This is a genomic window from Paenibacillus sp. RUD330 (assembly GCF_002243345.2).
Classification (GTDB): domain Bacteria; phylum Bacillota; class Bacilli; order Paenibacillales; family Paenibacillaceae; genus Paenibacillus_O.
This window is the reverse complement of record NZ_CP022655.2, coordinates 5,039,045-5,096,715: the sequence shown is the minus strand read 5'-3', so window position 1 is coordinate 5,096,715 and position 57,671 is coordinate 5,039,045. Positions and strand designations below refer to the sequence as shown.

The following is a 57,671-nucleotide window of genomic DNA, read 5'->3' as shown; positions in this document are numbered from 1 at the left end:
ACGCACAAGACGCTGCGCGGACCGCGCGGCGGCCTGATCCTCACGACCAAAGCCTGGGCGGCCGCCATCGACAAGGCGGTCTTCCCGGGATCGCAGGGCGGCCCTCTGATGCACATCATCGCGGCCAAAGCCGTGGCTTTGGGCGAGGCTCTGCAGCCTGAATTCAAAACCTACGCCAAAAACGTCATCGACAATGCGAAGGTGCTGGCCGATTCCCTGTCGGGCAAAGGCCTGAACATCGTTTCCGGCGGCACGGACAACCATCTCATGCTGCTCGATACCCGCAACCTGAACATCACGGGCAAGGAAGCCGAGCATGTGCTCGATTCCGTCGGCATCACGGTGAACAAAAATGCGATCCCGTTCGATCCGACCAGCCCGTTCGTTACGAGCGGCATCCGGATCGGAACGCCGGCCGCGACTTCGCGCGGCATGGACGCGGACGCGATGCGCACGATCGCAGACGTCATCGACATGACCCTCCGCAGTCCGAAGGACGAGGCCGTCCTGGCCAAGGCCGGCGGCATCGTGCGCGAGCTCACGGGCCGCTTCCCGCTCTATACCGACATCAAGTATTAATAGGCAAGAAAACCCCGTCCGGCGGATTTTCCGCTGGACGGGGTTCTTTGCGTGGACAGCCGTTCAGCCGCCTTGCTCTGGGAAGCCGGACACAGCCTAATCATTCCGTATGCCTGCAGGGGAATAGGGGGCGGATCGAGCCGGCCAGCCTTGGAAAATGCGGAAGCGGGAGACAAGGACAGAGCCTGTCTGGAGCCGTCCGCTTCCGCAGCGATATTTTGCCTTCTACAATGCTTGATGCGCTCTCCCTTGGGGAATGCTATAATAGTTGGGATTATGCTCCGATGCTGTCGGAGAAAAGCAAATTTTAGCGAAATTCAGGAGGGCAACCCCCATGGGCAATCTGGTCATATGCGACCATCCGCTTATCCAGCACAAGCTGACGTATATTCGGGACAAAGACACCAAGACCAAAGACTTCCGCGAGCTTGTCGACGAAGTAGCCACGCTGATGGCCTATGAGATCACGAGGGAAATGCCCCTGGACACGATCCGGGTGGAGACTCCCGTCGCCGTGGCCGAATCCAAAGTACTGTCCGGCAGGATGCTCGGCATCGTGCCTATTCTGCGCGCCGGCCTGGGCATGGTCGACGGCATCCTCAAGCTGATTCCGGCCGCCAAGGTAGGGCATATCGGGCTCTCCCGCGACCATGACACGCTGCTGCCGACGGAATATTACATCAATCTTCCTACAGACGCGACGGAGCGGCTGCTCATCGTCGTCGATCCGATGCTGGCGACCGGAGGCTCGGCCAACGCCGCCATCGAGGCGCTCAAGAAGCGCGGCTGCACCCAGCTCAAGCTGATGGTGCTGATCGCATCTCCGGAAGGCATTCGCGCCGTTCAGGAAGCGCATCCCGAGATCGACATCTACGCCGCGGCCGTGGACGAGAAGCTCAACGAGAAGGGCTACATCATTCCGGGCCTTGGCGACGCCGGCGACCGGATGTTCGGAACGAAGTAAGGGGGAGAAGGAACCGCATGGAGAAGCTGAAAGTGATGACCGTCTTCGGCACGAGGCCGGAGGCGGTCAAGATGGCTCCGCTTGTGCTGGAGCTGCAGAAGCATTCGGAGCAGATCGAGCCGATCGTCTGCGTGACGGCCCAGCACCGCCAGATTCTGGACCAGGTGCTGGAGCTTTTCCGCATCAAGCCGGACTATGATCTCAACGTCATGAAGGACCGCCAGACGCTGACCGAGACGACCGTACGCGTGCTGGAGGGAATCGAGCCTGTGCTGAAGGAGGCCCGTCCGGATATCGTGCTCGTGCACGGGGACACCCAGACGACGTTCCTGGCCAGCTACGCTTCGTTCCTGCAGCAGATCCAGGTGGGCCATGTCGAAGCGGGCCTGCGCACCTGGAACAAGATGTCCCCGTATCCGGAGGAGATGAACCGCCAGCTGGCCGGCGTTCTGTCGGACGTGCACTTCGCGCCGACGGACTGGTCCGCAGGCAATCTGCGCCGGGAAAGCAAGCCGGAATCCGCGATCTATGTGACCGGCAATACGGCGACGGACGTCTTCCAGTATACGGTGGATCCGGAATTCACCCACCCGATGCTGGACTGGGCTGCCGGCAAGCGCCTCATCCTGATGACCGCCCACCGGCGCGAATCGCTCGGCGAGCCGCATCGCAACATCTTCCGCGCCGTCAAGCGCATCGCCGATGAATTCGACGACATCGCCATCGTGTACGCCGTGCACCCGAATCCCGCCGTACGCGAGCCGGCGCAGGAGCTTTTGGGCAACCATCCGCGGATCAAGCTGATCGAGCCGCTGGACGTGTTCGAGATTCACAACTTCTTCCCGCATACGTATCTGCTTCTCACCGACTCCGGCGGCATGCAGGAGGAAGCTCCTTCCTTCGGCATCCCGACGCTGGTGCTGCGGGATACGACCGAGCGCCCGGAGGGCATCGAGGCCGGAACGCTGGAGCTGGTCGGCACGGACGAGACCCGCGTCTACGAGCGGACCCGCGCGCTGCTTACCGACCAGGGAACGTATGAGCGCATGAGCCAGGCGGCCAATCCGTACGGAGACGGGGCTGCGTCGGAGAGAATCGTCGCCGCCATCCTGCATCATTTTGGCAGAGGCGAAAGACCCGAACCGTTCACACAACGTTCATAGTTTTCGGGGGAAGAGCGTCAACTCCAACAACGGCACAGCATACAGTTCAACTGTATGGTTTGCCAAAGCGAAAAATCCCGTCATTTCAAGGTTTTTTTGCCCAAGTTCACGGAAAGTTTGCTATTATCAAAATTGACAAACCTTCGATTGCTTGGATAAAATAATGAGGGTTGATTGGGGACAAACCATGGCCAGGAAGAGCAAGGGAGAAGACCCGCTGAAGGCGCTTGCGCTTGTAGGCGCGCTCGGCATCGATGTTGCCATATGCACATACATCGGTTATTGGCTCGCTGCCCGTTACGGGGGAACTCCAGGATGGATCATCGTCGGGGTGTTCGCCGGGCTGGCGGCAGGAATTGTTTCCGTCATCTTTATTGTCAGAAAGGTTCTGGAGGACAGCAATGAATGAAGTGCTCAAGATGACCAAGTCCGCGGTCATGCTGCTTGCAGCCGCGCTGCTGCTCGTCTGGGTTCTGCTTCCGGACTGGCGCACGGTTGCCGCAGGCTGCCTGCTTGGCATAGCGGCAGGATCGTTCAACGCCTTTCTTCTGCGCAGGCGGGTCCAGTGGATCGGGGTCATGGCTTCCGGGGAGGCTCCCAAAAGGGCAGGAACCGGAATGGCCGGCAGAATCGCGATGGTGCTGCTCGTCGTCATGATCGCATACCGCAAGCCGGACTATTTCAATCTTCCCTCCGCCTTGGCCTCATGTTTTGCGGTGCCTTTTGTTATACTGGTATGCGCTTTCTTTGTCAATCTCCGGCTACGCCGTGGAAAGGGGTGAAATTTAAGGTATGCATGAATTTCCGATTTACCATTGGAATGGACTGAACATCGACGTTTCAGCATTTATCGCGATTACCGTTTCGGTCATCGCGACGTTCCTCCTGGTCAAGCTGCTGACTCGAAAATTGTCGGTTGCGAATCCTTCCAAGGCGCAGAACTTCATGGAATGGGCGGTTGACTTCGTTCACTCGACCATTGCAAGCACGATGCCGCTGAACCGGGTTCGTCCGTTTCTTGGTCTTGGCTTGACGTTGATTCTTTTCATCTTCGTCTCCAACCTGCTCGGTCTTCCGTTCGGCATCGTGACCGAAATCCACCATCCGGGCTGGGGGGTTGCCGCCGAAACGCTCGCCAAGCATGACGGCCATGCGGAGCTGGCGTGGTGGAAATCACCGACAGCCGACCTATCCGTTACTTCCGGACTGGCGCTGATCGTTTTCCTGCTCGTCCATTTCCTCGGCATGAAGATGAACGCCAAGCATTATTTCCAGCATTACTTCAAGCCTTACCCGATTTTCTTCCCGCTGAACATCATCGAGACGATCGCGAAGCCGGTCACGCTGGCTCTCCGTTTGTTCGCGAACATCTTCGCGGGCGAGGTGCTGATCGCCACCATCCTCATGCTTGGCGTCATCGGTACGCCGTTCATGATCATCTGGCAGGGCTTCAGTATTTTCGTAGGCGCCATCCAGGCGTTCCTGTTCACGATCCTCACCATGGTGTACATCTCGCAAGCCGCCATTCACGACGAAGACGGCGCGCACTGATCCACAGCAGTTCGTACTGATTCCGAGGACGTCGCGTACGGCTTCGGTCGGTGTTGAAATAACCCACACTCACCCAATTTAGAGGAGGATTTTAAACAATGGAAGTATTGGCAGCAGCAATCGCAGTTGGTCTCGGCGCAGTAGGCGCGGGCGTAGGTAACGGTCTTATCGTCAGCAAAACAGTAGAAGGCATCTCCCGCCAGCCGGAAGCGGCAAGCAAGCTTCAAACGACGATGTTCATCGGCGTAGGTATCGTCGAAGTCGTGCCGATCATCGGCGTTGTCATCGGCTTCCTCGCTTTCTTCAAATAATAGCAGCAGATTCTGCTGAACTCGACATGGCGGGGAAGGCCATTGCCCTCCACGCCATCGTCATAAAAATCGGGGTTTGCCCTAAAGCTTGAAGCTTAGTCGGCATTCCGATTGTCCGTGCAGCTGCGCCGAGTCGCCTGACCGGCAGCGGGCTGCACGGCATGAATGTGAATGGCAAGTGAAAGGAGAGCGGTCATGTCCTGGCATTGGGAGTCTTTTGTGTACGCGATCGTCGCGTTCCTCATTCTGTACTGGCTGCTGAACAAGTATGCGTTCGGTCCCCTGTTCGGAATCATGGAACAGCGCCGCCAAATGGTACTTGAGCAGATGAATGCGGCCGAGAACAGCCGCAAGGAAGCTTCCGCCGAAATGGAAGCCCAGAAGCAAGCTCTGGCGCAAGCGCGCCAAGAAGCAAACGATATCATCGAAAAGGCTCGGATCACGAGCACAAAGCAGGCCGACAGCATCATCGATACGGCCCGTTCCGAAGCATCCCGCCTCAAAGACGATGCCGTCCGCGACATCGAGAGCGAGAAGAACAAAGCCATCGCTTCCCTGCGCAGCGAAGTCGGCAGCATGTCCGTCGCGATTGCTTCCAAGATCGTCGAGAAGCAAATCGACGAGAAATCGCAGGAGCAAATTGTTGACAACTACCTCAAAGAGGTTGGAAGCAAATGAGCCGCGACACGGTAATCGCAAAACGTTACGCGCAGGCGCTGTACGATGTTGCGAGCACGCAAAACCTGGTGGCGGAAGTGCGCCAGCAGCTTGAGCTGATTGCCGGAGCCTTGGCATCCGACGGAGACGTATCCCGTTTCCTGTCGACGCCAGGCATCGAGCCGTCGGTCAAGCTGGACATCATCAAAAAAGCAATCGGGGACCGCGTGTCCTCTATTGTTCTGAATACGGTCACGCTCCTGATCGAACGCGGCCGCCAGTCATCGGTCGGCAGCGTCAGCGAAGCCTACGGCCGAATCGCCGACGAGGCTTCCGGCGAATCGCGCGCGACCGTCTATACGGCGATCGCGCTCAGCGAAGCCGAGCTCGCGAAGGTGCTCCAGCAATTCGGAGTCATCGCAGGGCGGCGCATCATCGGCGAGCAGGTCGTCGAGCCTTCCCTTCTGGGCGGCATCAAGGTCCGCATCGGAGACAAGATCTATGACGGATCGCTCTCCACCAAGCTGGACCGCCTGAGCAAGCAAATCAATTCCCAAGCACTGTAGATAGGGGTGAAGAAATTGAGCATCAGACCTGATGAAATCAGCACGCTGATTAAGCAGCAGATTGAACAATATAAATCCGAGATCCAAGTCGACGAGGTCGGAACGGTTATCCAAGTCGGCGACGGCATCGCTCGCGTGCACGGCCTTGAGAACGCTATGGCCGGCGAGCTGCTCGAGTTCTCCAACGGCGTTGTAGGCATGGCGCTCAACCTTGAGGAGAGCAATGTCGGTGTCGTTATCCTTGGACCGTACACGGATATCCGTGAAGGCGACCAAGTGAAGCGCACGGGCCGCATCATGGAAGTACCTGTAGGCGACGCTCTTCTGGGCCGCGTTGTCAACGCTCTGGGCCAGCCGCTTGACGGCAACGGTCCGATCGCGACGACGGCCAGCCGTCCGATCGAATCGCCGGCACCGGGCGTCATGGCCCGTAAATCCGTATTCGAGCCGATGCAGACGGGCATCAAGGCGATCGACGCCATGATTCCGATCGGCCGCGGCCAGCGCGAGCTCATCATCGGCGACCGCCAAACGGGCAAAACGCAAATCGCGATCGACACGATCGTCAACCAAAAGGGCAACGGCGTCGTCTGCATCTACGTCGCTATCGGCCAAAAGCAATCGACGGTCCGTACGGTTGTCGAATCCCTCCGCCGCCAAGGCGCGTTGGATTACACCATCGTTGTAACGGCGAGCGCTTCCGAGCCGTCCCCGCTGCTTTACATCGCTCCTTACACGGGCTGCTCCATGGGCGAGTACTTCATGTACAACGGCAAGCATGTTCTCGTCATCTACGATGACCTGTCCAAGCAAGCCGCCGCTTACCGCGAGCTGTCCCTGCTGCTTCGCCGCCCACCGGGCCGGGAAGCCTATCCGGGCGACGTCTTCTACCTGCACTCCCGCCTGCTGGAGCGCGCGGCCAAGCTGAACGACGAGCTCGGCGGCGGATCCCTTACGGCGCTTCCGTTCATCGAGACGCAAGCCGGAGACATCTCCGCCTACATCCCGACGAACGTCATCTCCATCACGGACGGACAGATCTTCCTGGAGTCCGACCTGTTCTACTCCGGCCAGCGTCCGGCTGTCAACGTCGGCAACTCCGTATCCCGCGTAGGCTCCTCCGCTCAAACGAAGGCGATGAAAAAGGTAGCCGGCACGCTGAAGCTCGACCTTGCCCAGTACCGCGAGCTGGCGGCATTCGCCCAATTCGGCTCCGACCTGGACAAAGTGACCAAGTCCCGCCTCGACCGCGGCGAGCGCACGCTGGAAATCCTGAAGCAAGGCATCAACCAGCCTATGCCTCTGGAGCGCCAGGTTGTCTCCCTGTTCGCGGTAACGCGCGGCCATGTGGATGATATCCCGGTCCAGGACGTCCGCCGCTTCGAGGGCGAGCTGCTGAGCTTCGTGGATGCCAACAAGCCGGAGATTCTGACTTCCATCCGCGATACCAAAGACCTCTCCTCCGACAACGAGAAAGCACTTGTAGCCGCCATCCAGGACTTCAAGAAAGGCTTCTCCCGTTCGGTTTAATAGCAAGGAACGATGATGCCGGTCCCCGTGCCTGACTATAGGCATGGGGCCGATAAGTAAGGTGGTGAGTACTAATGGCAAAAGGCATGCGGGAGATCAAGCGCTCGCTCAAGAGCAAGCAGAATATGAAGCAGATCACCAAAGCGATGGAAATGGTCGCTGCGGCGAAGCTTCGCCGCGCGCAGGAGGCGGCATTGTCGGCCCGTCCTTACACGGACAAGATCCGCGAAGTCGTCTCCAGCATCGCCGCCGGCGCAGGCAGCATTCGTCATCCTATGCTGCAGTCGCGCGAGGTGAAGCGCACAGCTTACCTGATCGTGACGTCGGACCGCGGACTCGCTGGCGGTTACAACATCAACGTACTGCGCAAGCTGTCCAATACGATCGCCGAGAAGCACCGGTCCAAGGACGAGTACGAAATCCTCGTTGTCGGCCGTAAAGGCAGCGCCTACTTGACGCGCCGCAGCATGAACATCGCCGAGGAAGTGACGGGAATCTCCGATTCCCCGAAATACGGCGATATCAAGCCGGTCGCCTACAAAGCCGTTCAAGGCTTTGAAGAAGGCCGTTACGATGAGGTCTATATCGTCTACAACCGCTTCATCAATGCCATTTCCCAGATTCCGACGATGAAGAAGCTGCTGCCGCTGAGCTCCGATGAGTTCACCGGTGCTGCGGCGCAGTACGAGTACGAGCCGGATGCGGAATCCGTGCTCAGCGTCCTGCTGCCCAAGTATGCCGAGACGGTCGTGTACAGCGCGATTCTCGAAGGCAAGGCGAGCGAGTTCGGCGCCAGGATGACGGCAATGGGCAATGCGACGAAGAATGCGACGAAGCTCATCGGCGAGCTTACGCTCTCTTACAACCGCGCGCGTCAGGCCGCGATCACCCAAGAAATTGCGGAGATCGTCGGCGGAGCAAGCGCCCAGCAATAATCACACGCAGATGAGCAGGCTGCGGCCTGCTTCATAGATGCACGTGCAACTATCTTTACTACAGGAGGGACCCCCATGAGCAACGGTCGCGTTGTCCAGGTACTGGGACCGGTTGTCGACGTTGAATTCGACAACGGCCATCTGCCAGAAATCCTGAACGCAATTAAGATTGAACAAAAGGCCCAGAACTCTTCCGAAAAAGACGTGAAGCTGACTCTCGAAGTGGCCACCCACCTCGGAAACAACACAGTTCGCTGCGTCGCGATGTCCTCCACGGACGGCCTCGTGCGCGGAACGGCTGCTGTTGATACCGGCGCAGCCATCACCGTACCGGTCGGACCGGCTACGCTCGGCCGCGTATTCAGCGTTGTCGGCGATCCGATCGACAACAACGGTGACGTAGACCGCAGCATCACGCTGCCGATCCACCGTCAAGCTCCGGTATTCGAGGATCTGTCCACGCAGCAGGAAGTTCTGGAAACCGGCATCAAGGTCATCGACCTGATGGCTCCGTACGCCAAGGGCGGCAAGGTCGGCCTGTTCGGCGGCGCCGGCGTAGGCAAAACGGTCACGATGCAGGAGCTTATCCACAACATCGCTTCCGAACACGGCGGTATTTCCGTATTTGCCGGCGTAGGCGAGCGTACTCGTGAGGGCAACGACCTTTACCACGAGATGAGCGAATCCGGCGTTATCGAGAAAACGGCCATGGTATTCGGCCAGATGAACGAGCCTCCAGGCGCGCGTCTTCGCGTAGCCCTGACCGGTCTGACGATGGCGGAATACTTCCGCGATCAAGAAAACCGCGACGTGCTCCTGTTTGTCGACAACATCTTCCGCTTCACTCAAGCGGGCTCCGAAGTATCCGCGCTGCTCGGCCGCATGCCGTCCGCGGTAGGTTACCAGCCGACGCTGGCAACCGAGATGGGCCAGCTGCAAGAGCGCATCACTTCCACGAAGAACGGCTCGGTTACGTCGATCCAGGCGATCTACGTTCCTGCCGATGACTACACCGACCCGGCTCCTGCCACGGCGTTCGCCCACTTGGACTCCACGACCAACCTGGAGCGTAACATCGCCGCTATGGGTATCTTCCCGGCAGTCGACCCGCTGGCTTCGTCCTCGCGCGTCCTGACTCCGGAAATCGTCGGCGAAGAGCACTATCAAGTGGCTCAAAGCGTGAAGAAGCTTCTTCAGCGCTACAAAGAGCTGCTCGATATCATCGCCATCCTCGGCATGGACGAACTGTCCGAGGAAGACAAGCTCGTCGTGCTTCGCGCACGCCGCGTCCAGCTGTTCCTGTCGCAGCCGCTTCACGTTGCAGCAGCATTCAACGGCATGCCTGGCCTGTCCGTACGGATCAAGGATACGGTACGGGGCTTCAAGGAAATTCTTGAAGGCAAGCATGATGATCTTCCGGAACCAGCGTTCCATAACGTCGGAACGATTGAAGACGCCGTTGCCAAAGCGAAGAAGCTCGCTCAAGAGGTTTAATCCTCGGCGGATGGAGGTTATCGTATGAGCACCTTACTGCTTGAAATCGTTACGCCGGAGCGTACCGTTTATTCCAAGGATGTGAACATGGTCATCATCCGCGGAGTAGAGGGCGAGATGGGCATCCTGCCTAATCACGTTCCTACGGTCACGCCTCTGAAGATATCCGCCGTTACGGCGAAGATCGGCAGCAATTATGAAAACATCGCGGTGAGTGGAGGCTTTGCCGAAGTTCGCCACGAGAAAGTCGTCATTCTGGCCGAAAGCGCCGAGCTTCCGGGCGAGATCGATGTGGACCGTGCCGAGCTGGCCAAGAAGCGCGCTGAAGAGCGCATTCGCAACCGCAACAAGGAAACCGTCGATCATCATCGTGCGGAGCTTGCGCTTCAACGTGCGCTCAACCGTCTGAACACCAGAGGTTGATCCCGTCCTCAAAAGCCCCTCTCCCGTTAGGTACCGATAACGGAGGAGGGGCTTTTTTGTTTTATTGTTATGGAATATACTGGAATGCAAATGAAATCCAGCCATTTCGACGAAAAAAATTACAGGGGAGGACGGGATATATGGCAGGGGCGCTTTTTTTATTGAGCATGCTGGCAGCGGCTTTATTGACGGATTCGCCGCCTCGATTCAAAGAGATTATAAAATGATGCCGCGAATTGAGATGGCAGGATGAATTGAGATTGCAGGATGAATTGAGGTTTGCGGCAGGGGAGTTTCGACCGAAAGTCCGATGACAATGAAGCCAACGGCGGATGCCGATCGTCTCTCCAATCAAGTATGATAAGGACAGGAGCAGCCACTTCGTTGCACGCAACGACGAATGCAACCTGAGCGCAATATCAGCAAGCCTCGATAAGCAGGCATATAGATGCGGTACCAGCAATCCCTCGATCGGCAGGCTTATAGATGCGGTTACAGCAGTTCTAAGTTCGCACATCCTTTACATCCATGACAGCGGGGAGAGTGCTCCAGCAATGATCGATATCCATACCCACATCCTTCCCGGCATCGACGACGGAGCCCGGAACGTGGAGCAAACGCTCGCTTTGGCGAGAGCGGCGCAGCTTGAAGGCATCACCGATATCATCGCTACCCCTCATCACGCCAACGGAGCTTATTGGAATATGGCAGCCGACGTGCGGGAGCTGACGCGCCGGACCGGAGAGCTGCTGCTGCAGCATGGCATACCGATTGCTTTGCATCCGGGCCAAGAGATCCGTGTCCATGCGGAACTGCTCGACAATTGGGAGAAGCGGGAGCTGCTGACGCTTGCGGATACCCCCTATATGCTGCTTGAAATGCCGACTGCGGAGATTCCTTCCGGAATGGCCGAGCTGGTCTATGAGCTGACGCTTCAAGGGGTGCGGCCTGTCATTGCCCATCCTGAACGCAATGAGCAGGCGATGCGGGAGCCTGCTCTTCTGGAAGAGCTCATCTCGCTCGGGGCTTGGGGACAAGTGACGACGCATTCGCTGCTGGGGCTGTACGGAAGATCGATCGAGAAGGCTTCCTGGTCGATGATGCGCTCCGGTCTCGTCCATCTCGTCTCCTCGGATGCGCATCATGCGGAGCGCCGGGGATTCCGCTTGGCGGCCGCCTATGCCGCCATCTCCGAACGGCTCGGGGATGACTGGAAAGCTTATTTCATGCAAAATGCCGCCAGTCTGCTCGCAGGAGACGACCTGCTTGGGACGGAGCAGCTGCAGGCGGCAGCAGCTTCTGGAGGAAGGCCCCAAGGCTTGCTGCGAAGCTTGTTCGGCCGACGGAGCCGCTGAATGGAGCCTTCGATTTTGCATGAAACGAACCTCGAACGCGGGGACGGAAGCGGGAATGGAAGGCGCAGCCAATAGAAAAAAGCTTTGGACCGCCAGCGGCCCAAAGCTTTTTTTGGTTCAGCCGGCTGAACCGGAAGGCTGGATGGAGTAGGTCGCCCGCTTTGTCCTCACCCGGATTTCTCCGTCCTGCTCGATGAGGGAGTCATCCGCTTGGAGCGGAATTTCATAGGAGTCGCCAGGCACGGGCTCGCGGCCCTTGTCGGTGACGATGCTGGCGGAACCGTGCAGCAGCAGGATCGTTCCCGACACATAATCATCCGATGAAGGATTATGCAGCAGCTCCGCTCCGCTGAACGTCATGCGGACCTTATCCAAATCTCCGTCTTCCTGCTTGACGATATCGACATCCTCGCCCTTGCGGGCTTCCAGCAGCTCCAGCAGCCGGCTGACATTCATGGCATCCGACATGGACCATCTCCACCTTTCTTGGATCGAAGTAAATGTACGGCCGGGACCTCCTGCTGCCGGCAGCATGACGCGGCCGATCGCAGAGTCTGCGGCAGCCGCCCGATCGCGGTTGATTCCTAGAGGCTCTTCTGATCTTTATTTACAGCAAATGCCTTGAAATGAAGCAGCAGAACGACCGCCAAGGCAGGCGCTGGCCGAGGCGGCTGGCGGACGGATTCAGTCGTCCTTGCGTCCATAGCTGCGGGCGAAGCTTTTGACCCGGTTGTAGACGGCTCGGTCGATCTTTTTGAAGGCCCCGTACTGGGGATGGTTCGTATTGACCTCCAGCACCCACAGCCTTTTGCTCCGGTCGATCGCGAAGTCGATTCCCATCTCGCGCATGCCGCCGTAACGGCGGGACAACGACTTGGATATCGCCAGCGCCGACTCTCCGATGAACTCGTTGTTGGCGCGGGCGGGGGAAGATCCCATTCCTTGCATTTCCCATAGCTTGGACAGCAGGTAGAGCTTGGCGCCCTGATGGGCGTTGGTCACGATGCGATTGGGCAGCGCCACCTTGACTATCAGAGCCGTGCAGGTCCAGGGTCCTTTGGGCTTGCGCTGTACCATGGCGCGGATGTCGTATGGCTTGCCTTCGATCCGGTCGAGCTGAATGCCGCGCTGGATGATCAGCTTTCCGGATTTGCGGGTTTTCCGGATATGTTCGTACACCTGGTCGAGATTCCCGAACGAGCGGGAGATCTGTTTGCGGAAAATCACGGAGGCGAGCTCGTACCCGCTCCCTTTGCGCCGAAGCCTATGGATTCCCATGCCCAGAGAGCCTATATTCGGCTTGATATACAGAATTTCAAAGCGCGAAGCCATTTTCTTCAGCTGCTTGCGGGAGAAGGCGGCCGTCCGGGGAACAAAGTGCGCCGTAGCGGAATCTTTGCGCAGCATCCGGCTTACTCGAAGTTTTCCCCAAAGGGTGCGGGAATTATAGGTTTTGACGTATTTTTTTATTGTTGGCATCCTGCTTGATCACCTCTACCCCTACCTTATGCCTGCAGGCTTGGACGGACGTGTGCGGATGACATGCCCCTGGCTCAAAAGGCGGCTGGCCGGATAAGGAACAGGCATGCTGCGCAAGCTGATTTCAGGCGTGCCTGTTTGTCCCGGCCCGGATGGGGTAATGAGAAGACATGAAGCCTGATTCTAACGAAAGAATATTCGGAAGGGGATTGTAAAAATGGCAACTCAAACCGCCAGCCGCGGCAAAGCGGCAAAGAATACGAAGACGCAGGATGCGCTGAACCGTCAAGTCGCTTCGATGGGCGTACTGTACATGAAGCTCCATTCCTTCCATTGGAATGTGTCCGGTCCTAATTTCTATACTCTCCACGTCAAGTTCGAGGAGTTCTATAATGCCGTCACGCTCATGTTCGACGAAGCGGCGGAACGCCTGATCGGAATCGGCGGCAAGCCGGTATCCACCATGAAGGGCATGCTGGATCTGTCTTCCATCAAGGAGGCGACGGAAAAGGAAGATGCCGAAACGATGGTGCGGAATCTGATCGACGACTTCAATACCCTTGCCGAGGACATGAAGGTAGCCGCCGAAACGGCCGAAGAAGAAGACGATGCGGCGACGGGCGACATTCTGACCGGCATGGTGGAGCAGCTGGATCAGCACCGCTGGATGCTGGAGAAGTTTTTGGCGTAGACACCGCGCCTTGCGGGATGCGAGCATGCAATAGGCCCTTCGGATATCCGGAGGGCTTGTTGTTGTATCCATTTTGTGAACGCTACAGGAATAGCGCCTTGCGGCCCGAATTATTGATAGAATGGATAAGCGAGTAATTCCTTTTTCACATCATGCGCATCGCGCTGCTCCCTCGGTCGACTATCGGAAAAGCAGGGATAGATACGCGCGGGCGTCATAGGATAGATACGAGCAAAGGATTTGAGGCTTATGAAAGCAAGGATTCAAGCTCACGCCGCCCATAGCCGCGCGCTCAGATGCGGCCATGCCGCGGCTCTTCTTGCGGCCGTCACCCTGGCGGCAGCCCCGTCCATGCCGCCGGGCAGCGCGAGCGGCATGGCGGCGAAGCCCGACGACGACGCCCGGATCCAGCAAGAAGGGCCGGCAGCTCCCAAGGCGAACGATCCCGGCTTGGCGAAGCAAGCTTTTCTCGATCAGATCGGAGCCGACAAGGCCTGGAAGCTGGTCACGGAGCAGACATCCATTACCATCGCGGTCGTAGACACAGGCGTGGATCTGGATCATCCCGATCTTCAGCCCAATCTGCTTCCGGGCATCAATCTGCTGAAGCCGGATGAGCCTCCGCGGGACGACAACGGCCACGGCACAAGCGTCGCGGGGGTCGTGGCGGCAGCGGGCAACAACGGCAAGGGAGTGGCGGGAGTCATCTGGAAAGCCCGCATCCTGCCGATCAAGGCTCTCGACCATAACGGCTATGGCGACGAACGCCAGCTTGGCGAGGGCATCCGCAAGGCCATCTCGGAAGGAGCGCGCATCGTCGTGTTGTCCGTAGGGCTGTACCATTCCTCTCCGTACATGAGGGATATCGCCGCCCTGGCCGAACAGAAGGGCGTGCTTCTCGTTGCCGCCGCAGGCAACGACGGCCGCCGCTTCGGCAGCCGCGCCGCCGTGAAGTATCCGGCTGCTTATCCGACGGTGCTGGCCGTTGGAGGAGTCGGTCCCGACGGACTGCCGGACTCGCGCTCCAACCAAGGGCCGGAGCTGGACATCGCTGCTCCGTGGAAGGTGTATACGACGGCTGCGGGCGGCGGATACCATTACGTGGAGGGCACCTCGATGGCTGCTCCCCAGGCTGCCGCAGCAGCAGCGCTGCTCTGGGCCAAATACCCGTCGCTGAAGCCTTACCAGATTCGTTCCATGCTGCGGCAGACGGCCAAAGACGAGGGGGGAAAGGGATTCGACTATGGAGCCGGCTACGGCCTTCTGAGAATCGATTCCGCTCTCGCCGACCGCTACAAGGCTGATCCGCATGAGCCGGACGACTCGGCCAAGGCAGCCGCCGTGCTTCCTCTGGGCAAGCAGCTGTCTGGACAGCTATCCGGATCCGGGGATCAGGATTGGTACCGTCTGGAATGCCCGTACGACGGCATCGTCAGCCTGGACTACACCCAGCTCACTTCTCCCGGAGCCGGCGCGTCCGCCGTCCGGATCGAGCTGGAGGAAGCGGGGGGCGTCAAGAAAATGCCTCTGAAGCTCCGCAACCATAAGCTTGAATGGCGCGTCAGAAAAGGAACGAACCGGCTGATGCTGCGGCTCGAACCCGGAAGCGGCGCGAAGCAGGTGCCCTATCTGCTCTCCACGCGTCTGCGCATGCTGCCAGACAAGGGGGAGAACAATGATACGGCAGGCAGAGCCTATCCTTTGGCCGACCGCTCCCTCGAGTTTCAAGGAACCTTCCATCAAGCGGCGGATGTGGACTGGTATTCGATCCGGGTCGCCAAGAAAGGCACGATGAGGCTGCAGGTGGAGGCAGGCACGATGCGGATGGATCCGGCCTTCGCCTACCGCAGGGCCGGAGGAGAAGCTCTGGTTGTGGACAGCAACGGGGAAGGCGTAGCGGAAACAAGTCCGCTTATTCCCGTCACCCCCGGCACGTACGAAATCAAGGTATGGGATGCGGGGGAAGACGCGGCGGCGCCGGCAACGGGCTACTATACGCTCAAGGTGACGCGCGGCGGCTGAACATGCCGCTTGCGGCGGCAAAAGAGGAAAGCCGCGAATACATAGACGGAAGAGCAAGGGACTTTTAATGGAGCGCTCCGGTTCCGATGGATAAAGGAGATGCCTTTCCGCTTGAATTCCTTTCCCGATACGACCGATCCGGGGCGCTCCGTCGCATGAAGGCGAATAATGGCGAAAGCTACATTGCTATGCCGATAGAATCGCGCCAAGGAATTTATTGCCGTTTACGGGCAAAGGAACGGGGTTATTAATGAACAGTAATCAAGTATGGTCGTCGCTTGGATGGAACGGGCTGTTCTCCATCGCCGTGACGATCGGAAGCATCTTGCTTGCCTGGTACCTGCTGCAGGAGCTCAAGCTGGATACTTGGTTCAAGCAGCCGAGAAGCCCGAGAGCGCGCGTCTTTATTGCGGTTCTTGCCGTTGTGATCGGGCACTCGTTCGCCCGCTTCATCCTGGATTACTGGTCCTGGACATCCATGCTGAAGCTGCTCTGAGCCATCCGTCGAATAACGGATCGGACATTTGCAGACAATAACGCATAAGACGGAACCAATCCGGAGACATGCTGCGAATGATATCCTTTGAGCGATCATGCACGAGGGAAGAGACCCGGGCTAAAGTCCCCTTATTTTGACGAATAGTCGGGATAAAAATAACGCTTGTCGATTTCTGTAGACGAGTGTTAATATGGTCTGTGGTAATCTGGCTTATTCCTGCCTTTTTCACCTATTTTGACCTTTCAAACCATTCAAGCCATTTCAGGCCAGACACTCGTTGCCGTCAGATATGATCCTTACCAAATACATGATATGCGCAAAAGAAATTGCAGCGTCCGGAGGGAACGGAATTATGAGTAAAATTGTCGTTCGCGGAGGCCGCAGACTGGAAGGAACCGTGCGTGTGCACGGGGCGAAAAACGCCGTTCTTCCCATTCTGGCCGCTTCGCTACTCGCAACGGAAGGAGAAAGCGTCATTAACGACGTTCCCCTCCTTGATGACGTCCTGATCATTCGCCAGCTGCTGGAGACGCTCGGAGCCAAGCTTGACCTATCCGGCGAAACCATGACGATCTCGGCGGAGAACCTGACATCCTACGAGGCTCCTTACGAATGGGTCAGCAAGATGCGGGCATCGATCCAAGTCATGGGTCCGCTGCTTGCCCGCCTGGGCCGTGTTCGCATCTCCCTTCCGGGAGGCTGCGCCATCGGCACCCGCCCGATCGAGCAGCATCTCAAGGGATTCGAGGCGATGGGCGCCGAGATCACGATGGGTCAAGGCTTCATCGAAGCCGTCGCCCCGGGCCGTCTCAAAGGCGCGAAGATCTACTTGGACGTCGCCAGCGTAGGCGCGACGGAGAACATCATCGCGGCCGCAGCGCTCGCCGAAGGAACGACTACCCTTGAGAACGCGGCCAAAGAGCCTGAGATCGTCGATCTCGCGAACTACCTCAACGCCATGGGAGCCCGCATCCGCGGAGCCGGCACGGGGGTCATCCGGATCGAAGGCGTCGAGAAGCTGACCGGCGCCCAGCATACGGTCATTCCCGATCGCATCGAAGCGGGCACATTCCTGATCGCCGGCGCGATCACCGGAGGCAACGTATTCGTGGAAGGCGCCATCGGCGACCACCTCGGACCCGTGATCGCCAAGCTGCAGGAGATGGGCGTCCAGATCATCGAAGAGGACAACGGCATCCGCGTCCGTGCGGACCGTCCGCTGAAGGGCGCCGACATCAAAACGCTGCCCCATCCGGGCTTCCCGACCGATGTGCAGTCCCAGATGATGGCTCTGCTGCTTGTCACGGAAGGCACTTCCGTCGTGACCGAGACGGTGTTCGAGAACCGCTTCATGCATGTGGAGGAGTTCCGCAAGATGAACGCCAGCATCAAAGTGGACGGCCGTACGGCCATCATCACGGGCGGAGTGCCGCTGTCGGGCGCCAAAGTGACGGCGACGGACCTTCGCGCCGGAGCTGCGTTGATCTGCGCCGGCCTCGTAGCCGACGGAGAGACCGAAGTCGGCGGACTGCACCATGTGGACCGCGGCTATGTGGACATCGCCGGCAAGCTCGCCGCTTTGGGCGCCGACATCTACCGGACGTCGGAGGAAGAAGCCGCCGAGGAAGTGCTGGAGCCGGTCGTGCTCGCTTCCATCCGCAAGGCCGCGGAGCGTGAAGTCGAAGAGGTCCAGGTGGCAGCCGCCGCCGCATCCGAGGACGAGGACAGCTACAGCAGCAAGCGGCAGGTTAAGGTCGAGGACGTCGAGGCGTCCATGGCCTGAGATTCAATCGGCAACATCGGGAGGGCTTGCCTCAGCAGCCGTCCCTCATAGAGACAGGGAGTGGAGCGCCGGCTATCGGGGCTCTTTTTTTTAGTTGCGGCGATGCTGAAGGGATTGGCCTCTTGCCTGCCTCGAGAAGACGTTCATTCTGGGTTCATTCTGGAATGCTACGATTCGGATGGAAAATGATCCGGAGGAGAGGCGAGGGGAACAATGAGAAAGTGGCTGCTCATATTGGGATTCATGGTCATTGCCGGCGGCGGAGCGGTATATTACTTCCTGCAGTCGAAAGGGACCGAAGGCACGGCATCCGCTGCGGAAGCCCGCAGCGTGCAAGCCTCGCAGGGCAATCTGGAAGTGAAGGTGTCGGGGACGGGAACGGTAGCCGCGGCCGATACGGCGACCGTGAAAGCCGGCTATCAGGGGACAGTCAGCAAAGTGCTGGTCTCGGCCGGCGACGTCGTGAAGAAAGGACAAGTGCTGGCTCAGTTCGAGACGGTCGATAATTCGATGCAGATCCGGCAGAAGCAGCTGGACAAGCAGAAGCAGGAGCTGCAGATCCAGAACCTGAAGGAGCAGTACTGGAGCGAAAGCGACGAATCGAAGCAGGCGCAGACGAAGCTCGATCTCGACTCGGCCAGGCTGAGCCTGCAGCAGACGGAGAACGAGATCGCCGATCTGCAGAAAGCGGACGCCGAGAACCATGATATCAAGGCGCCGATCGGCGGAACCGTCACGGCCGTAACGCTGACGGCAGGGGACAACACGAATGCCGGCGCAGATGCGGCTGTCATTACGGATTACTCGCAGCTGACCTTCGCGGTGAACGCGGACGAGCTGGATGTTCCGAAGCTGAAGATCGGACAAACCGCCGAAATTACGCTCAATGCCCTGACCGATAAAACCTTCACGGGCAAAATCACTTCCATTGCCAAAGAAGGCGTGAGCAGCAATGGAGTCGCTACGTACCCGGTCACGCTGTCCATGACGGAGGCGGCCGGCGTGCTGGCCGGAATGTCCGGCTCGGCCGAGATTGTGACGGAATCGGCTGAAAATGCCGTCCTGGTCCCGGTCGATGCGGTGGTGACCTTCGGCGGTAAATCCTATGTGCGCGTGCCTCAAGGAACGGAAGGGGCAGCGGCGGTCGGTGCGGGAACCGAAGGCGGGCAAGGCGCCGGCAGCGTTCCGGGCGGCCAGTCCGGCGCTGACCGCCAAGGCGGAGCCGGCCAGTCCGGAGGAGGCGGAAGGAACGGCTCCGGCGGCCAATGGGCGGCGGAAGGCGCCGGGCAGGGCGCTGGAGCCGGTGCTGGAGCAGGAGCCGCCGGAACCGGAGCCGGCTCCGAATCCCGGATGAGCCGGATGACGCTGGGCGGCCAGCTGAAGGAAGTGACGACCGGGCTTGCCAATGATACGTACGTGCAGATCAAGTCGGGACTGTCCGCAGGCGATACGGTGCTGATCGCGCTGCCGACCGGCACGGTCGGAGGTTCCACCGGCCAGAGCAGCACGACCCGGGCCCGCGAGTTCGGCGGAATGGGAGCGGGCGGCTTCGGAGGCGGAATGGGAACGGGCGGCTTCGGCGGCAATATGGGCGGAGCCGGCTCGACGACCCGTACCGGAGGAGGGGGAACCCGATGAAGCGGGGCAAACGGAAGGCCGGAGACGCAGCCTTGGAGGAGCGGACAGGCGACGGCATCAGAGCCGAGGCCGCTTTGCACGAACGGCATGAAGAGGCGCTCCTGTCGATCCGCGACGTCCGGAAATCCTATCGGATGGCCGGAGAGGAAGTGCAGATCCTGAATGGAGTGGATCTGCACATTCCCCGCGGAGATTTCGTCGCCATCATCGGCCCGTCCGGCTCCGGCAAGTCCACGCTCATGAACATGATCGGTTGCCTCGATACGCCGACCTCCGGCAGCTACAGGCTGGACGGCATCGAGGTGAAGGGCTTGTCGGACAACCGGCTGGCGGAGGTGCGCAACCGCAAGATCGGCTTCATCTTCCAAAGCTTCCATCTCCTCCCGCGCCTCAGCGCGTTCGAGAACGTCGAGCTGCCGCTCGTCTATCGCGGGCTCGCCGCGAAGGAGAGGAAGGCTGCGGCGGAGACGGCGCTGGCCAAGGTGGGCCTGCAGGACCGGATGCATCACCGGCCGAACCAGCTGTCCGGAGGCCAGATGCAGCGGGTCGCGATCGCCCGGGCGCTGGCGGGCGAGCCGCCGATCCTGCTTGCCGACGAGCCTACGGGAGCGCTGGATACGAAGACGGGAGCGGATGTGCTCGGCCTCATGGAGCAGCTCAACTCCCAGGGGCATACGATCGTCCTCATCACGCATGATCTCGATGTGGCCGCCAGGGCGAAGCGGACCGTGTTCATGAAGGACGGACTGCTGAGCGAGGAAAGGGGGGACGGACGTGAAGCTTTCGCAAGGAATTCGCATGGCCTGGAAGAGCATACTGGCTAACAAGCTGCGCACCGTGCTGTCCATGCTCGGCATTCTGATCGGCGTCGCGACGGTCATCGCGCTCGTGGCGATGGGCCAGGGCTCGGCGAACGAGGTGAGCAGCCAGCTCAAGGGGCTCGGCACCAACATGCTGTCGGTCAACATCACCGGAAGGGGGAGCGACACGACGCTCTCGTTGCCGCAAGCCGAGACGCTCGGCGACGGCGTCAGCGGCATCGAAGGCTTGTCTCCGACCGTCAGCGGCAGCGTGACGGCCCGCTACGGCAGCAAGCAGACCGAGTCCGCGGTGACGGTCGAGGGCGTCACTCCCGATTATGAGGATGTGCAGAACTTTCATCCCCAGAGCGGGCGTTTCATTGCCCCTGTCGACCTGACGGCGTACAACAAGGTCGCCCTGCTCGGGGTCGACACCTCGGAGGAGCTGTTCGGAGCTGGAGTCAGCCCGGTCGGCGAGACGATCCTGCTCAATGGGGTGAAGTACAAGGTCGTGGGCCTGCTGGAGCCCAAGGGCACTTCCCTGACGGGCTCCAACGACGAGAAGATCATCATTCCGATAACGACGGCGCAGCGCATGTTCCAGTCGGCCGGTGTCCGCACCGTCTCCCTCAAGGTCGCCGCGGTGGACCAGATGAGCGCCGTGGCCGCGCAGCTGGAGACGAAGCTGACCGGAATCTTCCGCGGCAATACGAACGCCTACCGCGTGACGAATCAGGAGGATCTGAAGGAGACGGTCACCTCCGTGTCGAAGACGATGTCCACGATGATGGCTGGAGTCGCCTGCATCTCGCTCGTCGTCGGAGGCATCGGCATCATGAATATCATGCTCGTATCCGTCACCGAGCGGACGAGGGAGATCGGCATCCGCAAGTCTCTCGGCGCCAAGCGGCGCGACGTGCTGTTCCAGTTCCTCGTCGAAGCGGCAGCCATCAGCAGCCTCGGAGGGCTGCTCGGCATCGCCTGCGCTTACGGAGCCTGTCTGATCATGACGGCCTACTTCGCTACCGCGACGCAGATCGAGCTCCAGGTCGTCCTCTACGCGTTTCTGTTCTCGGCGGCGGTCGGAGTGGTGTTCGGGCTGTTCCCGGCCAACAAAGCCGCATCGCTGCGGCCGGTGGACGCGCTCCGGCATGATTGATTTCTATTGACAACGGATAGACAGTCCGATCCCGCTCTCGGAGGTAGCCAGATGAAAATGCCTTATATCTTGATCATAGAAGACGATTCCCTGATCAGCGACCTGCTGGAGCTGTACTTGCAGCGGTACGGCTTCCAGTACGCGACGGCGGGCGACGGCGCAGCCGGGCTCAGGAAGTTCTACGAGCAGATTCCCGATCTCGTCGTCCTGGATATCATGATGCCGGGCCGCGACGGCTGGAGCGTATGCGAGGAAATCCGGCAGACCAGCACGGTGCCGATCATTTTCCTGACCGGCAAAGGGGACGGCTACGACAAGCTGAAGGGCTTTTCCATGGGAGCGGACGATTACCTCGTCAAGCCGTTCGATCCGAAGGAGCTGCTGGCCCGGATCCGGGCCGTCCTGAAGCGGACGCATCCGACCTTGTACAAGGAGCAGGCGGCCTTCCCGGATCTCGTCGTCGACGTGAACGAATACCGCGTGACGGTGCGAGGGCGGGATGTGGGCAGCGCTCCGAAGGAGGTCGAGCTGCTCTACTGCATGGCTTCCCGGCCGGGCAAGGTGTTCACCCGCGAGGAGCTGCTCCAGCAGATCTGGGGCATGGATTATTTCGGCGATTCCAATACGGTCGACGTGCACATCAAGCGCATCCGGGACAAGATCGGCGAGCATCGGTCCTGGCGCATCGCCACCGTGCGCGGCGTCGGCTATAAGTTCGAGGTCCAGCCATGAGGCGTCTGGCCGCAAGGCTCGGGCTCAATACGATATTCGCCAAGGTGCTGATTATCTCGCTCTCTATCCTCGGCGTGACGTTCCTCGTCTACAACCTGGTTTCGACGCAGCTCGTCCGGCGCGACATGTTCGACCGGCAGCAGGGCATGGAAGGGGCGGAGCTGCGGCGGACGGTCAAGCTGCTGGAGACGGCCGCATCCGAGAGATGGACCGAGAGCATGGTCAGCACGGCGCTCAAGGTCGTCGTGCCTCCGCAGATGAAGAGCATTCTCGTCATCGACAGCAGCGGCCGCTACATGCAGGTCGGGGACGTGCCCTTGCCAGGCAGCGAGATCAAGTCCATCATCAGCGAGGCCAATATCGGCTCCAGCGGCCAGTTCCGCTCCCAGATGATCGAGAACGAGTCCGGCAAATGGATCGTGAGCTCCCAGTACGTGCCGTCGATCGACCGCTATGTCGTCTCGCTCTCGACCGGCTTTCAGCGGGACTTCCGCCGCTGGCAGAATCTGAGCTGGCTGGCCATCGCCGTCGCGCTGGCCGTATCGGCGGTATTCTCCTGGCTGTTCTCCCGCTACATGACGACGCGGATCCGCCGCATGAGCCTCGGCGCGGAGCGCTTCGCCAAGGGAGACTTTGAGACGCCAATCCGCGATTCCTCTCCCGACGAGCTCGGCCGATTGGCGGGCTCGCTCAACCGCATGGCGGAAGACCTCGGCGCGCTGGAACAGACCCGCCGCGACTTTCTCGCCAACGTCTCCCATGATCTCCGCTCTCCGCTGACATCCATCCATGGTTATGTGGAGGCGATTCTGGACGGAACGATACCGGGGGAGAAGGCGGACCGCTATTTGCAGATCACCCAGGAGCAGACCGTCCGGCTGATGAAGCTCGTGAACGATCTGCTCGACATGTCCAAGATCGAGTCCGGACAGTTCGACGTGCAGCCCGCGGAGTTCGATCTGGCCGAGACGGTGAGGCTGCTGCTGGCGCGGATGGAATCCACCTTCCGGCATCATGGAGTCCGGTACGAGATCAAGGGCCGGGTCGACTCGGAGCCTGGTCAGGCTCCGGAGTGGAGCGGGGAGGGAGCCGGCGACGGGCTTGCCGCCGGCAGCGGCAAGGTGATGGTCGTAGGCGACGCCCACCGTCTGGAGCAGGTGATGGTCAATCTGATCCAGAACGCCATGGCGTTCTCGCCGAAAGGATCGACTGTCTATGTAACGCTGGACGCGCAGGAGGAGCAAGCCTGCCTGACGGTAAGGGATGAAGGCATCGGCATGTCGCCAGAGGAGACGGAGCGCATCTGGGAGCGGTTCTACAAGACGGATGAAGCCCGTTCCGGGCGCGGCGGCACGGGCATCGGGCTGTCGATCGTCAAGCATATCCTGGATGCGCACGGCTCCCGCATCGCGGTCCGCAGCGAGCAGGGCCGGGGCAGCTCCTTTTCCTTCTGCCTCCAGCGTTCGGCTGGCGGAGGCGGAGCCGAAGCGGCGGCCGCCGAGCCGCAGGACTGAAGCCTGGAGCCGGCTGGAGCGCAGGACATTCCGCAATCTGTTTGCCTGGAAGCCTGATCGGCCGGCTGCATGCCGGCATGTTCAAGGGCCGCCAGGCTCGGCCCCACGGCGGGTCTTTCAGCAGCGATGCCATCCGGCATCGCTTTTTTCGTTTCTCGCGGCACCTCTCTCAAGCGGCCTATCGGCGGTTCTATTCTATGTTTCTCGGCTCATAGTCTTTAGAGACGGGTCGTGAAGCATTTGCCTTGGCAGAGAAATAGAGGAGGGAATTCGTCGAAGATGAAAAAGCGCGCGACAGGAACAAGGAAGACGAGTTTGCGAGGGAAGCCTTTCGGAGGCGGAGCGGAACGTCAGGGGATGTCGGCAATGGCGCTGGCTTCGGTAAGCGTCCTTACGGCGGCCGCGATCCTGATTCCGGGATTTATCGTCGCCAAGTCGCAGGATGGCGGGACGAATGCCCGGCAGCAAGAGCAAGCCTTGATTCCGGGGCCGGAAGCAACCGGCGTGGAGCTGCCGGGCGGCAGCGCTGCCGCCCGGCAGGCCGGGCAGGCAGACGCCAACGAAGCGGCCGGCGGAGCTGCGGGGGCGGCCGATGGGGGACAAGCATCCGGAACCGCCGTAGAAGCGGCCGGCGGGGCTGGCGGGCCGGCCGATGGGGGACAGCCAACGGGAGTCGCCCCCGGCGGCGGGGCTCCGGCCGGAACGCAGGGATCGGCGCCGCGGCCTTCTACCGGGCCGAAGAAGCTGACGGCGCTGGATCTGACCCAGGTGCGCGTCTATGTGACGAAGGAGAAGCGCATAGAGAAGGTGCCGATGGAGACCTATATCCGCGGTGTCATCGCCGGCGAGATGCCGATCTCCTTCGAGCCGGAAGCGCTCAAGGCGCAGGCGATCGCCGCCCGCACGTATATCGTCCGGAGGCTCGCTTCCGGCGACGTCAGCGGCATGCCGGTGAAGGGGGCGGATGTCACGGACACGACCGCACATCAGGTGTACATCCCGATGAAGCAGCTGCTTGCCCGCTGGAGCGGCAAGGAGCGGGAGGCGAATCTGACGAAGCTGAACGAAGCCGTCCAAGGGACGAGAGGGGAAATCGTCACCTATCAGGGAAGTCCGATTCAGGCCCTGTTCTTTTCCACCAGCAACGGGTATACCGAAAATTCAGAGGATTACTGGGATGCCAGCCTTCCCTATCTCCGCAGCGTGGCCAGCCCGTGGGACAAGTCCCTGTCTCCGGAATATAAGGAGACGACGACGATGCCGCTGGCGTCCTTCTACCAGAAGCTCGGCCTAAGCGGCAGCACGCCGGCTCGCAGCTTGCGGGTGCTCGATACGACGGACGGCAGAAGAATACGCGAGCTGGCAGCGGGAGACGCCACGTTCACAGGCCGCGAGGCCCGGGAGAAGCTGGGACTGGCATCCTCTCAGTTCACCTGGAAGATCAGCGGCAAAAATATCGAGATCACGACTTATGGCTACGGCCACGGAGTCGGGATGAGCCAGTGGGGCGCGGACGGCATGGCGAAGAAGGGCAGCACCGCCTATCAGATTCTGTCCCACTACTATACCGGAACCGCGGTCGTGAGGGAGAACGATCTCCCCCGCATGAGCAGCTAGGAAGCCCATCTTCCTCCCTCCTCGCAAATTCTCTATCGCCCTACGTATAAACCTAGCTGATCCGGCAACAATGGCTAGTGAGGTGATAGAAAATGAATGAACAAGATCAAAAAAACCAAAAGCAAGAGCCTCCTAAACCAAATCTGGGAGGAAGAAACTCCGCTCCATCTTCAGCCTACAAGAAGACCCTGTCGCGCAAGTGGATCTCTCCGGCACTGTTCGTCGCCGCGGCAGCAATCATCGTAACCGTCATGTGGCTCTATCAGGGAGACGACAAGAAGACTTCGACTACCGAGACTCCCGATACGACCGCAGTGGCGCAAGGCGGAGAGCAGCAGCCGGAGCCGGTGACAGTGAAGCCGGTGCCTGGCGAGACGGCGAAATGGCCGGTAGCCAGCACGGCTGACGTCACGGTGAAGCGCGGCTACTTCGATGCTGCCGCCACTCCTGCCGAGCAGGACGCCGCGATGGTCGAGCAGGGCAACACGTTCTCCGCCAATACCGGCATCGACCTGGCCCGCAGCGACGACCAGCCGTTCGACGTGCAGGCGGTGCTGAGCGGCAAAGTGACGCTGGTGCAGGATCAGCCGACCAACGGCACGGTCGTGGAGATCACCCACTCGGGCGGATACGTCTCGGTCTACCAGAGCCTGACGGGTGTGACGGTCAAGCAAGGCGACGACGTCAAGCAAAGCACGGTGATCGGCAAGGCAGGCAAGAACGAGCTGCAGAAAGATCTGGGCGTACACCTGCACTTCGCGCTCCTCAAGAACAACGAGCATGTCAATCCGAATTCGGTCCTGCCCGCGCTCGCTCCGGCGGCCAGCCAGGACAGCAGCGCCGCATCGAGCGACGATTCCGAATAAGCCGTTCCCGATCCCTGAAGCCTCGGCTTCGGGGATTTTTTTGCTTGGATGAAAAAAAGACGGCTTCGGCATCGAGTTTTTCTCCGCCGATCCTTTGCCCAAGCCATCTCCGCCATGTCGATGCCGGGACTGCTTGCACGGCCCGGGCTGTCCGCCGGGAGGCCATTTGCGAACAAATTGGACGGATTTAGTACCTAGTGCTTGGCCACAAAGAATATCTACCCGCCCCTCTCATATAATGTACCAATCTTAAAACGAGTTAGGGAGGCGGGAACGTGCACGATTACATCAAAGAGCGGACCATCAAGATTGGCCGGTGCATCGTGGAGACCAAGCATACGGTGCGCACGATCGCCAAGGAGTTCGGGGTATCGAAGAGCACGGTGCACAAGGATCTCACCGAGCGGCTGCCGGAAATCAATCCCGATCTGGCCGATCAAGTGAAGCACATCCTGGAGTACCACAAGTCCATCCGCCATCTCCGGGGCGGCGAGGCGACGAAGATCAAGTACAAGAAAAGCACCAAGCGCCGCGAGGTGCTGGCCGCAGGAAAACGGTAAAAACGGCCGCATTCCGGCCTCCCCTTTCACGGGAGGCCTTTTGGTAAAATTTTTTGACAAAATCAGAGGAAAAACGAGGTTATTAGCGAATAATGGGGGTATGAACTTCCACATTATTCGTTAGGGGACTTCGGACGTATGCTGAGCAAGGATATCGGAATCGATCTGGGCACCGCCAACGTGTCCATTCATGTAAAAGGCAGAGGCGTCGTGCTCGACGAGCCGTCCGTAGTCGCCGTTGAAACCGGCACCAAGCGGGTGCTGGCCGTCGGGGACGAGGCGTACCGGATGGTCGGCAGGACACCTGGGAATATCGTCGCCATCCGCCCGCTTCGGGATGGAGTCATCGCGGACTTCGAAATTACGGAAATGATGCTCAAGGCTTTCATTGACCGCATCGGCGGACGGAGCTGGTACAGCCGTCCGCGTATTCTCATTTGCGCCCCTACCAACATCACGTCGGTGGAGCAGAAGGCGATCCGGGAAGCGGCCGAGCGCTGCGGAGCCAAAGAGGTCTATATGGAAGAAGAACCCAAGGCGGCCGCGATCGGAGCCGGCATGGACATTTATCAGCCCAGCGGCAACATGGTCGTCGATATCGGCGGGGGCACGACGGATGTGGCCGTCCTGTCCATGGGCGACATCGTGACTTCTTCCTCGATCAAGGTGGCCGGCGATACGTTCGATTCCGATATTGCCCGCTACATCAAGGCGAAGTACAAGCTTCTGGTCGGAGAACGGACAAGCGAGAGCATCAAGATGCGCATCGGATCGGTATACGCAGGCGGACGCAACGAGGCCATCGACATCCGGGGCCGCGATATGGTAACAGGGCTTCCGCAGACCATCTCCATCCACTCGGAGGAGGTCCGGGAAGCGCTGCACGATTCCGTCGCCTCCATCGTAGCTGCCGCCAAGTCCGTGCTGGAGCGCACGCCTCCCGAATTGTCTGCGGACATCATCGACCGCGGCGTCATTCTGACCGGCGGAGGCGCCCTGCTGGACGGGCTGGATCTGCTCATGGCAGATGAGCTCAAGGTGCCGGTGCTCGTCGCGGAAGACCCGATGCACTGCGTCGTGAAAGGCACCGGATTCATGCTGGACCATCTGGACCGGATGTCGCGCAAGAAGGCGCGCTTCTAGAGTCCGGCGACCGAAGGCCCGCCCCTCGCGAGCCGCTCCTCCCGGAGCTGCGGAGCGCGAAGGGCGGGCCGCTCTTCATGGATGGGCGGCTGCTGCCGATATAACAATAAGACTTTCATCCTTTCATCTTTCATCATACAGGCAAGGGGAGAACCGGATGCTCAGAGGATTGTACACGGCAGCGGCAGGCATGGTAGCCCAGCAGCGCGTGCATGACACGGTAACGACGAATATCGCCAATCTCAATACGACGGGATACAAGCAGAGCAATGCGCTGAACCGCTCCTTTCCGGACATGCTGCTGTCCATGACCGGCAAGAACGATGAGCCTTCGCGCCGGATCGGACGCCTCAGCACCGGAGTGCTGGCAGAGGAGAGCATCGCGCTGCAGGTGCAGGGCGACCTCAACAAGACGGATCGGGCATCCGACTTCGCCATCGCCTCCAATATCGAGGTCCCGGGCACCGTGTTCGACGCTTCCGGCAAATCCGTCGCGCAAGACGGAACGGTGACGTACAGGCCGCAGGCCTACTTCACCGTGCAGGACGCGGACGGACAGACCCGCTACACGAGAGGCGGACAATTCCACCTGGCGGCGGACGGCTCCCTGCTCACGGCGGACGGCTCGGCCGTTCTCGGCAAGAACAACCGCCCGGTGACGTTCCCGGCCGGTACCTCCATGGATTCGCTGAAGCTGAACGGCGCCTACGATTTCACGGATGCCGACGGCGCGGCTACAGGCAGATCGCTGCTGGTTACGAGAGTCGACCGCGTCCAGGACCTGGTCCGCGAAGGAGACGGCAAGTTCCGTCTTGACGGGCAGGGCGGCGCGGCTCCGGCGACGGCGGCGGACGGAGTGGAAGTCCGTCAGGGATATACGGAGCGGTCCAACGTCGATGCCACCCAGGCGATGGTGGATATGATGGGCGCCCTGAGAGCCTACGAGGCGAATCAGAAGGTCGTCCAGTATTACGACAAGAGCCTGGAGAAGGCCGTCAACGAAGTCGGCAAGGTGTGAGGAGGAACGGCAGATGAACGGATCGATAATCAATGCGTCGGTAACGATGAACGCTCTGCAGCAGCGGCTTGACCTGCTGGCCGAGAATATCGCCAACGTGAATACGGCAGGCTATAAACGCAAGCAAGGCACGTTCGAGGATCTGCTCACGAACGCCAAGCAGCAGCCCGAGGCGTTCCGCAAGGACGGCCGCATCGGACCGATGGGCTACAACCAGGGCTGGGGCGCCCGTTTCCTGCAGCTCGGACCAGACATGACCCAAGGCTCGCTCAAGGAGACCGGCACCGCTACGGATCTGGCGATCGAAGGAAATGCGCTCTTCCAGGTGGCGGCTGACGGCAAAACGGCCTATACCCGCAGCGGCGCCTTCCAGTTGACGGTGAGAGGCAACGGTGATACGATACTGGCGACAGAAGCGGGGTATCCTGTTCTCGGCACTCGGGGAGGCGCAGGCCAGCCTGGACCGATCGTCGTTCCAGCCGGCGTCACGCTGCAGATCAGCGGCGAAGGCGTCGTGGAAGGCGTGCATGCAGACGGAACCCGCGAGAATCTCGGGCAGCTGAGCCTTGCATCTCCTGCTCGTCCCGAGCTGCTCACTCCGGTGGAGGACAACCTGTTTGTCGTCCCGGACGGACTTGCGGCCGGCGACGTGCTGACCGCCGCCGCAGCCGGTCCCGACAGCGGAATCGCTGTCCGCCAAGGGTATGTCGAGCAATCCAACGTCAACGTCGTGGATGAGATGACCGAGCTTCTGAACGTGCAGAGGGCTTATCAGTTGAGCGCCAGGGCGCTGACCTCCGCCGATTCGATGCTGGGCATGGCCAACAACATGCGCGGCTAGATTCCTGTTCCTCCATGCTGCGGCGCGGTGGGAATCTGCCGCGCAATAGATTACGGAAGGCTTCTCTTCCGGAGGAATAGGATGATGACCATGGTGCAGAATGAATCCCACACCCGAATGTCGGGAGGCGGGGCGGCGTCCCGTCCGGCAGAGAATTTCCGGCCGAGCGACAGCCAAGCTCCGCGGGACCGGGAGGCAGAACCATCTTCGCCGGACGCTCCGGCAGCAGCCAAGACCAAAGCCAAGGCCAAGCCGAAGCGGCGCAGCCGGTTCACCGCATGGTGGTTCGCCCGCAAGGTCATCGTGCTGGCGCTGTTCGTCGGCGCGCTGACAGGCGGCCTTTATCTGGGCTTCGTCGTCCTGGGCAAGGGAAGCATGGACGATGCATTCGACTTTGGCGTCTACAAGCATATTTACGACCTTATCTTCGCGGATTCCTAGATGTATCCGGCCTCCTTCGGGGGTCGGTTTTTTTTGTGGCCACCGATTCAAGTCCACGGCAAAAAAAGCCGGAGCAAAGGCATTGCGCCTTCGCTCCGGCTTTTGCATATGCGGCTTTATTTCACGGTGACCCTTACGCTTACGGTTTTGCCTTCAAAAGCGGCCTTGATCGTAGCCGTTCCTTTGGCTGTGGCGGTCACGGCTCCGCCTGCGGAAACGGTCGCCGCGGCTTCCTTGCTGGAGGTCCAGACAGCCGACGCGGTGACTTCCGCCTGCGTGCCGTTGTCGTAGAACGCCTTGAGCTTCAGCGGCGCGGAAGCTCCGGGAGCAAGCTGCAAGGTTTTGTCCGACAGGACGAGGCTCTTCAGCTTCGGCTTGACGGCGATCGTGACGGTAATGCTCTTGCCTTGGTACGTTCCGGTGAGCTTGGCCGTTCCGAGCTTGAGGCCCTTGGCGGAGCTGCCTTTGATGCTTGCGATATCGTCATTGTCGACGGTCCAGGTCATTTTCGAGGCGAGCGAGCTTGTCGTGCCGCTTTTGAACGTGCCGGTGACTTTGACGGTTTTGCTTTTGCCGGGATTCAGCACGAGCGAGGATTCCTCCACCGCGAGCTTGGTCAGCTCTTCTTCGATCACGACAGGCAGCGAGACGGTCTTGCCTTGGTACGAGGCGGTCAGCGACGTACGCGCAGCGGTCAGTCCGCGCAGCGTCGTTCCTTTGACAAGCAGGGAGCTGCCGGTCGTTTTCCATTCGGCCTTGGCCGTGACGTCCTCTTCCGTTCCATCCGTATACGTCACGTTCAGAGACGGGATCGGAGTGTCCTTGCCGATGACGAGGCTGATCGTCTGCTGCTCGGGCAGAAGCGCCAGCGGCTTCAGGCCCACGACCATTTCCACTTCCGCCGAGAGGCCGCCGACCGCAGCCTTCAGGACGGCTTTGCCGGCTTTTTTGGCGGACCATTTGCCATCCTTGATTTCAATGATGTCGGTATCGCCGGATGTCCAGCTGACGAGCTTGTCGACAGCGATCGTGGAGTCGTCCAGCGTCTTGCCGGTGACCGTCGGCAGCTTGCCGCTGTCGCCCGTAATGCTTGTCAGCGGTTCGGAGCCGGTCTCGATCGAAAGGATGGTCGGATAGACGGTGACGTTCAACGTTCTGGAGAGGCCCTTGTATTCCACCTTGATGATGGAGGATCCGGCCGCCTTCGGCGTGACGAGTCCGTCAGCGACGGTAGCGGTGAAGACGTCGCTGGAGCTCCATTCGGCGCTCTTCGTCACATCGGCCGGCTCCTTGTTGGGATCGAGCGCCGACGCGGTTACTTGAAGCGGACTGTCGGAGAGCAGCAGGTTCAGCTCCGCCGTGGCGCTCAGCTTCAGCGCTTCGTGGGCAGCGCGCACGACGACGCTGACGGTGGCCGAGGATCCGTAGAGGGAAGCGGTGATTGTCGCGGTTCCGGGACCGACAGGCGTCACGACGCCTTTGTCCACTTTGGCTACAGCTGCCGACGAGGTCGTCCAGGAAGCATCGTCGGTCACATCGACCGGCGTGCCGCCGCCTGCCGGCGAAGCTGTCGCGGTCAAGGATTTGGCCTCGTCGCCTGCCGTGAGATCAAGGAGAGAATTTGGCGACAGCGTGATGGATTGATAAGGGGAAGACACGGTTAACGTAATGGAGGCGGACACGCCTCGGTAGGAAGCCTTGATGACGGATGTGCCTGCCGCGACGAGGGTGACCTTGCCGTCCTCGACCGTTGCGGCCGCCGTGTTGGAGCTGCTCCAGACGGCTTCGTCGGCGAGATCCTTGGATTCATTGCCGTTTTTGCCGACAACGCCGAAGGTCAGGTCGTCCCCGAGCTGTGCCTTCAAGGTGGATGGAGCGGCGCTGCCGTCCTCCGCCAGAAGCTGGAGCTTGGCATAAGGATAGGTGACCGTAACGGAGATCGCTGCGGAATAGCCGCTGTACTTGCCGGTGATCGTCGCGGTTCCGGCCGCTACGGGCGTCAGTACGCCTCCCGTGACCTTCAGGACGGATGAGCTGGAGGTCGACCATACGGCCGAGGCGCTGACATCCTTGGTCGCGGAAGAGCCCGAGTAGGACGCCCACAGCGCGAGCGCGTATGGATCGTCCCCGTAGGTGAGGGAAAGCTTGGAGCCTTCGGTCAGCTTGACCGAGGTGACCGTATCTTCGGCATGCGCGGCAGGCGCGAGCAGCGCAAGCGCCAGGACAGCCGCGAGCAGCAGGGACAGCAGCGGACGAATGGTAACGCGGTAGGACAACGAAAGACACTCCTTTGCAAACCATGATAGTTCCTTTAACGGCATATCGATGCGAAATATGTAGGCAAATGGTGGAAAATAGGAAGGGCGGCGGTTTTTTTTTTGGCACTGCGGAGGTATAATAACGAAGATATACATAGGCATCTAGCGGCAGAAAGAGGAGTTTCGCCCCTTTTTACGCGCAATAAAAAGGACAGTCGGCGGCTCTTCGGTCCGCTTCCTGTCCTCCTATCTCAACCTTTGCGACCTGCAGGCTCGCTCAGGACATGCATAGTGTAGCCCGCCGGCCCCGGTTCCATGCAGCCCGGTCGGCGATTGACGAACAAGGGCGCTTTCGCCCGCGGAAGGGGTATTTTTTTGCTGGATATCAATGAAATCATGGAGATCATTCCTCACAGGCAGCCGTTTCTGCTGATCGACCGCATAGTTGAGCTCGAGGAAGGCGTGCGGGCCGTCGGACTCAAGAACGTCACGATGAACGAGCCTTTCTTCGCCGGGCATTTCCCGGGATTCCCCGTCATGCCGGGCGTTTTGATCGTCGAGGCGCTGGCCCAGGTAGGCGCGGTCGCCATCCTCAAGGTCGAGGCGAACCGGGGCAAGATCGGCATGCTCGCCGGCATCGACGGATTCCGCTTCCGCGGCCAGGTCGTGCCGGGAGATACGCTGACGCTTGAGGTGACCATCACCCGGCTGAAAGGCATCATCGGCAAAGGCCAGGCGACCGCCAAGGTCGGGGACAAGGTCGTGGCCGAAGGCGAGATCATGTTCGCGCTTACGGATCCGAAGTAGGCTTCTATCGCTGAAAAGCAAATGGCCAAAACAAAATCGAGCCCGAATTCGTCATCAAAACGAAGATGTTCGGACCGGGCCTGCTTTATTAAATGAGATCACGCAGAGTTCAAGGGAGAGATGAGTCCATGTCCGTAACGAAACTTGCGCAACAACGCTATCAGTCCTGGCTCGAGGATCCGACGATCGACGAGGCGACCAAAGAAGAGCTGAGGGGAATCGCGGGGGACGAAAAGGAGATTACCGACCGGTTCTATCGTGATCTCGAATTCGGCACCGGCGGTCTCCGCGGCGTCATGGGAGCCGGCACGAACCGCCTCAACGCCTATACGGTAGGCAAGGCGACGCAGGGACTGGCGAACTGGCTGCTTGGTCAGACGGACAAGCCTTCGGTCGTGATCGCGCACGATTCCCGCAACAACTCACCGGAATTCACGCTGGAGGCGGCGCTCGTCCTGGCCGGCAACGGCATCAAGACGTACTTGTTCCCTTCGCTGCGCCCGACCCCGCAGCTGAGCTTCGCGGTGCGCGCGCTGGGAGCGAGCGGCGGCGTCGTCATCACGGCCAGCCACAATCCGCCGGAGTACAACGGCTACAAGGCGTACGGCCCGGAAGGCTGCCAGCTCGTGCCGCATGAGGCCGAGCAGGCGATCGCGGCGATCCAGAAGGTGGCGAGCTTCGGCGAGATCAAGCGCATGGCCCGCGAAGAGGCGGAGCGGCAAGGGCTGCTCGTGTGGCTCGGCGAGGATGCGGACCGGGACTTCATCGAGGCCGTGGCGGCGCAGAGCCTGAACCGCGACCTGCTCAAGCGCGGCGCGGGACGCGACATCAAGGTGATCTATACGCCTCTGCACGGAAGCGGCAACCATCCGGTCCGCGGCGCGCTCAAGGAGATCGGCATCGAGTCGGTCGCCGTCGTGCCGTCGCAGGAGCAGCCGGACGGCTGCTTCAGCACGGTGAAGAGTCCGAATCCGGAGGAGCGCGAGGCGTTCGCGCTGGCGATCAAGCAGGCGCAGGAGCAAGGCGCTGACATCATCATCGGCACCGATCCTGACGCCGACCGGATGGGCGCGGTCGTGAAGAACAACGAAGGCGAATACGTCGTTCTCTCCGGCAACCAGTCCGGCGCGATCATGGTCCATTATGTGCTCAGCCAGCTGCGCGAAAGAGGCGGGCTGCCTGCGAACGGGGCCGTCATCAAGACGATCGTGACGAGCGAGATGGGCGCGGACATCGCCAAGGCCAACGGCGCAGAGGTCATCAACACGCTGACCGGCTTCAAATACATCGGCGAGAAAATGACCGAATTCGAACGGACGGGCTCGCATACGTTCCTGTTCGGCTACGAGGAAAGCTACGGGTACCTGACGGGCACCTACGCCAGGGACAAGGATGCCGTCGTGGCGGCGATGCTGATCGCCGAAGCGGCTGCCTTCTACAAGCAGCAGGGCAAGACGCTGTATGACGTGCTGCTGGAGCTGTACGGCGAGTACGGCTATTATCTGGAGGGGCTGGAGTCCCGTACGCTCAAGGGACTGGACGGCGTCCAGAAGATCGGGGCCATCATGGACAGCTTCCGTTCGGAAGCTCCGACGGAAGCCGGCGGCATCAAGGTGTCGCAGGTTCTCGATTACAGCCTCGGACTGGACGGCCTGCCGCAGGAGAACGTGCTGAAGTACATTCTTGAGGACGGCTCCTGGTTCACGCTTAGGCCATCCGGCACGGAGCCCAAGATCAAGGTTTACTTCGCGGTCCGCGGGGATTCCCTGCAGTCTGCGGAGAAAGCGCTGAACGCGCTGCGCGGCTCCGTCATGCAGCGCGTGGACGACATGGCCTGACCCGAACGTTCAACGGCAGGGTCAGGGATAGCGGAGCGGGATCGACAACCAACCGCACCGAGCATAGAAGTGAGCCGGGAGCCGCGCACCGCAAGGCGCCGGCTCGGAAGTTCAGTGAAGGGCCGCAGGGCGGGTGATGTCTACCCGCCCTGCCCGGCTTTTCAAGTATGAGTGGATAAGGGGCGAACTGGAACGTGTTGAAGTGGCAGCAGTGGAACCGCGCGGCCCGCAGGATCATGTGGGTGCTGGCGCTGATCGGCGTCATCGCGGCAATTCCCATCGGGGCTAACCGGTGGCAGATGGAAAAGACCTCCAAGCAGGTCGAGTACGTGTTCGATTATTCGGATCTCGTGCTGGTGGCGTCCTATCAAAGCCGTCCGGTCGACTATATCAAGAGCGAGCTTCAAAAGCTGAAGTCGCATGGCGTCGGCACGCTTTCGGTGTTCGAGAGCCGGCTGGACGAGCTGGAGAACGCGGGAAGGCTGGGCTTGTACAGCGAGGCGGAAGCGGCGCTGCTGCAGGGCAAGCCATCGCCTGCCGGGCAGAACTACACGTACCTGCTGTTTGAAGGAGCCAGGGAGCAGGCGGCTCTGGAGCCGATGATCACCGAACGCTTCACAAGCGACGGCATCGCCGTGCGCCCGTGGGAGCTAGAAGGCAAGCGCGGCCTCGTGCTGGAGACGCCGATGGCCGGAGCGGTGCTGAAGTCGATGGCTCCCGATCCGCTCGCGCTGACGGAGCTGCATGACGCCGGCTTCCGCCTGCTGCCGCGTCTGTCGGACCGGATTCCTTACGATCCGGAGCGCGTGGATGCGCTGCTTGCCGGATTCAAGAGCCTCGGCGTCACCCGCATCCTGTTCGACGGCGCAGCGGTCACCGGCTTCGCCGATCAGGCGGCCGCCAAGTCGTTGACTCATTTTGCCCAGAAGCTCAATGAGTACGGAATCGGCATCACCGCCATCGAAAATCTCAAAAAACCCCAGTCGGGCCTGAATACGCTGGCCTATCTGACGCACTATAACGTTACGCGGCTTTATTCCCTCTCGGACAAAGACGCCGCCGCCCTGAAGCCGGACGTCATCGCCGACCGCTTCCTGCTTGCGGCCAAAGACCGCAACATCCGCATGTTCTACCTCAACGCGGCTCCTTCCGCCAACCTGGAAAAAGGGACGGTCACGGATCCGATGGACAATCTCTACAAGTCGCTTGACGGGCCGGACGGAGCGATCGCCAAGCTGGATTCGTTCGGGTTCCCTTCCGGCGAAGCCCATGCGTTCGAGCGTTCCTATCCAAGCTGGATGAAGGCGCTCAAAGCGGTCGTCGCCCTCGGGGCGGTCAGCCTGATCGCGCTGCTTGCCGGAGCCTTCTTCAACGGCCTGGCCTTGATCGCCTTCCTGCTCGGCCTCGCCGGCAGCGCCGGGCTGTATGTCCTGAACAGCTCTCTCATGGAGCAGGGATTGGCGCTCGGCGCCGCAATCAGCGCTCCGACGCTGGCGATGATCTGGGCGATCAACCGGATCCGCTCCCATACGGAAGGGCAGCGGCGGCCGGTCGGAGGCGATTGGGCTTCCGCGGCCGGCGAAGGCGCGGACCGCTCGTTCCAGCTGTCGCCTTGGAGCGGCATGCTGGGAGGGCTCGGACAAGCCGGCACCCGCTGGGTGTTCCGCGGCCTCTCGGCCGGCCGGCGCCTGACGATGGCGCTGAGCATTCTGGCCGTCGCCTCGCTGATCAGCATGCTGGCCATCCCGATCGTGATCGGGCTGCTCAACAGCATGACTTACAGCCTCGTGCTGGAGCAGTTCCGCGGCGTAAGCCTGCTCCATCTGGCGCCGATCGGCTTGACCGCCGTCTACCTGTTCCTGTTCACGGGCCAGTCGGCCTGGCTCAGCCTGCGGCGGGTGCTCGGGCTGCAAATCACGATTCTGTGGTGCGTCGCGGTCGCCGTCATCGGCGCTGCCGGGCTGTACTATCTGTCGCGCACGGGCAATTCCGGAACGGCTTCGTCGCTGGAGCTGATGTTCCGCAACGTGCTGGAGACGACGTTCGGCGTTCGTCCGCGCACGAAGGAGTTCCTCCTCGCGCATCCGCTCATGCTGCTGGGATTGTTCCTGGCGCTTCGCTACCGCGCCGCCTGGGTATTGCTAATTGTAGGTTCCATGGGCCAGCTGTCCATGGTCGACACGTTCGCGCACATCCATACGCCGATCCACATTTCCTTGATCCGCATCCTGCTGGGGCTCGGCATCGGAGTCGTCATCGGCCTGATCCTGATCGCCGTATGGCAGATCGGGGAATGGCTCGTACGGAAATTCTGGCCGCGGGAGAGAGCTGCCAATGGCTGACACCGCAGGTTCTGTCTCCCCGATCCGCAAGAAGATCGTCATCTCCGGCTATTACGGCTTCCGCAACAGCGGCGACGAAGCGGTTCTGAAGTCGATCCTGCTCGCCCTTCGCGCCGAGGGAGAAGCCCAGGGCGTGGAAATCGATCCTGTCGTGCTCTCCGGAGACCCGGCGTGGACGGCGGAGATGTACGGCGTCAAGGCGGCGCATCGCATGAAGCCGCTTGAGCTGCTGAGGGTCATCGCCGGCTGCGACGGCCTCATCAGCGGCGGCGGCAGCCTGCTGCAGGACGTGACGGGCGGCAAGACGATTCCCTACTATACGGGAATCATCAAGCTGGCCCAGCTGCTCGGCAAGCCGGTGTTCATCTACGCGCAGGGCATCGGCCCTGTGCTGAACCGCCGGATGGACGGCCTCATCCGGCATGTGATGGCCCGCAGCGCGTACGTATCCGTGCGCGACGACGAATCCGCGGCGCTGCTGTCGCGGATGGGCGTGCCGCATGAGCGGATCGATGTCGTGCCCGATCCGGTCATGGGCCTGCCGCTGCCGCAAGGCTCGCAGGCAGCGGCAGGCGGCGGCTCCGCCGCGGCGGCCGGCGCGCCGGTCGTCGGCGTATCCTTGCGCCATTGGCGCAAGGACGGAGCCGACCTGGACCGCGCGGCGGAGGCGCTGGCGGAGCTTGCGCGGCGCCGGCCCGTGCGCCTGCGCTTCCTCCCGTTCCACACCCCGGCGGATGCGGAGGCATCCCGCCAGGTCATGGAACGGCTCGGGACGCTCGGCGCCGGCAGCTCCGCCGAGCTCGCCGCCCCGGGCGACGACCCCCAGGCGATGCTGCTGGAGGTCAGCCGCTGCGACATGCTGCTCGGCATGCGCCTGCACGCGCTCATCTACGCGGCCGGCCGCCGTGTGCCGATGCTCGGCCTGAGCTATGATCCGAAAATCGACCAGTTTCTGGCCCGCCTCGGCGATGGCCCGATCGCCACGACGGAAGCCATGGACGCCGCCGCCTTCGCGGATGCCGCCGAGCGGCTTCTGGATGGCGGAGACGGCTGGAGAGCGGAGAAGGCGGCTGCGATCGACAAGCTCCAGCAGGAGGCCCGCAAGCCGGCGCAACATATTGTCCAGTACCTGCGTCAGGAAACGAAGAGGTGACCGTTCGACCCATGTCGACTACAAAAGACTTTATAGACCCGTCCAAGCAAGCGGCCGAGGCCGCGAATGCGCCGGAAGATGCCGCCGAAGCATTGGCGGACGCGATCGGGGACGCTTCCGAGGCTTCCGCCTGGCTGGAGGCGCGGACCGTTCCGAAGGTTTCGATTTACGGCGTTCCTTTTTCCCGCATGGGTATGGACGAAACCGTGGAGTATCTTACGAACGTTATTGAAAGAGGGCAGCCTTGCCAGGTCGTCACGGCGAATCCCATCATGGTCATGATGGGGCTCGAGGATCCCGCCTTCCACCGGATGCTGCGGGAAGCCGAGCTTGTCGTTCCGGACGGCGCGGGCGTCGTCTGGGCCGCCGGGTACGTGGGGCAGCCGGTCCGGGAAAGGGTGCCGGGCTTCGATCTGATGCGCCGCCTGTTCCTGGAAGGCGAGGAGCGCGGCTGGTCCGCCTATCTGCTCGGCACGACGCAGGAAGTCATCGATGAGGCCGCAGCGCGCCTGAAGGCGCAATACCCGGGCGTGACCATCGCGGGAACGCATCATGGCTATTTCGGGGAGCAGGAGGACGCCGAGGTCATCGCCCGGATCAGGGCGGTTTCTCCGGATATGCTGTACGTGGCCCGTTCCGCCTCTACGCAGGAGCCTTGGATCGCCCGCTACAAGCAGGAGCTTGGAGTGCCTCTCATCATGGGAGTCGGAGGAAGCTTCGATATTATCGCCGGCCGTTTGAAGAGAGCTCCGGTATTCATGCAGAAGCTGCGCCTGGAATGGTTTTACCGCCTTCTGCAGCAGCCTTCGCGGTTCCGGAGAATGCTCGTTCTGCCGCAATTCGCTCTGAGAGTGATTCGGGAGAAGGAAAAGGTGACAAAACCTTACTAGAAGCGTCAATTCGCCGTAATTTGCGCGAAATGCCCTGATATTGGGGTTGGAGTTTCTTTTTCGAACGGGTTATAATTCATTCCGGTGTAATGAAGGGGAGTTGAATTTCCAGTGAATGCCACAATGACTTATATCGTCGGTTTCGCAGTCGCTCTGATCCTGGCCGTCTCGCTGACGCCGCTCGTCAAGCGCTTCGCGTTCAAGATCGGCGCCATCGACAAGCCGAATGCCCGCAAGGTCCATACGCGCATCATGCCGCGGCTGGGAGGCCTGGCGATCTATCTCGCCTTTATCGGTTCGTTCTTCCTGCTGCTTCCGTTCATTCCGGAAGGGCTGCTGAGCGCCTACGATACGAATCTGATCCGCGCGATGCTGGCGGGCGGCACGATCATCGTGCTGACCGGCGCTCTCGACGACCGGTTCGAGCTGTCGGCCAAGGTGAAGCTGATGTTCCAGCTCGTGGCGGCTTGCGTCGTCGTCTTCGGCTTCGACGTGAAGATCGACCTGCTGAACATTCCGTTCGGCCAGGACATGCAGGAGATCTCCTCCTGGCTCAGCATCCCGCTGACGATCTTCTGGATCGTCGGCGTGACCAATGCGATCAACCTGATCGACGGCCTCGACGGTCTGGCGGCGGGAGTGTCGGGCATCGCGATCGGCACGATCCTCATCATGGCCTGCTTCCTCGGCTTCGAGCCGATCATCCTGATGAGCAGCCTGCTGCTCGGAGGCATCCTGGGCTTCCTGGTGTTCAACTTCCATCCGGCTAAAATATTCATGGGCGACTCCGGCTCGCTGTTCCTCGGCTTCAGCCTGGCGACGCTGTCCATGATCGGCTTCAAGCAAGTCACGATCGTATCCTTCGTAACGCCGCTCCTGATCATCGGGGTGCCGATGGCGGACACGTTCTTCGCCATCATCCGCCGCTGGGTCAACAAGCGGCCGATCTTCGCTCCCGACAAGGGGCATCTGCATCACTGCCTGCGGGAGCTCGGCTTCAGCCACCGCAAAACGGTATTGATCATTTACGGCGTAGCGGCTTTCTTCGGCGCCTGCGCGATCGTGCAGTCCATCGTGGTGCAGTCCCACGCAGCCAACTGGGTCACCTTCGTCGTCATCAGCCTGCTGGTGTTCGCGATGCAGATCGGCGCCGAGCTCATCGGCATCGTCGACAAGACGAAGCGGCCGCTGCTGAACCTGCTGGCGCGCATGCGCATGAAGCCGCATCACGAGCGCGGCAAATAAAGACTCCGCCATCAAAGAGCTTGTCCTTCTCCGGAAGGAGAAGCTCTTTTTTTATTTACCAAAAATTTATCTACATTATAATAATACTTTCCTGCCAGGGCTCAATATCCTAACAATTTACCAGCTTTCTTCCGATAAACAACCTACACCAACTAACACCGAAAGAGTATGGAGGAGGCTTCCCGTGTTAAAACGATTCAGCGCAATGTTCCTGCTGCTGGCCCTGGTCCTGCAGCTGATGCCGGCTCTTCCCGCGCAGACGGCCAGCGCCGCCGCGACGGGGTACTTCACGTTTGCCAAGGAAAGCAGCAGTCCCAAAAGCCCCCGCATCACGACGAACGGCAAGATCAGCCTTGAAGGCTCGATCAGCAACATCGATCCTTCCAGCATTACGTACAGCGTCATTCAAGTCGTCAACTTCAAAGGCACCGACGACCCGACGGACGATGAAACGGGCGCCAAGACCGAAGGGGTGAAGGGCGGCATCTACCTGTCCGGCTACAACCTTACGGTGAACAACGTGCAGCTCTATTCCGGGCTGAACCGGATTACATTCAAAGGCCTCCAGGGCGGCGCCGAGGTCTCGACGTCGATCTATGTCATGTACCATGACGGTCCGGTCTTCTATAATCTCACCGCCCGCTTGGATGGCAGCACGTTCCCGATGAAAGAGAACGGAACGACCGTCGTTCAATCCGGCGCTTCGCGCGGCAGAACTTCCGCTGACATCGCGATTACGGGCAACGCGCCCAATGCATCCAAAGTGACGATCGAGGTCAACGGCTCCAGCCGGACTTATAATGTGTCGGCCTCCAACAATTACGAATTCACGATCTCTCCTTTGACGATCAAAAAAGGAAAGAACCTGGCTACCATCAAGGTGACCAACAACAACCAGACGATCGAGACGACACGCGAGATCGCTTTCTACAACGGTGATGTGACGTTCTACGACGTCAACCTGAACGATGGCATCAGCAGCGCGGCATTGGAGTATTCTCCGAACTTCTCCATAGCCAAAGCAGACCTTCCGAAAGCTACCCTTACAGGTACGCTCATCGTTCCGAACAACAAAAAGATCGTGGACGGCAAAACCGTTCCCAATCCGAACCCATCGGAAGCAATCAAGATTTTTCCGAGTCTGGACGGAGCGAAGCTTCCTGCAGGCGGATTTGATGCCACTCCTACGGTAACGAAGGACTCTTATTCTCCGGAAGATGCCTTCTACATTTATACCTTCAGCATCGGCCTGGACAAGCTGAAGTCCGATGCATACTTGTTCGACCGAGCCTACAATCTCAATCTGGAAGCCATGAATACGGTGGCGGGAGAGACGCAGGGCGTCTACAACCTGAAGTTCACGCTTCGGGATGCCGGAGCTCCGTTCATCAGCGAATTCAACTATATTCCGGGTTATAAAACGACGGCCGACCTCAACCTCGCGAGCAAGCCGCTCTCGGGAGCGAGCCTGTACGACACTCCTGTCGCCATGGAATTGCTGATCGGCAACTACTCGCAGGAACCCTTGACGATCAATAAGGTGCTTGATATCAATGGGAAAAGCGGCACAATCAACACCGCAGACTTGAATATCGTCGATACCTCCACGGTTACCCGCACGATCGGCGGAGTGAACAAAACCTTTACCCGCATCGTGCTCGAGGTGAAGAAGCTGCCTTTCGAAGGCACTCAGACGCTGTTCTTCAAGCTGGGCGACAACGACGCCGGCTCGGTCACCTTCAATATGCTTTTTGGACCGTTCCTTCAATACTCCAGCATCTACGATACAATGGATATTCCCTATGACACGACCAAGTCTACCCAATTGAACGACATCATCCAGAATAAGCTGAAAAATTTCGATGCGACGTTGAGCAATCTGAACGACATGTCGGAGATACGCTACAGCCCGGTTGACGGCAAAGCCCAAACGATGTTCCTGTACATCAACAATACGCCAATCGAAATTGCCAAAAATGCTAGCGACAACAACTTCGCTGCGACCGAAAAGGGCATCGCGACAGCCGCATCCGTTATGAAGGCGGGAGGGGCGTTCACGCTTCGCTTCGTATACAAGGGCGGCAAAAACAACTATGAGAATTCCATCACCATTTTATTGAGACAAATCAATTTGCCGAAGATTCCTTACTCTCCGGACAGCATCTATCCATACAGCAGCGAATTGGTTTCGCCGCTTGCGAATGATCCCAATTTCCCCAAGCAAGGCAGCGTCTACACGACCAAGGAACCGTACATGAACATTTACGGCACCTTTGACTTTATCGATTTGGGGACAACGATCTACGAAGCCCAAAGCAATCTTGAAAACATTGTTAAAGACAACACCAGCTCCAACTATATTTTGAAGATCGACGGCAGCACGCTGTCCAAGCCGATTGTCTGGACTCTCAGCAACGAGCTGCGTGTCGTCAACGATGCGGCATTGCCGAAGGACCAGCAGACGGTGAGCGTCCTGAACGAAAACAAGACGATCGGGGCCATCGACAAGCAAGGGGACAAGCAGCCGAAGCTTACCGTCACCTATGACTTGAAGACGCAGAGCCTCTCATGGGTTCTGACCGATCAATATCTCAGCAAGGACGGCACATCGAGCGTTTACAACTTCTATGTCTACAACAACGGCGAAGCCGGCGCTCGCGCCAGCTACCGCCTGGAGGTGGATCCTACGGCTCTGCCGTACAAGATTCTGCGTCCGCTCACGTCCAAGCGCATCGTCAACCAGAACTACGTGGAGATCGTCATCGACGCTCCTAATGCCAAGACCGTCACGGTAGGCAAGCAGGTCGCTGAAAAGATCGCCTACGACGCCGACAATGACGGCACCATCGATTATACGACCGCCTATCGGGTCATGGTATCCGGACTCAAGGCTGGCGAGAACAAGCTCAAGTTCACGATCGCCAACGACAACGATACGACCAGCGATACGATCGTGGTGACTTATGCTCCGACCAATATTCCGGGCGCCGGTTACATGGAAGAAATGAAGAGCTCCCACAAAGTATTCGAAGGCGAACTGACGCTTGCCTTCCCTAAGTCGACGACGCTCATCCGCCGCGACTACAACGTGCCGGAGAAGCTCAAGAACCAAGTGTTCACCGGGCATCGCCTGCTGTTCGGCATCGCCAATCCATCCGACGGCGTCATCGATCGGCATGAATTCGAGCAGGCTCCGGCCAACTTCGATCTGATTCTGGAGAGCCTGGGCAACATGTTCGACAATACCTTCTCCCCCAACTTCAACAAAGCGGGCAAGGTGTTCTGGATCGATGCGGGACTTGCGGACAATCCGCAGACCGACAACGTCTATGATCCTCTTAAGTATGGCATCGATCCGTACCAGTATCCGACCGCCGACGTGCCTTCCTACACGGACCGTCCTGCGAACCGCGAGCTGGTCACATCCAAGGAAGCGACGCTGACGCTGAGTTATGATTCCAACATTGTTGACGCCAACGGCACGTTCATTACGGTCTTCCACTTCGATCCGAAGAAGCCGGAATGGGTGAACCTCGGCGGCGTCGTCGACACCAAGAAGCACACGGTAACCGTGCCGTTCTCGGAGTTCGGCTACTACGTGGTCGGACAGATGAAATATTCCTATCTGGACGTCACGTCCCATCCGTATGCACGAAACTATATGGAAGCGATGTATGCCAAAGGCTTCATCAATGCCGCCGGCAACGACGAGTTCGGCGCGAGCCTGTACACTTCGCGCGGCGAATTCGCGACGATGATGGTGAAGGCGATGTCCATCCGCCTCAACTACAATACCGATCCAAGCAAGCGGCTCTTCAATGACGTGGGAGTCGAGAGCACGGCGCTGTGGGATTACCGCTACATCGAAACGGCCTTCAACGAAGGCTACATCCGCGGCAAGGCTCCGAAGGTGTTCGAGCCTACGGGCAACCTGACGCGCGAGGATGCCTCGGTTATTCTCGCCCGCGCGCTCAAGCTCAAGCTGGAGACGGATCCGGCAAAAATCGAGAAGGCGCTCCAAAAGGCTTTCAAGGATTACGGCAAGATCGATTACTACGCCCGCGCTTCGGTTCTGGCTATTTACCAGAAAGGCTATATCCAGGGCTCGCCGGTCGATTCCAGCGATCCGAAGAAAGGCAGCGTATTCGAACCGCAAGCGAACCTGCTTCGTTCCGATTCCTCCATTATTCTGGGCAAAGTGCTGGTCAGCCTGAAACGGCTTCCGAAAATCAATTAATCCTCATTCAAAAGAATGGAATGTGCCTGGAAATGTGGATTTTCCAGGCACTTCTGTCAAAAATGACAGACTTATCCGGAATCGACAAAAATCGAGAGATGGAAAAAGTTTCGAGTCGACGAGGAGCGGTTATCCAAGTTATACTAGGCTTGCAGCCAAAACCTACGAACAAAGGCAATACATAGCAGCAAGACAAGGTTATTTTCAAAAAAAATTCCGGAAGTCGCAACTTTTGCGAAAGCCCTGCGTTTAAGTATCTGGAGTCGCAAAGAGCAAAGGCTTGAAACCTGGATCGATGCGGGGATGCTGGATATCTCCAAGGCCGAATGGTTTCTATTGATATGGAAACATATTCACATGTTTCTCTTTACTGGTTCTATCAGGCCATTGTATAATGATTTAGTGGTTTGACAGCTTTCCATTTTTTTCTACTTGTTTTTACGAGTTTCTGCGGCATGTTCCTACACGTGTCTATACATGAAGCAGACCTTTTTCTATATTATATGGCTCCCACACTCTGGGAAGGGGGTGACACAACAGATGAGTAAGAAGAGCACTCATAGTTCCACAGAACACTCTCATTTACTTAAGCAAGTTAGAGGAGGAGAACAAAAGGTTATGAAGAAAAGTTTATCTCTGGTCGTTACAGGCGCACTCGTAACTTCCGTATTCGCAAGCTCCGCATTCGCGGCTGAACTGACGACGCAACAGAAGTTCGACGCACTCAAAGCAGCAGGTATCGTTGAAGGCTACCCAGGCGGTTCCGCTGGCCTCGACAAAAACATCACGCGTGCTGAGATTTCCAAAGTCGTAGCGCTGCTTCAAGGCCTTGGCGAAGACGCTGCTTCCTCGAAATACAAAGACGTAGCTGCCAACTACTGGGCTAAAGGCTACATCGGCGCTGTAACGAAAGCCGGCATCGTCAACGGTCTCGGCAACAACCTGTTCGGCCCTACGCAAAACGTAACGGTTGAGCAAGTTGCTAAAATCATCGTTGAATCCGCTGGCCTGACTCCTAAAGCCGACGCTGCCGTATCCGGCGCCGTTAGCGCATGGGCAAAAGGCTACGTGGCAGCAGCTATCGAAGCTGGTCTGATCGACCAACAAGCTTCTTACAAAGTAGCAGCTACCCGCGGCCAAGTATTCGAAGCAGCTTATGATCTTTCCAACGCATCCGCTGTTTCCGTTAAATCCGCTGTTGCTGTCGACGAGAAGAACATCGAGGTTACTTTCTCCGACGGCCAAGTGGTAAAACAAGCTCTGACGACTGCGCTCGTAGCTGGTCAAGCAACGAAAGTAGACGTTACGTACAACGGCAAAACTTACTCCGTAGAAGTAACGCTTCAAGCTGTTAAAGCTACTGAAGCAGCTCAAACGGGCGCTAAATCGATCACGGTTAAATTCAGCCGCGCTCTGTCCGCTACGGAGCAAACGTACATGGAAGGCGGCTACACGCTGAAATCCAACCTGTCGACGTTCCCTGTAACGGCTAAATACGCAGACGACAGCAAATCCGCTGTTCTGTCCGCGGCTTACCTGCCAGCAGGCGACTACACGCTGACGGTTAAAGGCACGGATGCTTCGTTCCCTGTCAAGATCGTAGCAGCAGTAGCGTCCTCGATCGACATCACGAACACGGCTCTTCAACTGGGCGATAACGTAGACGCAGGCGTTAAAGTCTACAACCAGTTCAAAGAGGAAATCACGGTTGCTTCCAGCACGTACATCGTTACCGCTGTCAACACGACCCGCGGAACGAGCCTGAAAGTGAACGGCGGCGCCATCAACGTTAAGAACGAAATCAAAAACGGCGACACGCTGACGAACGGTCCTATCTCCCTCGAGGGTGATTCCGTATCCGTATCCGCTGTTTACCCGGCTGCAGGACTGACAGTCAACAAAGTCCTGAAAGTAACGACGGGCAGCACGGCTACTTCCGTAGTTCTCGGCCAAGTAGCTCCACTGAAAGACCAAGCCCGCGTATCCGCTGGCGACGAAGGTCTCGTTCTGCCTCTGACGCTGAAAGACGCTGAAGGCAAAACGGTTAAGCTCAAAGCTGGCAACTACAGCTTCGGCGCTACGACTGGAAACAAAAGCATCGACATCAACGGCCTGCTCTTCTTCGTTAGCGATCTGTCCATCATCGACGCATTCAACGTTGATACGGACGGCGTGATCACGTTCACGGCTAAAAAAGAAGGCACAGTATTCATCACGGTTACGAACATGACCAAAGCTGGCGCTAGCGCTTCCCTCAGCCTGACGGTTAACGGCGCTGCAGTCGTTAAATCCATCGAGCTCGGCCAGCCTAACAAGCTGATCGTCGCTGGCGAAGAAGTTGCCTTCCCGTTCGTTGCTGCCGATACGTACGGCAACGAAATCAAAGGAACGGCTCTGAAAGTTAGCCAACTGGACTTCAGCGTTACTCCGGGCCTGGAAACGGGATATCCGCGCGTCAACGCTAAAGGCGAACTGGTCTTCAAATTTAAATCCAACACCGAAGGCGCTGGCTACATCATCACGCGTCCTACGACTCCAGGCGGACTGCCTAACACGCTGAGCATCACCGTCAACAAAGCAAAAACGACGGTTGCTGTCAACGGCATCCAAAAGCTGCCTACGACGCTTGAACTCGGCGCATCCAAAGGCGTCAAAGCTGAGAACATCGTCCTGGTTGACCAATACGGACGTACGTTCACGGCAACGGAAGGCACTTACGGCCTTGAGCTGGTTAACGCTAGCAACGGCGTCGTAACTCTGAGCGACACTGGCGTTCTGACGGCTGTCAAAGCCGGATCCGCTCAAGTTCGCATCACTTCCCCGGTTAAAGACGCAGCTCCTTACGTCTTCTCCGTATCCGTGGTTGAATCCGACGCGATCAAAACGTATGAAATCGACGCTGTAGGCACGGTATACGGCGGAACGGCATACGCTTCCGGCGCATCGGCTGCAAGCTACCAAAAATCGGCTACGCTGATCGGTAAAACGGCTAGCGGCGCACAAGTTGTCCTGAAAGACAAAGGCGACGCCCTTGAAATCACGAGCTCCACGCCATCCATCCTGGCACGTGTTGCTTCGAACAAATTCCAAGGCGTTAAAGCCGGCAAGTCCACGATCACTGCCTTCCTGAACGGCACTGAAGTCGCCAAACAAGAAGTAACAGTATCCGAAGACGCTCCGATCGCAGCTACGGTTGCCTTCGACGATGCTGAGTACGATGCAGCGGCTACAGCTCCACAACCGGTTGTTAAAGACCAATACGGAGTTGTAATCAACGGCAACGGCAAATTCTACTCCAGCAACGACAAAATCTTCAAAGTAACGACGGCTGGCGCTATCACGAAAGTAGCTGTAGGTCAAGCAACGCTGACTTACATCACTTCCAACGGCCTCGTAGCTACGACGATCATCTCGGTTAACTAATCGAAATGAAGCTCGGAAAAAAGTCAGGCAGGGTTATCCCTGTCTGGCTTTTTTTTAACTCGCAATGATGCAAATCCGTCCGGATTTGCATCATTGCTTTTTTAATTACGGGACTGGCGATGAAAAAAGTGGATTTCTCATGAAACAAACACATGACTCAAGGCGTCTAAACTACTATATGGAAATGGGAGGAATAGACTGGTGCAATCGAAATGGTGGATCCGAGGGGCAATCAGCTTGACAGCTGCAGGGCTGCTTATGCAAGGAAACGGACCTTTGCTATCAATTCCTCGAGTGGATGCGGCAGCGAAGACGGCAACTCTGGCCGGACAATCCGTAGCGCTTGGAGGAAACAGCTACTTGAGCGTACGGGATGCTCACTTCCTCATGCAGGATAAAGGCAAAGTGCTCGCATATACGGTCGCGATAACAAACGGGAGCTCCAAATCCCTGGATCTGATGGACTATTGGGTGAAGGTGAAGAGCAAATCGGGCAAATCCTTCAAAGCAACGGTCATTGAAGGAGACAAGGAGAAAGTATCGGTTCCGGCCAATACAACTCAATACATAACCTATTACGCCATAGTCGATTCGGCTTCCAAGCTGAACGATCTTTCCTTTCAGATTGTGAAATGGGACTTCTCGGCTGCCAATTACGAAAGAGTTCTTGGATCCATCTCATATCCGGCACAGGCGACCGACAAGGTGGCGGCCTACCAGCCAGGCGTGATGCTGTACGGCAGTGGAAAACTCAAAGGTGCGGTCAAGCAAGCTTTCATTACAAAGGACAAGGACAGCGGTTACGTCACAATCAACTATCTGCTCGAGAATGTAGGCCAACAGGTTATCGATCTGTCCAAGATGAACTTCAATCTCCAGACCGAAAGCATGTCCGTGTACAACGTGTCCTCTCCTGGACTCGAAGCCATGACTATACAACCTCAGGAGAGAAAAATCATCACTTTGCGTTCAACGGTTCCGGCAGCTGTTGTCAGCAAGCCTCTTTCGATCGTCCTTTCTCTCAATGACGAGGCGAGCAAGGTCAAGCTGCCCGCGGGAATTTTCAGCTTGCCGGCGTTGAAGACCCAGGCTCCTTCCGTTGCAGGACAGCCTCGCACCGTTTACATGGATGGCCAGCCGGTCAGCACGAAGACCGGCCAAGTATTCGTGAACCAGGATACGAACGGTCAGAGCCTGTCGCTCGAGTTCAGCATGACCAATTCCGGAACTGCCGCAGCATCGGGCGCTTACGACTTTTTCCTGCTGACTGACAAAGGGACAAGCTACGCATTGACGTATACGAAGGAGGAAAATGCTTCACTTCTTCCCGGCGTTGCCAAAACGCTCAGTCTTGGCGGAACGGTTCCTGCTGGTGCAAGCATCGCCGGTTCTCAGCTTCTCATGAAATCGGCCGCGACGGAGAAGGAGAAATCGTATGTGGTCGGTTCCTACTCCTTGGAAACGGCTTCTCAGGAAGGCGGTCTCGGATCTGCGTTCAGTTATCATGATTACAGCATTCAATTGAAGAGCATCAACCGCATGCCGACTCAAGATCAGGATGTGTTGATGGCGAAGCTGAGCATATCCAACACTTCAAGCCTTACCAAGCAAGTGCCGGCGCTGGGCGGTTACTTCATGATCAATGGGGTTAAGGTAGGAGCCGAGCAGAAAGCCGTAACCCTTGATCAGACGGTCACGCTCGCACCAGGCGCTTCTTATGAAGCGGTTGTATATACGGAAATACCTTATAGCACCGCCATTCAGCAAATTTCCTTCGTCAGCACGGAACCTGTGGCCGACAAACCTGGCAAGATGCTCTATCAGTTCACGGGGCAGCAGCTGTCTGAAGTTCCGGTAGGCAATGTGGATACGCCGTATGAAATCAGCGCTTCCGGAAAGAAAGCCTCGATCAACGTCAAACGTGCGGCTATCTATAAATTAGAAAGCAGCCAAACGTTCTACTTGGAGATTGAAGCCGTCAACAAAGAAGCCCGTGCTTCCCAGATCGCCAAGCTTGGCGCATATCTGATTGACAGGAACGGCTCCTCTGTACCCGTTCAGTTTTCCGAGCTGAAGGAGCGGATCAGTCCGGAAGGCAAGGCGCTGATTGCGGCTTGGGCAACGCTGCCAAGATCCTTTGAAGTCACGGACTATCAGCTTGTGCTTGGGGAAGCTATTTCCGCTGCAACCTCGACTCCTCCTCCTGCCAGCGGGGATGGAAGCGGATCGACTGGAGGTAGCTCGACCGGATCGGGAGGCAGCTCAACCGGCAGCGAAACGGCAAGCGGCATCATCGTCCGTCCGGCCGCCTATTCGCTAGCCGGATCGGTGACTGATGTCGCCACGACCGATCTTAAGCAGCTTAGAATCGGCGCCTATATGCTGTCTCTTTCAAAAATTGGACTGTTCTATAATGTAAAAGATGCTTATGCGATTGATGGATTAAAGCTGCAGACGAACTACTCGCTTCTGAGGGATTCCCAATACGAGGCGGTAGCGGGCACGCATAAGCTCGTCGTCGAGGTTGTCAATCAAGATGCCGGCAAGCTGGCTCTCAGCAAGACGTATCAGCTCGGGGTTGGCGTTCAAGGCTCGCAGGACGATGTATTGAAGGAAGGAAGCGACCTGGACTTCAATATCCTGTTCAGCGATCCGGAGATCCAGTCTAAAATTCAAACCAACAGCAAATACAAGCTTAATATCTATGACGTCTTCCAAGATTCAAAAATACTCATTGCATCCAAGCAGTATTCCTGGTTCCTGATTGATAAGTAAACGTCGATTCTAGCCGCGCCGGCACTTCTAGCCGGCGCGGCTTTCTACTGTTCGGCCAGAGTCGAATGATAGACAATGGAATCGAATTATAGTAGAGTGGTAGATTATTGAAGGGGTCTTGCATGAAGACGAACGACTACATATAAAGAGAAGAGATGGAAGGAGACAGAACAGGCATGGGCAACAAAGGGACAAAAGGCTTGAAGTGGACAACGCTGACCTTGACGCTTGCGGCCGGCGTATGGACGGGGACGCACTGGACGACCTTGGCCAACTCACTCGGAGGAGATGCATCCGCGGCCGCATCGACCGGCGCCGCCGGTTCTTCTGCCGCAGTGGTTCCCGGTACGGCTGAAGATCCGGTCGTAACGAAAAGTTATGTCGACCAAAGACTGGCCGAGCTGGGGTTCGGCACTGGCGGTTCGGGTGGGAGCACACCTACGGCAACGCCGACCCCTACTCCTACCCCGACAGCAACTCCCACGGCGACAACGACGCCGAAGCCGACGGCGAAACCAAGCGGAGGCGGCTCGGATGGCGGCTCGGAGGATGATGGCGGAATCAAGGTCATCAACGTGCCGGTAGGCAAAACGCTGATCGCCGCCGATGGAGCGGAAGTGGTGGTGCGGGCAGGCAAAGCGGTCGCCTACAGCCCGGACAGCAACGGCATCGCGGACGTAACGGACGGCATCGACATCAAGTCGGGGGCTGCTGTGCCGCAAAACCATTTGATCCTGTTTCCACGGGGAGGAAGAGGCGTTTCGAGCGCACCCGGCATGAAGACAGGGCTGACGGTCATGGTCAAAGGCAGTTATGAAATCAAGATGCAGCCGTAGATCCTATAAAAATGCGTAATGGCGGAATGGCTTAATGGCGTAATGGCATAATGGCTTAATAGGCGATTAGGAGGATGGCCCCTAAGGTGGCTAGCCGACTAATTTGAATTCAATTAAACAAATGGCTGCTTATAGAAAATCCATAGAAATGAAATCCAATCCGAATCCATGGATATCCAAGTCTCCTTAACTATTTGCGAACTATCGCGAATAGTTATTTTTTTCCCCCAGTGACAATATGTTCGAAGCTTAGCGCCTCCGGGCCGGAGGCATTCTATAGGCACATCCTTATCCAATTCTACTGGAGGTGCTTAGATCATGGCTAGATCCAACCGCGTTGTCGTGCCTGCAAGCAAGGAGATCCTCAATCAGATGAAATACGAAATTGCCGGAGAGCTTGGCTTGTACTCCGTTCCGGCTCCCGGAGCGGGAGATACAGAATTCGCCGGAGAGCTCGGCGAGGCCGGGCACAGCTCGCAGCCGACGGTGCATTGGTCTTCCCTGGCAACGCGCCAGGCGGGATCGGTGGGAGGCGAGATTACGAAGCGTCTCGTCGCCAAGGCCGAGCAATCCCTCTACGGACTCTAAAATCGCATGGCGACGCGGTCCAAAGGAGATTCTCCAAAAACTACCAAGGATTGCCGTCCATTGACACTATGCGACAGTTCCGCTATTATAGTGTCCTAGAAGAGTTGTCTAACGACCTTTTCCAATGGGAAAAGGTTGATTTTTTGTTCAGGACTTTTCTCATTATATGGTTCTAGGAGGTCGATCAGCTTGTCCCTTAAAGGAAGACACCTGTTTACTTCGGAATCCGTAACGGAAGGCCATCCCGATAAAATATGCGACCAGATTTCTGACGCAGTTCTCGACGCTTTCCTTGAAGTGGATCCCTATGCCCGCGTTGCCTGTGAAGTATCCGTAGCGACGGGCCTTGTGCTCGTTATCGGCGAGATCAGCAGCCGTGCAGACTACGTGGATATCTCCGCAATCGCGCGCCGCACCATCAAGGAAATTGGATATACGCGCGCCAAGTTCGGCTTTGACTCCAGCACCTGCGCGGTTCTGACTTCTCTCAACGAGCAGTCGGCCGATATCGCCCAAGGCGTCAACGCCGCGATCGAAACCCGCGAAGGCAAGGACATCCAGCAAGAAAACGAAGACATCGGAGCAGGCGACCAAGGCCTCATGTTCGGTTTTGCAACGAACGAAACGCCTGAGCTGATGCCGCTTCCGATCGCGCTGTCCCACCGCATTGCCCGCCGCCTGGCGGAAGTTCGCAAGAACGGCACGCTGGAATACCTTCGTCCGGACGGCAAAACGCAAGTAACGATCGAATACCAGGACGGCAAGCCAGTCCGCGTAGACACGATCGTTGTCTCGACCCAGCATGACGAAGCGATCTCCCTTGAGCAGATCCAGAAGGATATCCGCGAGCATGTCATCGCTCCGGTCGTTCCTCAGGAGCTGATCGATGGAGACACGAAATATTTCATCAACCCGACGGGCCGCTTCGTCATCGGCGGACCTCAAGGCGATGCCGGCCTCACCGGCCGCAAAATCATCGTCGACACCTACGGCGGCTACGCCCGCCATGGCGGCGGCGCGTTCTCGGGCAAGGATCCGACGAAAGTCGACCGTTCCGCGGCATACGCGGCCCGTTACGTGGCGAAGAACATCGTTGCAGCCGGCCTGGCCGACAAATGCGAGATCCAGCTGGCCTACGCTATCGGCGTAGCCAATCCGGTCTCCATCAACGTGGACACGTACGGCACCGGCAAGGTGGAAGAGGAAAAGCTCGTCGAGCTGATCCGCTCCAACTTCGACCTTCGTCCTGCAGGCATCATCAAGATGCTGGACCTGCGCCGTCCGATCTACGGAAAAACGGCTGCATACGGCCACTTCGGCCGTACGGACATCGACCTGCCTTGGGAGCGCGTGGACAAAGCCGCTCTGCTTCAGCAGGAAGCCGCACTCGTATAGCATGTTTCCGACAACCTCCGCTCAGCCTGAGCGGAGGTTTTTTGCGTTCAAGTTATCGTTCCGTACTTGATGCGCAACCTGCTTGAGCCGCTTAGGAACCGGAACACGGACATAGATGAAGGCTGCCCATAGGATGCCAACTTCCAGCGAATTCTAAACATTCCTTATTTGGATACCGACAAAGTAACTACAATGGGTTACAAATCGGGGAGTGAATTCAGTTGGCTGGAAGAAAAAGCAGAACGATCATGATTGGCGCAGCGGCCTTGCTCATGCTTGCGAATGCCTGCCTGCCTGCAGGCGGATGGCTGAGGCAAGCCGCTGCCGCGGCGGGAGGGCCGCTGCTGTCGGCCAAGCTGCCGGCGGACGACGCGGTACGGGTGCCCGCCAACTCGAGGTTGCTGATGACCTTCGACGAGGCGGTCGTGAAGGGAAGCGGCAGTGCGGGCATCAGCATCCGCAAAGTATCCGACAACACGGAATGGGCGAGGTTCGCCGCAGACGACGGAAGAGTCCAGGTGGAGGGAACCCGGGTTTCGATCCAGCCGGATAAGCCGTTCGCTTCAGGCGAATCCTACTATGTGCTGCTGGATGCAGGGGTATTTTCGAATGCGTCGAACGGAGCTCCTTTCGCTGGGATCTCGAGCGCCTCGGAATGGAACTTCAGCGCGGCGGAGCCGGACACCATTCCGCCCGACGTTGCGGCCGCAGCCCCGCAAGGCGGAAGCGTGCCGGTATTCTCTGCCCTGCAGCTGAACTACGGGGAAATCGTCTTTCCATCGGAAGGCTCGCTGCAGCTGGTCAACCGGACGACAGGCGATGCCTTGTCCGTCAGCGCTGTGTCCCCATCCGTCACGGGCGGCGGCAGCCAGTCGCTGACGATCGTTCCCCCTTCCGTCCTCGTTCCCGGGCAAGAATACAGGATCGATGTTCCCGCAGGCTGGGTGCAGGATGCCGCAGGCAACAAGAGTCCAGCCTACTCGTGGAGCTTCACGACGGGAAGCTCTCCGGTCGGCATCTTGGAGAAGCAGCCTTCGGCAGGAGCCGCAGGCGTTGCGCTGGATACGGGCTTGAGACTGAAGTTCGACAAGACGGTGACGTCAGGAAGCACGCCGAATGCGCCGAAGTTCGTGACCGTGAAACGCGTCGCGGACAACGTCACCGTCACAAGCTTGAACACATCGGGAATGACATACAAGCAGGACGGTACGGTCGAGACAGGTCTGGACAGACAGCTGGCTGGCAGCACGGCATATTATGTGCTTGTCGATCCGGGAGCCTTCCGCAGCGGAGACATGCTGTTCGCAGGCATCGGCAGCGCGGCGGAATGGACGTTCACGACCCGTCCGTCTGCAGGGCAGCCGCCTGCCATGGCCAAGCTGGAGCCGGCCGCTGGAGGCGTTCTCGGGGCGCTGGACGGCAAGCTGCGGATTACATTCGACAAGAACGTGTTCCCGGGAACCGGTTATGTGACGATTAGGAATGCGGGAAGCGGCTCGGCAGCGGCTACGATCCCGGTTACTTCGGAACTGCTGTCCGGGTTCGGAAGCAACGTCATCACGATCAATCCGGGCATCCTCTTTTCCGAAGGAACCCAATATTATGTCGAGATCGGCAATCAGGCCTTCCTGGACGAGAGCGGCAACCGATTTGCGGGAATGAGCGGAAGCGGCGCTTGGCCGTTCACGGTCAATAGGGATTCGACGCCGCCTTCCATCGTATCCATGCTTCCGGTGAGCGGAGCGGCGTCCGTATCGACGGTCTCGCCGCTTAGACTCGTATTCAACGAAGCCATCCGGCTGGCGCCGGGCGCCAAAGCCTTGCTTCACCGGAGCGGCAGCTCCACTCAGACTTACCCGGCTTCTCTTTCCATCGCGCCGGATAACGCCAATGCGCTTCTGATCAAACCGGATGCGGCGCTGCCAGGTGCGACGCAGCTGTATGTGGAGCTCGGCGTGAACAGCGTGACCGACTTGGCCGGCAACGGCTTCAGCGGCATTCTGAACGAATACCAGTGGAAGTTCACGACGATGGCGAGCGGCAGCGGCACGCCTTCGCTTAGCAGCTTGGCAGCAGCCAGCTCGACCAGGATTCAGCTGATTTTCAGCATGGAGCTGGACAGCGGTTCGGTTCCTTACCCGGCAAGCTTCTATGTCACCGTCAACGATTCGCCTGCGGCCCGCGAACTGGCAGGAGTCGAAGTGAGCGGCAGCACGGCAACGCTTATTTTGCGGTCTCCGGTGCTCAGCGGCCAGAAAATAACGGTTTCTTATTCGGTTCCGGGAGAAGGCATGCCCGCGCTCCGCAGCTTGTCGGGTGTCCGCGCGTCGGGCTTTACCGGCAAGGAAATCCAATACGACGCGGCTTCCTCGCTGCCCAAGGTGACGGGCGGCGTCCTGAATGGAAGCTACGTCACCCTCCAGCTCAGCAAGCCGGTGCAGGCCTTGCAGGCCGGAGCCTTGTCCCAGTTCGGCCTTTACGTCAACGGCTCCTATGTCCAGCTGACGGAGGCGACGGCGTCGGGCTCGACCCTTCTGCTTCGCTTGAGCAGTCCGTCCACGAGCGGGGGGAGCGCATACGTCAACTACTCCCCTGGCACCGCTCCCGTCGTGGACCAAGCGGGCAATCCGCTTGGGGCATTCAGCACTTATTATGTTCAGAACATGCTCGATACGACGAAGCCGGTGCTCAGCAGCATCATCGCGGGAGGAAATGCCGTTACGCTGAATTACAACGAAGGCCTCCATACGGCCAAGGTGCCTTCATCCAGCCGCTTCACCGTCATGAACGGGACTTCTTCCATCGGAGTTGCAGGAGTAAGCGTCGAAGGCAGCAAGGTGACGCTCAAGCTGAGCGGCAGCCTGAACGCATCCGTCGGCCTTGCCGTCAGCTATTCCAAGGGCAGTCCAGCCTTGGCGGATCTGGCCGGAAACGAAGCGGACTCGTTCAGCGGCGTGCCGGCATCGATGTTCACGGCCAGCACGACTCCGACCTATCTTTCCGGCATGGCGGACGGAGATACGCTGACGCTCGTATACTCCGGAGTTCTGGATCCGGCATCCGCACCGGCTCCAAGCCAATATTCCATTCGTGCGGACGGCGTGCTCGTTCCTGTCAACAGCGTCGGCATTGCCGGTTCCTCGGTCATTCTGAAGCTGAGCCGCGCGGTGGCTTCGGGACAGGCTGTGACCGTGACCTACACGCCTCCGACCTACAACCCGCTCAGACAGATAGGAGGGGACAGCGCCGCCTCGCTTTTGTTGGCATCCGCAACCAATGCTACAGGCCAGCAAGGAGGCTCCTCGCCCGGCTCGCAGCCGGCATCCGCCGGCCAGCTGACGTTGACGGATGTTATGGTCAATCAGGATGTATCCCCGGCCGGAAGGGCGGCCAGCCGTTATTCGGTTCTGAGCGACAACCTGATTCTCGCTTACCAGAAAGCCCGCAGTTCGGGTACGGATAAAGTCTTCTTCAAGGTGCCGGACGGCCAAAAGGCAGGCATGGTCGCCTTGCCGATCCTGGCTCTGCAGCAGGTGCTCGCCGCTTCGGCGAC

46 protein-coding genes (2 of these 46 running past the window's edge) are annotated in these 57,671 nt (G+C 58.9%); 43 read left to right on the top strand and 3 right to left on the bottom strand.

Going from position 1 to position 57,671, the window contains the following annotated elements; translation table 11 throughout:
- The 14 genes from CIC07_RS23120 to CIC07_RS23055 form a co-directional block, all read left to right on the top strand.
- On the top strand, positions 1-579 hold the end of the coding sequence (locus CIC07_RS23120) for a serine hydroxymethyltransferase (protein ID WP_076357772.1). 669 nt of this gene lie to the left of the window's left edge; the window shows 579 of its 1,248 coding nt (coding positions 670-1,248); the start codon falls outside the window, past its left edge; it ends in the stop codon at positions 577-579.
- Positions 580-913: 334 nt separating this feature from the next.
- Positions 914-1,543 carry a uracil phosphoribosyltransferase gene (upp, locus tag CIC07_RS23115; RefSeq protein ID WP_048747635.1) on the top strand — a complete coding sequence of 210 codons (630 nt, stop codon included), beginning with the start codon at positions 914-916 and terminating at the stop codon, positions 1,541-1,543.
- A gap of 17 nt (positions 1,544-1,560) precedes the next feature.
- Positions 1,561-2,706, top strand: a complete 1,146-nt coding sequence (wecB, locus tag CIC07_RS23110; protein WP_094248272.1) for a non-hydrolyzing UDP-N-acetylglucosamine 2-epimerase — start codon at positions 1,561-1,563, stop codon at positions 2,704-2,706.
- A gap of 187 nt (positions 2,707-2,893) precedes the next feature.
- On the top strand, positions 2,894-3,115 hold the full coding sequence (locus CIC07_RS23105) for an AtpZ/AtpI family protein (RefSeq protein WP_049868381.1): 222 nt from the start codon (positions 2,894-2,896) through the stop codon (positions 3,113-3,115).
- On the top strand, positions 3,108-3,488 hold the full coding sequence (locus CIC07_RS23100) for an ATP synthase subunit I (protein WP_076357774.1): 381 nt from the start codon (positions 3,108-3,110) through the stop codon (positions 3,486-3,488). Before CIC07_RS23105 ends, CIC07_RS23100 begins: the two co-directional genes overlap by 8 nt.
- Before the next feature lie 10 nt (positions 3,489-3,498).
- Complete coding sequence (gene atpB, locus CIC07_RS23095; protein ID WP_076357775.1) at positions 3,499-4,257, top strand: F0F1 ATP synthase subunit A; 759 nt, start codon at positions 3,499-3,501, stop codon at positions 4,255-4,257.
- A 98-nt stretch (positions 4,258-4,355) separates the two neighbouring features.
- A complete protein-coding gene (gene atpE / locus CIC07_RS23090; protein WP_076357776.1) occupies positions 4,356-4,568 on the top strand; it encodes a F0F1 ATP synthase subunit C in 213 nt (70 codons plus the stop codon).
- A gap of 195 nt (positions 4,569-4,763) precedes the next feature.
- Complete coding sequence (gene atpF / locus CIC07_RS23085) at positions 4,764-5,246, top strand: F0F1 ATP synthase subunit B (RefSeq protein ID WP_076357777.1); 483 nt, start codon at positions 4,764-4,766, stop codon at positions 5,244-5,246.
- On the top strand, positions 5,243-5,791 hold the full coding sequence (locus CIC07_RS23080; protein ID WP_076357778.1) for a F0F1 ATP synthase subunit delta: 549 nt from the start codon (positions 5,243-5,245) through the stop codon (positions 5,789-5,791). Before atpF ends, CIC07_RS23080 begins: the two co-directional genes overlap by 4 nt.
- A 15-nt stretch (positions 5,792-5,806) precedes the next feature.
- Positions 5,807-7,321: a F0F1 ATP synthase subunit alpha gene (atpA, locus tag CIC07_RS23075; RefSeq protein WP_076357779.1), complete on the top strand. Its 1,515-nt coding sequence runs from the start codon at positions 5,807-5,809 to the stop codon at positions 7,319-7,321.
- Between the two features lie 74 nt (positions 7,322-7,395).
- Positions 7,396-8,256: an ATP synthase F1 subunit gamma gene (atpG, locus tag CIC07_RS23070; RefSeq protein WP_076357780.1), complete on the top strand. Its 861-nt coding sequence runs from the start codon at positions 7,396-7,398 to the stop codon at positions 8,254-8,256.
- A gap of 75 nt (positions 8,257-8,331) precedes the next feature.
- Positions 8,332-9,750 carry a F0F1 ATP synthase subunit beta gene (gene atpD / locus CIC07_RS23065; protein WP_094248271.1) on the top strand — a complete coding sequence of 473 codons (1,419 nt, stop codon included), beginning with the start codon at positions 8,332-8,334 and terminating at the stop codon, positions 9,748-9,750.
- A gap of 24 nt (positions 9,751-9,774) precedes the next feature.
- Positions 9,775-10,173, top strand: a complete 399-nt coding sequence (locus tag CIC07_RS23060; RefSeq protein WP_076357782.1) for a F0F1 ATP synthase subunit epsilon — start codon at positions 9,775-9,777, stop codon at positions 10,171-10,173.
- 554 nt (positions 10,174-10,727) lie between these two features.
- Positions 10,728-11,528 carry a tyrosine-protein phosphatase gene (locus CIC07_RS23055; protein WP_076357783.1) on the top strand — a complete coding sequence of 267 codons (801 nt, stop codon included), beginning with the start codon at positions 10,728-10,730 and terminating at the stop codon, positions 11,526-11,528.
- 117 nt (positions 11,529-11,645) lie between these two features.
- Here CIC07_RS23055 and ymzB read toward each other — a convergent pair whose 3' ends face one another.
- Together ymzB and CIC07_RS23045 are read right to left on the bottom strand one after the other, a co-directional pair.
- Positions 11,646-11,996, bottom strand: coding sequence for a protein YmzB (gene ymzB, locus CIC07_RS23050; protein ID WP_076357784.1), 351 nt, complete (start codon positions 11,994-11,996; stop codon positions 11,646-11,648).
- 216 nt (positions 11,997-12,212) lie between these two features.
- Positions 12,213-13,007 (bottom strand): YheC/YheD family protein, encoded by a 795-nt coding sequence (locus CIC07_RS23045; protein ID WP_076357785.1) that lies wholly within the window; start codon positions 13,005-13,007, stop codon positions 12,213-12,215.
- A 217-nt stretch (positions 13,008-13,224) separates the two neighbouring features.
- Here CIC07_RS23045 and CIC07_RS23040 point away from each other — a divergent pair, with 217 nt between their 5' ends.
- The 16 genes from CIC07_RS23040 to CIC07_RS22965 all read left to right on the top strand — a co-directional run bounded on the left by CIC07_RS23040 (position 13,225) and on the right by CIC07_RS22965 (position 30,331).
- Complete coding sequence (locus CIC07_RS23040; RefSeq protein WP_076357786.1) at positions 13,225-13,698, top strand: Dps family protein; 474 nt, start codon at positions 13,225-13,227, stop codon at positions 13,696-13,698.
- 249 nt (positions 13,699-13,947) lie between these two features.
- Positions 13,948-15,720, top strand: a complete 1,773-nt coding sequence (locus CIC07_RS23035) for a S8 family serine peptidase (RefSeq protein ID WP_076357787.1) — start codon at positions 13,948-13,950, stop codon at positions 15,718-15,720.
- Between the two features lie 250 nt (positions 15,721-15,970).
- Positions 15,971-16,216 carry a DUF1146 domain-containing protein gene (locus CIC07_RS23030; protein ID WP_048745683.1) on the top strand — a complete coding sequence of 82 codons (246 nt, stop codon included), beginning with the start codon at positions 15,971-15,973 and terminating at the stop codon, positions 16,214-16,216.
- Positions 16,217-16,571: 355 nt separating this feature from the next.
- Positions 16,572-18,002 (top strand): UDP-N-acetylglucosamine 1-carboxyvinyltransferase, encoded by a 1,431-nt coding sequence (murA, locus tag CIC07_RS23025; protein WP_094248270.1) that lies wholly within the window; start codon positions 16,572-16,574, stop codon positions 18,000-18,002.
- Positions 18,003-18,215: 213 nt separating this feature from the next.
- Entirely contained in the window at positions 18,216-19,640 is a 1,425-nt protein-coding gene (locus tag CIC07_RS23020; protein WP_076357788.1) for an efflux RND transporter periplasmic adaptor subunit, read from the top strand.
- A 134-nt stretch (positions 19,641-19,774) separates the two neighbouring features.
- Positions 19,775-20,464 carry an ABC transporter ATP-binding protein gene (locus tag CIC07_RS23015; RefSeq protein ID WP_076358037.1) on the top strand — a complete coding sequence of 230 codons (690 nt, stop codon included), beginning with the start codon at positions 19,775-19,777 and terminating at the stop codon, positions 20,462-20,464.
- Entirely contained in the window at positions 20,415-21,599 is a 1,185-nt protein-coding gene (locus CIC07_RS23010) for an ABC transporter permease (RefSeq protein WP_234992966.1), read from the top strand. The genes CIC07_RS23015 and CIC07_RS23010 overlap by 50 nt, the downstream gene beginning before the upstream one ends.
- A 51-nt stretch (positions 21,600-21,650) precedes the next feature.
- On the top strand, positions 21,651-22,331 hold the full coding sequence (locus tag CIC07_RS23005; RefSeq protein ID WP_076357790.1) for a response regulator transcription factor: 681 nt from the start codon (positions 21,651-21,653) through the stop codon (positions 22,329-22,331).
- Positions 22,328-23,845, top strand: coding sequence for a HAMP domain-containing sensor histidine kinase (locus tag CIC07_RS23000; protein ID WP_076357791.1), 1,518 nt, complete (start codon positions 22,328-22,330; stop codon positions 23,843-23,845). Before CIC07_RS23005 ends, CIC07_RS23000 begins: the two co-directional genes overlap by 4 nt.
- A 366-nt stretch (positions 23,846-24,211) precedes the next feature.
- Positions 24,212-25,462: a stage II sporulation protein D gene (gene spoIID, locus CIC07_RS22995; protein ID WP_083688319.1), complete on the top strand. Its 1,251-nt coding sequence runs from the start codon at positions 24,212-24,214 to the stop codon at positions 25,460-25,462.
- Between the two features lie 92 nt (positions 25,463-25,554).
- The gene (locus CIC07_RS22990; protein ID WP_076357792.1) at positions 25,555-26,328 is read left to right on the top strand and encodes a M23 family metallopeptidase; all 774 of its coding nucleotides are present in this window, start codon (positions 25,555-25,557) and stop codon (positions 26,326-26,328) included.
- Positions 26,329-26,603: 275 nt separating this feature from the next.
- Positions 26,604-26,888 carry a sporulation transcriptional regulator SpoIIID gene (gene spoIIID / locus CIC07_RS22985; protein ID WP_021880270.1) on the top strand — a complete coding sequence of 95 codons (285 nt, stop codon included), beginning with the start codon at positions 26,604-26,606 and terminating at the stop codon, positions 26,886-26,888.
- A 138-nt stretch (positions 26,889-27,026) separates the two neighbouring features.
- A complete protein-coding gene (gene mreB / locus CIC07_RS22980; protein ID WP_076357793.1) occupies positions 27,027-28,031 on the top strand; it encodes a rod shape-determining protein MreB in 1,005 nt (334 codons plus the stop codon).
- 157 nt (positions 28,032-28,188) lie between these two features.
- On the top strand, positions 28,189-29,049 hold the full coding sequence (locus CIC07_RS22975; protein WP_076357794.1) for a flagellar hook-basal body protein: 861 nt from the start codon (positions 28,189-28,191) through the stop codon (positions 29,047-29,049).
- Positions 29,050-29,062: 13 nt separating this feature from the next.
- The gene (locus CIC07_RS22970; RefSeq protein WP_076357795.1) at positions 29,063-29,890 is read left to right on the top strand and encodes a flagellar hook-basal body protein; all 828 of its coding nucleotides are present in this window, start codon (positions 29,063-29,065) and stop codon (positions 29,888-29,890) included.
- 81 nt (positions 29,891-29,971) lie between these two features.
- Entirely contained in the window at positions 29,972-30,331 is a 360-nt protein-coding gene (locus CIC07_RS22965; RefSeq protein WP_083688231.1) for a DNA-directed RNA polymerase subunit beta, read from the top strand.
- 116 nt (positions 30,332-30,447) lie between these two features.
- Here CIC07_RS22965 and CIC07_RS22960 read toward each other — a convergent pair whose 3' ends face one another.
- On the bottom strand, positions 30,448-32,607 hold the full coding sequence (locus CIC07_RS22960) for an Ig-like domain-containing protein (protein WP_076357796.1): 2,160 nt from the start codon (positions 32,605-32,607) through the stop codon (positions 30,448-30,450).
- A gap of 357 nt (positions 32,608-32,964) precedes the next feature.
- Between CIC07_RS22960 and fabZ the strand changes: the two genes are divergently transcribed.
- The 13 genes from fabZ to CIC07_RS22890 form a co-directional block, all read left to right on the top strand.
- Positions 32,965-33,396, top strand: a complete 432-nt coding sequence (fabZ, locus tag CIC07_RS22955; protein WP_076357797.1) for a 3-hydroxyacyl-ACP dehydratase FabZ — start codon at positions 32,965-32,967, stop codon at positions 33,394-33,396.
- 128 nt (positions 33,397-33,524) lie between these two features.
- The gene (locus CIC07_RS22950) at positions 33,525-35,234 is read left to right on the top strand and encodes a phospho-sugar mutase (protein ID WP_076357798.1); all 1,710 of its coding nucleotides are present in this window, start codon (positions 33,525-33,527) and stop codon (positions 35,232-35,234) included.
- A 194-nt stretch (positions 35,235-35,428) separates the two neighbouring features.
- The gene (locus tag CIC07_RS22945) at positions 35,429-37,576 is read left to right on the top strand and encodes a DUF5693 family protein (RefSeq protein WP_094248269.1); all 2,148 of its coding nucleotides are present in this window, start codon (positions 35,429-35,431) and stop codon (positions 37,574-37,576) included.
- The gene (gene csaB, locus CIC07_RS22940) at positions 37,569-38,729 is read left to right on the top strand and encodes a polysaccharide pyruvyl transferase CsaB (RefSeq protein ID WP_076357799.1); all 1,161 of its coding nucleotides are present in this window, start codon (positions 37,569-37,571) and stop codon (positions 38,727-38,729) included. The genes CIC07_RS22945 and csaB overlap by 8 nt, the downstream gene beginning before the upstream one ends.
- Before the next feature lie 188 nt (positions 38,730-38,917).
- The gene (locus CIC07_RS22935) at positions 38,918-39,619 is read left to right on the top strand and encodes a WecB/TagA/CpsF family glycosyltransferase (protein ID WP_234992990.1); all 702 of its coding nucleotides are present in this window, start codon (positions 38,918-38,920) and stop codon (positions 39,617-39,619) included.
- A 123-nt stretch (positions 39,620-39,742) separates the two neighbouring features.
- On the top strand, positions 39,743-40,864 hold the full coding sequence (locus CIC07_RS22930; RefSeq protein ID WP_048745211.1) for a glycosyltransferase family 4 protein: 1,122 nt from the start codon (positions 39,743-39,745) through the stop codon (positions 40,862-40,864).
- Positions 40,865-41,048: 184 nt separating this feature from the next.
- Positions 41,049-45,101, top strand: coding sequence for an S-layer homology domain-containing protein (locus CIC07_RS22925; protein ID WP_139334433.1), 4,053 nt, complete (start codon positions 41,049-41,051; stop codon positions 45,099-45,101).
- 618 nt (positions 45,102-45,719) lie between these two features.
- Positions 45,720-48,524 carry an S-layer homology domain-containing protein gene (locus tag CIC07_RS22920; RefSeq protein ID WP_076357801.1) on the top strand — a complete coding sequence of 935 codons (2,805 nt, stop codon included), beginning with the start codon at positions 45,720-45,722 and terminating at the stop codon, positions 48,522-48,524.
- A gap of 459 nt (positions 48,525-48,983) precedes the next feature.
- Positions 48,984-51,299 (top strand): hypothetical protein, encoded by a 2,316-nt coding sequence (locus tag CIC07_RS22915; RefSeq protein WP_139334434.1) that lies wholly within the window; start codon positions 48,984-48,986, stop codon positions 51,297-51,299.
- 176 nt (positions 51,300-51,475) lie between these two features.
- Positions 51,476-52,135, top strand: a complete 660-nt coding sequence (locus CIC07_RS25245; RefSeq protein ID WP_175619195.1) for a hypothetical protein — start codon at positions 51,476-51,478, stop codon at positions 52,133-52,135.
- A gap of 318 nt (positions 52,136-52,453) precedes the next feature.
- Positions 52,454-52,723, top strand: a complete 270-nt coding sequence (locus CIC07_RS22900) for an alpha/beta-type small acid-soluble spore protein (RefSeq protein ID WP_076357803.1) — start codon at positions 52,454-52,456, stop codon at positions 52,721-52,723.
- 189 nt (positions 52,724-52,912) lie between these two features.
- Positions 52,913-54,118 carry a methionine adenosyltransferase gene (gene metK / locus CIC07_RS22895; RefSeq protein ID WP_048746372.1) on the top strand — a complete coding sequence of 402 codons (1,206 nt, stop codon included), beginning with the start codon at positions 52,913-52,915 and terminating at the stop codon, positions 54,116-54,118.
- Positions 54,119-54,339: 221 nt separating this feature from the next.
- Positions 54,340-57,671: the 5' portion of an Ig-like domain-containing protein gene (locus CIC07_RS22890; RefSeq protein ID WP_076357804.1), read on the top strand. 1,018 nt of this gene lie beyond the right edge of the window; the window shows 3,332 of its 4,350 coding nt (coding positions 1-3,332); it begins with the start codon at positions 54,340-54,342; its stop codon lies off the right edge, out of view.

Coding starts and splice junctions, on each gene's coding strand:
- CIC07_RS22970 (WP_076357795.1), top strand. CDS start 29,063: ATGAACGGATCGATAATCAATGCGTCGGTAACGATGAACGCTCTGCAG.
- atpD (WP_094248271.1), top strand. CDS start 8,332: ATGAGCAACGGTCGCGTTGTCCAGGTACTGGGACCGGTTGTCGACGTT.
- CIC07_RS22975 (WP_076357794.1), top strand. CDS start 28,189: ATGCTCAGAGGATTGTACACGGCAGCGGCAGGCATGGTAGCCCAGCAG.
- CIC07_RS23060 (WP_076357782.1), top strand. CDS start 9,775: ATGAGCACCTTACTGCTTGAAATCGTTACGCCGGAGCGTACCGTTTAT.
- CIC07_RS22915 (WP_139334434.1), top strand. CDS start 48,984: ATGGACTATTGGGTGAAGGTGAAGAGCAAATCGGGCAAATCCTTCAAA.
- atpB (WP_076357775.1), top strand. CDS start 3,499: ATGCATGAATTTCCGATTTACCATTGGAATGGACTGAACATCGACGTT.
- wecB (WP_094248272.1), top strand. CDS start 1,561: ATGGAGAAGCTGAAAGTGATGACCGTCTTCGGCACGAGGCCGGAGGCG.
- CIC07_RS23055 (WP_076357783.1), top strand. CDS start 10,728: ATGATCGATATCCATACCCACATCCTTCCCGGCATCGACGACGGAGCC.
- CIC07_RS23045 (WP_076357785.1), bottom strand. CDS start 13,007: ATGCCAACAATAAAAAAATACGTCAAAACCTATAATTCCCGCACCCTT.
- CIC07_RS23080 (WP_076357778.1), top strand. CDS start 5,243: ATGAGCCGCGACACGGTAATCGCAAAACGTTACGCGCAGGCGCTGTAC.
- CIC07_RS23030 (WP_048745683.1), top strand. CDS start 15,971: ATGAACAGTAATCAAGTATGGTCGTCGCTTGGATGGAACGGGCTGTTC.
- ymzB (WP_076357784.1), bottom strand. CDS start 11,996: ATGTCGGATGCCATGAATGTCAGCCGGCTGCTGGAGCTGCTGGAAGCC.
- CIC07_RS22930 (WP_048745211.1), top strand. CDS start 39,743: ATGACTTATATCGTCGGTTTCGCAGTCGCTCTGATCCTGGCCGTCTCG.
- CIC07_RS23020 (WP_076357788.1), top strand. CDS start 18,216: ATGAGAAAGTGGCTGCTCATATTGGGATTCATGGTCATTGCCGGCGGC.
- CIC07_RS22990 (WP_076357792.1), top strand. CDS start 25,555: ATGAATGAACAAGATCAAAAAAACCAAAAGCAAGAGCCTCCTAAACCA.
- CIC07_RS22920 (WP_076357801.1), top strand. CDS start 45,720: ATGAAGAAAAGTTTATCTCTGGTCGTTACAGGCGCACTCGTAACTTCC.
- CIC07_RS23035 (WP_076357787.1), top strand. CDS start 13,948: ATGAAAGCAAGGATTCAAGCTCACGCCGCCCATAGCCGCGCGCTCAGA.
- murA (WP_094248270.1), top strand. CDS start 16,572: ATGAGTAAAATTGTCGTTCGCGGAGGCCGCAGACTGGAAGGAACCGTG.
- CIC07_RS23005 (WP_076357790.1), top strand. CDS start 21,651: ATGAAAATGCCTTATATCTTGATCATAGAAGACGATTCCCTGATCAGC.
- mreB (WP_076357793.1), top strand. CDS start 27,027: ATGCTGAGCAAGGATATCGGAATCGATCTGGGCACCGCCAACGTGTCC.
- CIC07_RS22965 (WP_083688231.1), top strand. CDS start 29,972: ATGATGACCATGGTGCAGAATGAATCCCACACCCGAATGTCGGGAGGC.
- upp (WP_048747635.1), top strand. CDS start 914: ATGGGCAATCTGGTCATATGCGACCATCCGCTTATCCAGCACAAGCTG.
- CIC07_RS22950 (WP_076357798.1), top strand. CDS start 33,525: ATGTCCGTAACGAAACTTGCGCAACAACGCTATCAGTCCTGGCTCGAG.
- atpG (WP_076357780.1), top strand. CDS start 7,396: ATGGCAAAAGGCATGCGGGAGATCAAGCGCTCGCTCAAGAGCAAGCAG.
- CIC07_RS23000 (WP_076357791.1), top strand. CDS start 22,328: ATGAGGCGTCTGGCCGCAAGGCTCGGGCTCAATACGATATTCGCCAAG.
- CIC07_RS23015 (WP_076358037.1), top strand. CDS start 19,775: ATGGCCGGAGAGGAAGTGCAGATCCTGAATGGAGTGGATCTGCACATT.
- spoIID (WP_083688319.1), top strand. CDS start 24,212: ATGGCGCTGGCTTCGGTAAGCGTCCTTACGGCGGCCGCGATCCTGATT.
- CIC07_RS23105 (WP_049868381.1), top strand. CDS start 2,894: ATGGCCAGGAAGAGCAAGGGAGAAGACCCGCTGAAGGCGCTTGCGCTT.
- CIC07_RS22935 (WP_234992990.1), top strand. CDS start 38,918: ATGGGTATGGACGAAACCGTGGAGTATCTTACGAACGTTATTGAAAGA.
- CIC07_RS23040 (WP_076357786.1), top strand. CDS start 13,225: ATGGCAACTCAAACCGCCAGCCGCGGCAAAGCGGCAAAGAATACGAAG.
- CIC07_RS22900 (WP_076357803.1), top strand. CDS start 52,454: ATGGCTAGATCCAACCGCGTTGTCGTGCCTGCAAGCAAGGAGATCCTC.
- atpF (WP_076357777.1), top strand. CDS start 4,764: ATGTCCTGGCATTGGGAGTCTTTTGTGTACGCGATCGTCGCGTTCCTC.
- csaB (WP_076357799.1), top strand. CDS start 37,569: ATGGCTGACACCGCAGGTTCTGTCTCCCCGATCCGCAAGAAGATCGTC.
- CIC07_RS23100 (WP_076357774.1), top strand. CDS start 3,108: ATGAATGAAGTGCTCAAGATGACCAAGTCCGCGGTCATGCTGCTTGCA.
- CIC07_RS25245 (WP_175619195.1), top strand. CDS start 51,476: ATGGGCAACAAAGGGACAAAAGGCTTGAAGTGGACAACGCTGACCTTG.
- atpE (WP_076357776.1), top strand. CDS start 4,356: ATGGAAGTATTGGCAGCAGCAATCGCAGTTGGTCTCGGCGCAGTAGGC.